This is a genomic window from Pseudomonas sp. Ga0074129, from assembly GCA_001465025.1.
GTDB lineage: Bacteria > Pseudomonadota > Gammaproteobacteria > Pseudomonadales > Pseudomonadaceae > Aquipseudomonas.
The window spans coordinates 54,739-100,954 of sequence record LNDO01000088.1 but is presented as its reverse complement, the minus strand read 5'-3'; the positions used below and the strand labels follow the sequence as shown (position 1 = coordinate 100,954).

Annotated in this window: 42 protein-coding genes and 2 pseudogenes (1 of these 44 cut by a window edge); 20 read left to right on the top strand and 24 right to left on the bottom strand. The window is 58.9% G+C overall.

Going from position 1 to position 46,216, the window contains the following annotated elements; all coding sequences use genetic code 11:
- The first annotated feature begins 137 nt into the window (after positions 1 to 137).
- The gene (locus tag AUK77_RS13230) at positions 138 to 2,696 is read left to right on the top strand and encodes an EAL domain-containing protein (protein ID WP_296130446.1); all 2,559 of its coding nucleotides are present in this window, start codon (positions 138 to 140) and stop codon (positions 2,694 to 2,696) included.
- Between the two features lie 232 nt (positions 2,697 to 2,928).
- On the opposite strand, the gene AUK77_RS13225 is transcribed toward AUK77_RS13230, so the two are convergent.
- Together AUK77_RS13225 and AUK77_RS13220 are read right to left on the bottom strand one after the other, a co-directional pair.
- The gene (locus AUK77_RS13225) at positions 2,929 to 4,428 is read right to left on the bottom strand and encodes a M20 family peptidase (protein WP_296130444.1); all 1,500 of its coding nucleotides are present in this window, start codon (positions 4,426 to 4,428) and stop codon (positions 2,929 to 2,931) included.
- Positions 4,429 to 4,444: 16 nt separating this feature from the next.
- Positions 4,445 to 6,820, bottom strand: a complete 2,376-nt coding sequence (locus AUK77_RS13220) for a penicillin acylase family protein (RefSeq protein ID WP_296130442.1) — start codon at positions 6,818 to 6,820, stop codon at positions 4,445 to 4,447.
- Positions 6,821 to 6,979: 159 nt separating this feature from the next.
- On the opposite strand from AUK77_RS13220, the gene AUK77_RS13215 reads away from it, so the two are divergent.
- Positions 6,980 to 8,008: an AraC family transcriptional regulator gene (locus AUK77_RS13215; protein ID WP_296130441.1), complete on the top strand. Its 1,029-nt coding sequence runs from the start codon at positions 6,980 to 6,982 to the stop codon at positions 8,006 to 8,008.
- Here AUK77_RS13215 and AUK77_RS13210 read toward each other — a convergent pair.
- Both AUK77_RS13210 and AUK77_RS13205 read right to left on the bottom strand, forming a co-directional pair.
- Positions 7,998 to 9,497: a methyl-accepting chemotaxis protein gene (locus tag AUK77_RS13210; RefSeq protein ID WP_296130439.1), complete on the bottom strand. Its 1,500-nt coding sequence runs from the start codon at positions 9,495 to 9,497 to the stop codon at positions 7,998 to 8,000. The two genes, AUK77_RS13215 and AUK77_RS13210, sit on opposite strands and share 11 nt — an antisense overlap.
- A gap of 277 nt (positions 9,498 to 9,774) precedes the next feature.
- Positions 9,775 to 10,347 carry a DUF6436 domain-containing protein gene (locus AUK77_RS13205; protein ID WP_296130437.1) on the bottom strand — a complete coding sequence of 191 codons (573 nt, stop codon included), beginning with the start codon at positions 10,345 to 10,347 and terminating at the stop codon, positions 9,775 to 9,777.
- 120 nt (positions 10,348 to 10,467) lie between these two features.
- On the opposite strand from AUK77_RS13205, the gene AUK77_RS13200 reads away from it, so the two are divergent.
- A complete protein-coding gene (locus tag AUK77_RS13200; protein WP_296130435.1) occupies positions 10,468 to 11,400 on the top strand; it encodes an alpha/beta hydrolase in 933 nt (310 codons plus the stop codon).
- Here AUK77_RS13200 and AUK77_RS13195 read toward each other — a convergent pair.
- The gene (locus AUK77_RS13195) at positions 11,381 to 12,127 is read right to left on the bottom strand and encodes a DUF2059 domain-containing protein (protein WP_296130434.1); all 747 of its coding nucleotides are present in this window, start codon (positions 12,125 to 12,127) and stop codon (positions 11,381 to 11,383) included. The genes AUK77_RS13200 and AUK77_RS13195 overlap by 20 nt on opposite strands.
- Positions 12,128 to 12,208: 81 nt before the next feature.
- Between AUK77_RS13195 and AUK77_RS13190 the strand changes: the two genes are divergently transcribed.
- Positions 12,209 to 12,832 (top strand): 2OG-Fe(II) oxygenase, encoded by a 624-nt coding sequence (locus tag AUK77_RS13190; RefSeq protein WP_296130432.1) that lies wholly within the window; start codon positions 12,209 to 12,211, stop codon positions 12,830 to 12,832.
- A 36-nt stretch (positions 12,833 to 12,868) separates the two neighbouring features.
- Here the strand turns inward: AUK77_RS13190 and AUK77_RS13185 are convergent, their stop codons facing one another.
- Entirely contained in the window at positions 12,869 to 13,423 is a 555-nt protein-coding gene (locus AUK77_RS13185; RefSeq protein WP_296130430.1) for a DUF6160 family protein, read from the bottom strand.
- A gap of 218 nt (positions 13,424 to 13,641) precedes the next feature.
- Between AUK77_RS13185 and AUK77_RS13180 the strand changes: the two genes are divergently transcribed.
- Positions 13,642 to 14,130: a DUF523 domain-containing protein gene (locus AUK77_RS13180; protein ID WP_296130428.1), complete on the top strand. Its 489-nt coding sequence runs from the start codon at positions 13,642 to 13,644 to the stop codon at positions 14,128 to 14,130.
- A 136-nt stretch (positions 14,131 to 14,266) separates the two neighbouring features.
- Here AUK77_RS13180 and serA read toward each other — a convergent pair whose 3' ends face one another.
- Positions 14,267 to 15,496, bottom strand: coding sequence for a phosphoglycerate dehydrogenase (gene serA / locus AUK77_RS13175; protein WP_296130426.1), 1,230 nt, complete (start codon positions 15,494 to 15,496; stop codon positions 14,267 to 14,269).
- 186 nt (positions 15,497 to 15,682) lie between these two features.
- Between serA and AUK77_RS13170 the strand changes: the two genes are divergently transcribed.
- The 5 genes from AUK77_RS13170 to AUK77_RS13150 all read left to right on the top strand — a co-directional run bounded on the left by AUK77_RS13170 (position 15,683) and on the right by AUK77_RS13150 (position 20,504).
- The gene (locus AUK77_RS13170) at positions 15,683 to 17,077 is read left to right on the top strand and encodes an FAD-binding oxidoreductase (RefSeq protein WP_296130450.1); all 1,395 of its coding nucleotides are present in this window, start codon (positions 15,683 to 15,685) and stop codon (positions 17,075 to 17,077) included.
- A 242-nt stretch (positions 17,078 to 17,319) separates the two neighbouring features.
- A complete protein-coding gene (locus tag AUK77_RS13165; protein ID WP_296130424.1) occupies positions 17,320 to 17,985 on the top strand; it encodes a fumarylacetoacetate hydrolase family protein in 666 nt (221 codons plus the stop codon).
- Positions 17,986 to 18,124: 139 nt separating this feature from the next.
- Positions 18,125 to 19,060 carry an SdiA-regulated domain-containing protein gene (locus AUK77_RS13160; RefSeq protein WP_296130423.1) on the top strand — a complete coding sequence of 312 codons (936 nt, stop codon included), beginning with the start codon at positions 18,125 to 18,127 and terminating at the stop codon, positions 19,058 to 19,060.
- Between the two features lie 83 nt (positions 19,061 to 19,143).
- Positions 19,144 to 19,491 carry a NirD/YgiW/YdeI family stress tolerance protein gene (locus AUK77_RS13155; RefSeq protein WP_296130421.1) on the top strand — a complete coding sequence of 116 codons (348 nt, stop codon included), beginning with the start codon at positions 19,144 to 19,146 and terminating at the stop codon, positions 19,489 to 19,491.
- A gap of 89 nt (positions 19,492 to 19,580) precedes the next feature.
- The gene (locus AUK77_RS13150) at positions 19,581 to 20,504 is read left to right on the top strand and encodes an SdiA-regulated domain-containing protein (protein WP_296130420.1); all 924 of its coding nucleotides are present in this window, start codon (positions 19,581 to 19,583) and stop codon (positions 20,502 to 20,504) included.
- Here the strand turns inward: AUK77_RS13150 and AUK77_RS13145 are convergent.
- Positions 20,482 to 21,867, bottom strand: a complete 1,386-nt coding sequence (locus tag AUK77_RS13145) for a NorM family multidrug efflux MATE transporter (protein WP_296130419.1) — start codon at positions 21,865 to 21,867, stop codon at positions 20,482 to 20,484. The two genes, AUK77_RS13150 and AUK77_RS13145, sit on opposite strands and share 23 nt — an antisense overlap.
- A gap of 137 nt (positions 21,868 to 22,004) precedes the next feature.
- Between AUK77_RS13145 and AUK77_RS13140 the strand changes: the two genes are divergently transcribed.
- Complete coding sequence (locus AUK77_RS13140) at positions 22,005 to 22,934, top strand: LysR substrate-binding domain-containing protein (RefSeq protein ID WP_296130418.1); 930 nt, start codon at positions 22,005 to 22,007, stop codon at positions 22,932 to 22,934.
- A gap of 318 nt (positions 22,935 to 23,252) precedes the next feature.
- Positions 23,253 to 24,044: a gamma-glutamyl-gamma-aminobutyrate hydrolase family protein gene (locus tag AUK77_RS13135; RefSeq protein WP_296130416.1), complete on the top strand. Its 792-nt coding sequence runs from the start codon at positions 23,253 to 23,255 to the stop codon at positions 24,042 to 24,044.
- A gap of 105 nt (positions 24,045 to 24,149) precedes the next feature.
- Here the strand turns inward: AUK77_RS13135 and AUK77_RS13130 are convergent.
- From AUK77_RS13130 to AUK77_RS13100, 7 genes and pseudogenes are all read right to left on the bottom strand, one after another.
- Positions 24,150 to 25,415: pseudogene (locus AUK77_RS13130) on the bottom strand (YifB family Mg chelatase-like AAA ATPase); the annotation flags it as partial.
- A gap of 136 nt (positions 25,416 to 25,551) precedes the next feature.
- Positions 25,552 to 25,956 (bottom strand): hypothetical protein, encoded by a 405-nt coding sequence (locus AUK77_RS13125; RefSeq protein WP_296130415.1) that lies wholly within the window; start codon positions 25,954 to 25,956, stop codon positions 25,552 to 25,554.
- On the bottom strand, positions 25,953 to 27,971 hold the full coding sequence (locus AUK77_RS13120) for a hypothetical protein (RefSeq protein ID WP_296130412.1): 2,019 nt from the start codon (positions 27,969 to 27,971) through the stop codon (positions 25,953 to 25,955). The genes AUK77_RS13125 and AUK77_RS13120 overlap by 4 nt, the downstream gene beginning before the upstream one ends.
- 2 nt (positions 27,972 to 27,973) lie before the next feature.
- The gene (locus AUK77_RS13115; RefSeq protein ID WP_296130411.1) at positions 27,974 to 29,659 is read right to left on the bottom strand and encodes a hypothetical protein; all 1,686 of its coding nucleotides are present in this window, start codon (positions 29,657 to 29,659) and stop codon (positions 27,974 to 27,976) included.
- On the bottom strand, positions 29,659 to 30,939 hold the full coding sequence (locus tag AUK77_RS13110; protein WP_296130410.1) for a site-specific integrase: 1,281 nt from the start codon (positions 30,937 to 30,939) through the stop codon (positions 29,659 to 29,661). The genes AUK77_RS13115 and AUK77_RS13110 overlap by 1 nt, the downstream gene beginning before the upstream one ends.
- A gap of 97 nt (positions 30,940 to 31,036) precedes the next feature.
- Positions 31,037 to 31,273, bottom strand: a pseudogene (locus AUK77_RS13105) (magnesium chelatase domain-containing protein); the annotation flags it as partial.
- 39 nt (positions 31,274 to 31,312) lie between these two features.
- Complete coding sequence (locus tag AUK77_RS13100; RefSeq protein WP_296130408.1) at positions 31,313 to 31,576, bottom strand: accessory factor UbiK family protein; 264 nt, start codon at positions 31,574 to 31,576, stop codon at positions 31,313 to 31,315.
- A gap of 428 nt (positions 31,577 to 32,004) precedes the next feature.
- Between AUK77_RS13100 and glnK the strand changes: the two genes are divergently transcribed.
- The 4 genes from glnK to sutA all read left to right on the top strand — a co-directional run bounded on the left by glnK (position 32,005) and on the right by sutA (position 35,626).
- Complete coding sequence (gene glnK / locus AUK77_RS13095; protein ID WP_021700071.1) at positions 32,005 to 32,343, top strand: P-II family nitrogen regulator; 339 nt, start codon at positions 32,005 to 32,007, stop codon at positions 32,341 to 32,343.
- Positions 32,344 to 32,375: 32 nt separating this feature from the next.
- Positions 32,376 to 33,692, top strand: a complete 1,317-nt coding sequence (locus AUK77_RS13090) for an ammonium transporter (protein WP_296130407.1) — start codon at positions 32,376 to 32,378, stop codon at positions 33,690 to 33,692.
- A 78-nt stretch (positions 33,693 to 33,770) separates the two neighbouring features.
- Positions 33,771 to 35,021, top strand: coding sequence for an ammonium transporter (locus AUK77_RS13085; RefSeq protein WP_296130406.1), 1,251 nt, complete (start codon positions 33,771 to 33,773; stop codon positions 35,019 to 35,021).
- Between the two features lie 272 nt (positions 35,022 to 35,293).
- Positions 35,294 to 35,626 (top strand): transcriptional regulator SutA, encoded by a 333-nt coding sequence (gene sutA / locus AUK77_RS13080; protein ID WP_296130405.1) that lies wholly within the window; start codon positions 35,294 to 35,296, stop codon positions 35,624 to 35,626.
- A gap of 159 nt (positions 35,627 to 35,785) precedes the next feature.
- Here the strand turns inward: sutA and AUK77_RS13075 are convergent, their stop codons facing one another.
- The 6 genes from AUK77_RS13075 to AUK77_RS13050 form a co-directional block, all read right to left on the bottom strand.
- Positions 35,786 to 36,481, bottom strand: coding sequence for an HAD-IA family hydrolase (locus AUK77_RS13075; protein WP_296130403.1), 696 nt, complete (start codon positions 36,479 to 36,481; stop codon positions 35,786 to 35,788).
- Positions 36,478 to 37,380 (bottom strand): tyrosine recombinase XerC, encoded by a 903-nt coding sequence (xerC, locus tag AUK77_RS13070; protein WP_296130402.1) that lies wholly within the window; start codon positions 37,378 to 37,380, stop codon positions 36,478 to 36,480. Before xerC ends, AUK77_RS13075 begins: the two co-directional genes overlap by 4 nt.
- Before the next feature lie 113 nt (positions 37,381 to 37,493).
- Positions 37,494 to 38,192 (bottom strand): DUF484 family protein, encoded by a 699-nt coding sequence (locus AUK77_RS13065; RefSeq protein WP_296130400.1) that lies wholly within the window; start codon positions 38,190 to 38,192, stop codon positions 37,494 to 37,496.
- A 13-nt stretch (positions 38,193 to 38,205) separates the two neighbouring features.
- Positions 38,206 to 39,036, bottom strand: a complete 831-nt coding sequence (dapF, locus tag AUK77_RS13060) for a diaminopimelate epimerase (protein WP_296130399.1) — start codon at positions 39,034 to 39,036, stop codon at positions 38,206 to 38,208.
- Positions 39,037 to 39,041: 5 nt separating this feature from the next.
- Positions 39,042 to 40,289, bottom strand: a complete 1,248-nt coding sequence (gene lysA, locus AUK77_RS13055; RefSeq protein WP_296130397.1) for a diaminopimelate decarboxylase — start codon at positions 40,287 to 40,289, stop codon at positions 39,042 to 39,044.
- A gap of 9 nt (positions 40,290 to 40,298) precedes the next feature.
- Positions 40,299 to 40,424, bottom strand: coding sequence for a lipoprotein (locus AUK77_RS13050; protein ID WP_296130396.1), 126 nt, complete (start codon positions 40,422 to 40,424; stop codon positions 40,299 to 40,301).
- Between the two features lie 147 nt (positions 40,425 to 40,571).
- On the opposite strand from AUK77_RS13050, the gene AUK77_RS13045 reads away from it, so the two are divergent.
- The 4 genes from AUK77_RS13045 (at position 40,572) to rnk (ending at position 42,755) form a co-directional block, all read left to right on the top strand.
- On the top strand, positions 40,572 to 41,609 hold the full coding sequence (locus AUK77_RS13045; protein ID WP_296130394.1) for an AraC family transcriptional regulator: 1,038 nt from the start codon (positions 40,572 to 40,574) through the stop codon (positions 41,607 to 41,609).
- 97 nt (positions 41,610 to 41,706) lie between these two features.
- Complete coding sequence (cyaY, locus tag AUK77_RS13040; RefSeq protein ID WP_296130393.1) at positions 41,707 to 42,039, top strand: iron donor protein CyaY; 333 nt, start codon at positions 41,707 to 41,709, stop codon at positions 42,037 to 42,039.
- The gene (locus AUK77_RS13035) at positions 42,020 to 42,226 is read left to right on the top strand and encodes a DUF1289 domain-containing protein (protein ID WP_296130390.1); all 207 of its coding nucleotides are present in this window, start codon (positions 42,020 to 42,022) and stop codon (positions 42,224 to 42,226) included. The genes cyaY and AUK77_RS13035 overlap by 20 nt, the downstream gene beginning before the upstream one ends.
- A 118-nt stretch (positions 42,227 to 42,344) precedes the next feature.
- Complete coding sequence (gene rnk / locus AUK77_RS13030; protein WP_296130388.1) at positions 42,345 to 42,755, top strand: nucleoside diphosphate kinase regulator; 411 nt, start codon at positions 42,345 to 42,347, stop codon at positions 42,753 to 42,755.
- Positions 42,756 to 42,763: 8 nt separating this feature from the next.
- Here the strand turns inward: rnk and AUK77_RS13025 are convergent, their stop codons facing one another.
- The 3 genes from AUK77_RS13025 to AUK77_RS13015 form a co-directional block, all read right to left on the bottom strand.
- On the bottom strand, positions 42,764 to 45,652 hold the full coding sequence (locus tag AUK77_RS13025; protein ID WP_296130386.1) for a class I adenylate cyclase: 2,889 nt from the start codon (positions 45,650 to 45,652) through the stop codon (positions 42,764 to 42,766).
- Between the two features lie 151 nt (positions 45,653 to 45,803).
- Positions 45,804 to 46,058, bottom strand: coding sequence for a TIGR02647 family protein (locus AUK77_RS13020; protein WP_296130384.1), 255 nt, complete (start codon positions 46,056 to 46,058; stop codon positions 45,804 to 45,806).
- Between the two features lie 98 nt (positions 46,059 to 46,156).
- Positions 46,157 to 46,216 carry the end of a hypothetical protein gene (locus AUK77_RS13015; RefSeq protein WP_296130383.1) on the bottom strand. Its footprint extends 207 nt past the window's final position, so the window shows 60 of its 267 coding nt (coding positions 208-267); its start codon lies beyond the right edge, outside the window; the stop codon is at positions 46,157 to 46,159.

The following is a 46,216-nucleotide window of genomic DNA, read 5'->3' as shown; positions in this document are numbered from 1 at the left end:
AATAAAAAACGATCAATTTTTAGCGGTGGAAGGCAGGTTGTTGATACACCGAGGCTTCACCGGCCACGCCTGCCGGCCTCATGAGAAATCCGGGCTAAACGCATGGCAGCCACTCTCTGAGTTTTCGGTGGGGCGTCTTGCTGGCCTGTCTGAGTCTTAACGCCCGCGCGCAAACGGGGCCGATTGAGATTACCCCTGCCGCCAAGATCCAGGCCCACTTCCAATTCTGGGAGGATGTGACGGGCGACGCCTTGATTGACCACGTGGCCGCCTTGCCGGACCAGCGCTGGTCACGGGTGCCGGATGGCCGCGCCACCTTCGGCCTGACGCAATCGGCCTATTGGCTGCGATTCACGCTCAACAACCAAACACCCATTAACCAAAACCTGATTGCCGAACTGGCTTACTCGCAGTTGGACGATGTGGTGTTCCATGTATTCAAGGATGGCGTTGCCGTCAAAACCCTCAACACGGGCGACAACCAGGCGTTTTATCCGCGTGACGTGGATCACCCGAGCATGCTGTTGCGCGTGTCCCTGGCACCCGATGAAGAGAAGACCGTTTTTGTTCGCGTCACGACAAACGGCTCCATGGTTGTACCTCTGAAGGTTTGGCGCGAACAGACGTTTTTTGAAACCGCCGCCTACGAGCTCAAGCTGCATTTTTTCTACTACGGCTGCATCTTCGTCATCATCCTGATCAACCTCGCCGTGTTCCTCAGCCTGCGGGAAAAACTCTACCTGTATTACGCCCTGGCCTTGGTCGGCTACCTGCTGTTTTTTGCCTCGATCAAAGGCTTCAGCTTTCAACACCTCTACCCGGATATGCCGCAGCTGCATGCCAAAATGCTGCTGATCTCCATCCCGGCCCTGGCGCTGTTTTCACTGCTGTTTTGCCGGGCATTCCTCAACACCCGCGTCAACACGCCCAAACTGGATAAGTTATTGATCGGGATGATGGTGTTTGAGTGGCTGTTTCTCTTAAGTGCGCCGTTTCTCGACTATTACCGGGGCATTCAGCTGGCCTCATTTTCTGCCTTGATCTTCTTCTCGCTGCTGCTGGTTGCTGGCCCGGTTGCCTGGGCAGCTGGCGTACGGGCCGGGGTGTTCTTTACCCTGGCCTGGACGCCTCTGACGATTGGCGTCATGGCCACGGCCGGTCGCGCACTGGGGGTCTTTCCTGAGAATTTTTTCACGGAAAACGCCATGCAAATGGGCTCTGGCATCGAAGCCTTTATTCTGACCCTGGCTCTGGCCGACCGGCTGTATCGCGAGCGTGAAGACAAAATCATCGCCCAGGCGGCCAGCTTGCAGGTGGCGCAATCACGCAACGTCGCCCAGAACCTGCTCACCGAGGCACTGACCCACGACCCGGTCACCGGGCTGCCTAACCGTAACCGCTTTGAACTGATGGTGGATCAACAACTGCAAAGCCACCCCGAGCGCCATTACATGGTCGGTTTGGCACGTATTTCCCGTCTGGATGATATCAACCGCACCCTCGGCTTAACCCGAAGTGAATGGGTGCTGAAAGGCGTTGCCCGGCAGATGAGCGAATTGGCGGCTGGCCTGCCGTTCATTCAAGTCACGCATGACGATCAGGGCCGAGAAGAGCGCATTTACCACCTGTCTGGCGATTGCTTCGGCCTGCTGGTGGATATGGATAAAGCCGATAACAACTTTGCGGCCCTCAACCGCGCGCTCAGGCACCTGGCCGAACCGATTCAGCTGGACCACCTGGCCATCGAACTGCAACCGCGCTTCGGTGCAGCCGCTTACCCGCAGCATGGCCAGTCAGCGGCCGAGCTGATTCGTAACGCCCATGTCGGCATGGAAATCGCGCCGCGCAGCGGCAATGAAACCGGCATCTATTCACCCAAGTACGACATTTACAACGAAAGCCGGCTGACGCTCATGGCCGACCTGCGCAATGCCCTGCAGCAGAATCAACTGGTGCTGTATTACCAACCCAAGCAGGACATTGCATCGGCGCAGATTGTCGGCGTAGAAGCCTTGGTGCGCTGGCACCACGCCGAGCGCGGCTGGGTAAGCCCGGCTGATTTCATTCCCCTGGCAGAAGAAACAGGCGTGATCACCCAACTCACCCGCTGGGTCATCGGACAGGCCACACAGGACCTAGCAGACCTACGCCAGACAAACCCGGCGTTAACCGTCGCCATCAACCTCTCAGCACGTGATCTGGAGACCGCCGACCTCAAGGACGTTCTGGAACTGGCCCGCCAGCAACACCGCCTGCAGGCCAACACCATCACCCTTGAGATCACCGAAACAGCTGCCATGCGCGACCCTATCAGCAGCCTAAAGGCGCTGAATGTGTTGGCTGATCTGGGGTATCAGATATCCATTGATGATTTTGGCAGCGGCTACTCTTCGTTGTCCTACCTCAAGCAGCTACCGGCCGTTGAGCTGAAGCTGGATCGCTCACTGATTCACGACATCTGCACCAGCGAAAACGCCGATGTGATTGTCGCAACCGCCATCCAAATGGCTCGCAGCCTCGGTTACCGCGTGGTGGGTGAAGGTATTGAAAATGCCGAAACGGCCAGTCGCCTGAAGGCAGAAGGCTGCAATTTGCTTCAGGGTTTCTGGCTGTGCCGGCCAAAACCGCTCAGCGAGCTTAAACAGTGGCTGATTGAATTCGACCGCAACGAATGGACGGCGCAGTACGGGTCTTGAATGGGGTTATTGAGGGGATGGGGTGGTGCCCTGATGCCGCCATTAAGCCGGCCCCAACCTGCAAGTCAGGATGCCTTGAGTCTTGTGTCAGCCACCTCACATCCGCCTTCATTATCCTTATCGGGTGCAAGCCTCAAGCAAGTATTGGGTGGACAGGCTTCGCGCTGTACACCCTACGTGGTTGTGACTGCAGCACTGACGAGGGGCGTTGCGCCCCTCGGGTGATTTCGGCTTAGTTCGCCGAGGTGTTCAAGCCCTGCAGCAGGCGGTAGTAGAAGCCGCTGGCATTGGCCAAGGTCTCAACGCCCACGCGTTCGTTGGTGCCGTGCATGCGCGGCAGGTCTTCGCGCGCCATCAGCAGCGGGCTGAAACGGAAGATGTTGTCGGTCAATGGCTCATAGTAGCGCGAGTCGGTGCCGCCAACGGTGAGGTTGGGGCTGACCAGGGTGTTGCTGAAGCTCTGATGGATTACCTCAGCGAACTGCTGATAGGCCTCGCCCCGCACATCGGAGACCGCCGAAGGCTCACGTCCGCCGGGCATGACTTTGATTTGAATCTGTTCATCGGCCACGGCGTGGCGCACGTGTTCGGTGACCCGTTCGATGCTGTCGCGCGGGTGGATGCGCAGGTTGAGGGTGGCGCGGGCGCTGGGCGGCAGGACGTTTTCTTTGATGCCGGCGCGCAGCAGCGTCGGCGACAGCGAGGTTTGCAGTTGTGCAGCGCCGGCTGGCGAGGCAGCCAGTTGTTGTTCCACCAAAGGGCCGAAGAGCCAGAGGTTGGCGAAGATCAGCCGGTAGCCGAAGGCTTGCGCCGGGGTGAAGCTGGCCAGCAGGTCGCCAGTGGGGCCGTCGAAACCGCGCTGGAAAGGCGCATCGCCGACCCGTTGCAGGGCTTGGCTGAGGCGGCCGATGGCGGTTTCATCAAAGGCGGGCGGCTGTGAGGAGTGACCACCCTGGGCATTGGCGGTGAGGGTCAGGCTGACATAGCCTTTTTCCGCAATGCCGACCACGGCCACGTCCTGGCTGACGCCGGGGATCTGCCCGCGCACCACAAAGCCACCTTCATCGCTGACCCACGCCAGGCGTTTACCCTGTTCCTGTTCCTGCAACTGCGCGGCGATGCGCCGGTTGCCGTGGTGGCCGCCGATCTCTTCATCGTGCCCAAAGGCCAGCAGCACATCGCGTTGCGGCTGAAAGCCTTGGGCAATCAAGGTTTCCACGGCTTCAAGAATGGCCACCATCGAGCCTTTGCTGTCGATGGCACCACGGCCCCAGACAAACCCCTCGGCAATCGCCCCGGAGAACGGCGGGTGCGTCCACAGTGCTTCGGTGCCGGGCGCGACGGGCACCACGTCCTGATGCGCCATCAGCAGGGCGGCGGGCAGTTGGCTGTCCTTGCCCGGCCAGCGCAGCAGGATGCTCGGGCTGCCGGTGTTGAGTGGCTCGGTGTTGGCGGTGACCTGTGGGTAACGCTGCGCCAGCCAGTCACGCAGTCCGGCAAAGGCGGCGTCGCTGGCTGCCAGTTGGCTGGCCGGCGCGCCGACCTGATGCGACAGGGTCGGCAGGCGAATCACAGCAGACAGGCTCTCCGCTGCGCGTTGGGCATCCAGCCCTTCGGGCAGGCTGACCGGGGCGTTGTTATACGCGGCAGGCGGCAACAGCAGGGTGCGGCCTACCACCACGACCATCACGCCGAGCAGGACGATCAGCAGAAGCCGTACCAGTCGTTTCATCGCCGGTCTCCTTGGCTTATGGACGCAGAATCAGCTGGCTGCGGCTGTTGGTTTTGATCGCGTCGGCGTCCAGGTGCATGGGCACGTATTCGCCGCGCATGTAGGTGGCGGCTTGGTCGTTAAAGTGACGATCAAACAGCACGCCGCTTTGCCCAACCGGGTTGATGCCCAGTGCGCGGCCGGCGTCGGCCAGGTCGATCAGGCGGCGGGTCGAGGGGCCGTACACCACGGGCCACGGCGCAGGGCCAATCGGCTGGGACAGGTTGTTGGGCGTTTCATGGCCGCCCGGTGCAGCGAACGGGCCGACGTTGAAGAGTGTATCCAACGGCTTTTGCTGGCCCAGCGGGTGGTTGTGGGTGAGGGTGTGGGCGCTGCCCCAGGTCCATTGCTGGCTGTCCTCACCGAGGGTGCTGCGCAGGTGCGCCAAGCTGGCCTGCCAGGCGGTTTTGACGATCTCGGCGCGGCTTTCCACAGCCTCGCTGCCGCGGTTGTCCCACCAGGGTGAACTGGCGTCGGCGGCCAGGCGCGGCAGGGCGCCGTCGAGCACGCGGGTTTGCAGCAGGTTGGTGAAGAATGCATCGCCCAGCTCGTCGGCCATGGCTTCACGCGTCAGCTGGTACACCAGTTGGTTGAACAGCGTAGCCGCGAGGCTGTCGAGGCTGTGCTGACCATCCCAGCTCAGCAGTTGCTCGACCTGCGCCTGTTCGGCAGCGCCCGTGGCAGCGGCGCGCAGGTCAGCGGCCAACGGCGCTAGCAGGCGTTGTGGGTAGCCGGTGCCGGGCTCCAGTTGCAGCGCCTGGCTGTTCTGGACGTCCCACTTCACGCTGTTGTCGCGCAGGCGTTCGTCGAGGCGCTGGCCGCGATCGGCCAGGTTGTAGTAACCGGGAATCGCCATGCCGGTCGGCGACACGGGCTGGTAGTTGGCGGAGAGGATATAGCCCCGTTCGGGGTTCTCTTCCTGAGGGTTGGCGCTGAATGGGTAGTAGCCGTCTTTTTCCGCCTCGCCGTTGCTGCCGTCGAGGATAAAGCTCGGGTTGACCCCGGCCGGGCGGCGCGGCAGTTTCGCCGCCGCCCACCAGCCGATATCGCCCGTGGCATTGGCCCACACCACGTTCAGCCCCGGCGCTTCGATGTGCTCGGCGGCGACGCGTGCTTGTTCCAGTGTGGCGGCGCGGTTGAGCTGATAGAAACCATCGAGGATCGGGTTCTCAGTCTCCAAAAACGCCCACCACATGGCAATCGGCGTGCTGCCGACGGTTTGACCCAAAGCACTGTTGATGATCGGGCCGTTTGGTGAGCGGCGAATGATCAGACGCACCGGCTCGGCGTCCTTAACGCTGATCAGCTCCTCACGGCTTTGCAACTCGACCCACTGACCGCGGTGCCAGATTTGTTCGGGGTTGTCCGGGTTGGTTTTCTCGGCGATCAGGTCGAGGTCGTCGTTCTGGAACATGGTGATGCTCCAGGCGAACGCATTGTTATGCCCCAGCGAAGCCACCGGGTTAAGCGCCTGATGGTGTCCGTACAGGCTGAAGCCGGGGTAGCTCAGGTTGGCCTCGTACCACACCGACGGCACGGCAAAGCGAATGTGCGGGTCGCCAGCCAGCAGCGGTATGCCGCTGGCGGTGCGGCTGCCGGAGATGGCCCAGGCGTTGCTGCCTTCGAATTGCGGCAGGCCGGCATCCAGCAGCGCGGCGTGGCTCAGTTCGGCGATGGCGTTAAGGTCTTGCCAGTCGCCAGCAGCGAGGGGCTGACCGACCACGCCCTGCGGGTGCCAGTCGAGGTCAAAGGCTTTCAGGTAATCAGCACCCAGCTGATCGCGGATGTGCGTCAGCACCGGCTCGGTGCGAAACGCGGCGGCAAAGCTGTAAGCCATGTAGCCGGCGACGCTGAGGGTGTCAGCCGTGGTGAAAGGGCGCTTGTCGATGCCCAGTACATCGAACTCGATCGGCGCTGGGTGGTTGGCCTGATACTGATTCACGCCATCCAGATACGCTTGCAAGGCCTGACTGGCCGGAGTGCTCATGTCTAGTTTGGCGGCGTAGCGATCGGCGTGTTCGCGGATGCCCAAGGTGCGGAACAGGCGGTCGGTGTCGACCAGCTTGCTGCCGAGAATCTCCGCCAGTTCGCCGCGTGCCAGGCGACGCAGAATTTCCATCTGAAACAGGCGATCCTGCGCGTGCACATAACCGAGCGCGCGGTAAAGGTCGGCCTCATGCTGCGCCTGGATATGCGGCACGCCGCGTTCGTCGTAATCCACCGTGACCGGCGCTTGCAGGCCGCTCAGTGTGAGCTCACCGGCGCGTTGCGGCTGTTTGCTGTCGATGTACCAGTAAGCGCCGCTGGCGCTGGCGGCCACAATCAGGGCAAGGGCAGTCAAGGTGCGTTTCATCTGGGGATCCTTGTTATTGGTTTTATCAGGCCGAGCCGTCCTGTTGATTGGCGTGACGCAGCCTGCTTATCAGCTTTGCCATTGTGCGGGCTGCTGTGTGGTGCGGCATTGACCGAATACCGTAGGCATGAAAGTCTTTGGTCAATCCACGAGGCGCTTATGCAACACGACCCGCACAACAGCATCGCCAGCGCACTGACCCATTCGTCCACCCTGCGCCGCCTACTCTATGAAGCGCTGGCCGAGCTGGGTCTTGACCCCACCGACACTTACCGGCAGGCCTATCAGGGTGTGGTGCTGGCGCCGCCGCTGCTCAATGCCCGCGAAGACCACGACAACGCGCCGCGCTTCTGGGGTGCGCTGGCCGGCATCAGTGGCGATGACGACATCGGCCTGCACCTGGGCGAGCGGATGCAGCCACGGCCGCTGGATGTGGTGGGCTATCTGCTGCTGGCCAGCCGTGACCTAGGCCAGGCGTTGGAGAGCTTTGTGCGTTTTCAGCACATTTTGTCCGGCGGCTTTGCTGCGCGGCTGGAGCTGGACGATGAGCAGGCGCGGCTGATTTTCGACCTCAACTACCGGGGCGTCGGCTCGTTGCGCCAGCAGATGGAATGCCTGGCGCTGCTGCTGCAGAAGATGCTCGCCAGCGTCAGCCCGGGCGGTTTCAGCCTCTCCGGTTTGGAGTTTCGTCACCCGGCCCCGCGCCGCGTCAGTGAACACCGCCGCCTGTTTGGCCTGCTACCGCGCTTTGCCCAGGCGCATGATGCGCTGATCTTCCCACGCGCCTGGCTCGGTCGGCCCTCACGCAGCGCCAACCCACGCTTGTTTGCGGTGCTTTGGGCGCAAGCCGAAATAGAGCTGGCTGAGCTGGAAGAGAACCAGTTGCTCAACCGTGTGCGTTACTGGCTGGAGGTGAATCTCGGTGTGCAGCAATGCGATTTGCCCGGCTGTGCCACGGTTCTGGGTTACAGCGTGGGCGGTTTGCAGCGGGCGCTGGCTGAACAGCAGCAGAGCTTTCGTCAGTTGCACGACGAGGTGCGCCGCCTGCGCGCGCAAACCCTGCTGGAGCAGGGGCTGGCTATTCGCGATGTGGCGCGGGCCTGCGGCTTTACCGAGCTGTCACCCTTCTACCGCGCCTTTCGCCGCTGGCAGGGGGTGACGCCGCAGGGCTATCGGGCTACTTGCTGACGCGGAAGCGTCGCGTCAGTCCGCTCAAGCGTTCGGCCAACTGACTGAGTTGCTGGCCGTCTTGGCTCAGGGCTTCGGCATCACTGAGGTTTTGTTCAGCCACCACTTGCACACTGGTGAGGTGCTGGCTGACTTCTGCACTGGTGGCGGCCTGCTCATGGGTCGCGGCGGCGATCAGTTCGTTCATCTGCGTGATAGCACCGATATCCTGCGCCACCGCGCCCAGCAACTCGGCTGTGACCTGGCTGTCCTGCACACAACTGCGCACGCTGTCACGGCTCTGCTGCATGGCCGCTGCGGCTTGTCGGCTGCCTTGTTGCAGGCGGCTGATGATCTGCTGAATTTCTGCTGTGGATGATGCGGTTTTCTGCGCCAAGTTACGCACCTCATCGGCCACAACAGCAAAGCCGCGACCCTGATCCCCCGCGCGGGCCGCTTCAATCGCGGCATTGAGTGCCAGCAGATTGGTTTGTTCGGCAATCGCGCGGATCACTTCCAGCACCTTGCCGATTTGTTCGGACTGGTTGGCCAGGGCCTGTACTTCAGCTTCGGTCAGGTCGATCTGCTCGGCCAGCTTGCCGATTTCACTGCGCACATGGTTAACCGAGCGACTGCCTTCAGCGGCCTGCTGGTTTGCGGTTTGTGCCGCGCTAGCCGCGCCATCGGCGTGCCCGGCCACTTCATCAATGGCACTGCTCATTTGCCGCATGGCGGAACTCATGTAAATGATTTCACCCTGCTGGCGATCCGCCCCACTGCTCAAATGCCCCGTCGCCTGCACCAAGCTACCGCCCATTCTCTGCAATCCCTGGGTGTCTTTGATCACCTCGCCGACCAGTTCATCAAGGGTATTGAGAAAGCGGTTAAAGCTATTACTGACCTTGCCTGTTGCGGCGCTGCGATAGCTCAGATCGATTTCGTCATCGTTTTCCGTCAGTTTGCTGGCGGCCTGCATCAATGCGGAACTCTCAACCGCCTCCGCGTGTGTTTGCAGGGCCAGGTAAATCAGGATGGCGCTCTCAACAATCACGTAGAGCGCATGCAGGAAAATGATCGGCCAACTGCCATCGGGCAGCACAAAAATGCCGGCATCCTGCGATTGCAAGGCGAAGAAGCTCAAGTGGTGCACCGCAATTACGGCCGCTGCTACGGCAATCGGCAGCCAGTCGCGGTAATACACCAAGAAGGCCAGCAGCACGAAAATGCCAAAGTGCATTTCCAACATGCCACCGGTCTGGTTGATGTGCAGCGCGGACATGACCATAAACGCTGCGCCCATCACGCAACGCAGTAAACGTTGGCCACCAATAAGGCCGTTAAGCACGCTGACCACCACCGCTGTGCCGCCGCCGACCAAAATGGCTTGCCCCCACGTGCCATGCCAAAGGGCTAGGCCGAGCGAATAGGCAAACATCAGCCAAAGCACGCCGAGCATGATGCGGTCAGCTTTGCGGTAATGCAGTTCAAGCGGCGAAAGTGAGTTGTTCATGGTGATGGGCTCAAGTAAACCGGTTAGACAGACGAGGGCAGGCGTTCGTCTTTAGCCATCCACTCTTTAGGTGATTTAAGTTATACGTGCGCTACCTCATGTACAACTTTTGTCGATTTAAAGCGATGCCCAAGCTGCGAAGTTTCAGGCCGCTGCATCCCATGTATCGACACATTAACTCTAGACATTAATAAGCGCAGTGGTGGCGGGCGGCGTATTCGGGCGCTGCATGTTTGCAGCGGCGGCTAGTGTTTCGCCCAGTCTTGATAGCCAGCCATCAGTCCTTCTGCCAATCACAGAAGCAGCCCACAGCGAGTGTGTTGCTGGCGCTCACTGGGCGGTTGGCCACCAGCGCATCGAGAATCGGCTCGATAAAGCTGTTACTTGAGGTGCACACCGCGCCTTCACTGTAGGGGCCGAAGTAGGCCAGTTGGCCGCTGCGATCCCAGATGGCCACGGCTGGGCTGGCGGGGATTTGTGCGCTGCCGATCAGTTCGGGCAAGGCCTTGAGCGTGCGCAACGTGTTGGGCAACTGGCCACTGCTGCCGGGTTTTTGCACCGCGTAAAATTCCACGTCCAGCGGGGCAAAACGCTCGATCACCTCGGCAAGATGTTGCTGATTGCCCACGTTGCAGGGGCAGGCGGGGTCCCAGAAGTGCACTAGGCGGATGGGCCCCGGCCCAGCCAACTCATCCGGCAGGCGCAGTTGCTCGCCATAGAACAGCGCCGTCTGCTCGCTGAAACTGCGCAGATAGCGTGCTTCATACCACCAATAGGCGGCCAGCATGGCAGCGGCCCAACACAGGATCAGCATGCTGGCGAGCAGGGTTTTGCGTGAGGGTCGGGTCATAATCAATCTTCGTGAAGAGGTGTGCAGCTTGCCATGACTCGCGCCACAGCTGAATATCCTCAGCCTTATCAAGGTCAATTGATGGCCCGCTGAGCGCCCTGTTTCAATGATGGAAGCCCCATGCCTGAGCTGTTTGCACCGCATCACCTGATAGCCAATCTGCGACCCTTGGCCGCAGCCGCGCCGCTGTCTGCCGTTGAGCAGCATTACCGGCAGTTTTACGGCTTTAGTGACGGGCTGGCGCAGCACAGTCGCGTGGGGCAGTTGCAGGTGGGTGGTTATCAGATCGCCTTGCAGGCTTGGTGGCCCGAGCAGCCGCGCGCCACCTTGGTCTTGTTGCACGGTTATTACGACCACAGCGGCTTGTACCGGCATGTGATCGAGTGGGCGCTGGGCATGGGCTTTGCCGTGCTCAGTTTCGATTTACCCGGGCATGGTTTGTCTAGCGGCGCGCGGGCCAGCATTGGCGATTTTGCCGAGTACCAAACCGTGCTGCAGGGCGTGCTGGCCGAAGCCGCCGCGCTGCAACTGCCACAGCCCTGGCACCTGTGCGGGCAAAGTACCGGCGGGGCGATTCTGATTGATTACCTGCTGACCGGCGCGCCTTCGGCTGACATTGGCGAAACCATTCTGCTGGCCCCGCTGGTTCGCCCGCGCGCCTGGGCGTGGTCGCAATTGAGCTACCGGGTGATGCGCCACTTTGTCAGCGAAATTCCCCGGCGCTTTAGCGTTAACTCCAGCGACGCCGACTTTATTGACTTCGTACACAACCGCGACCCACTGCAACCGCGCAGCCTGCCGACCGCTTGGGTCGGTGCGCTCAGCCAGTGGGTGCCGCGCATCGAAGCCGCGCCGCGCAGTGTGCGCAGCCCCTTGATCATTCAAGGTGAAGCCGACATGACGGTGGCCTGGCGGCACAACCTGGAGGTATTACAGGACAAATTCGCCGCGCCGAGCATTTTGCGTCTGCCCGAGGCGCGGCATCACCTGGCCAACGAGCTGCCGGCCCTGCGCCGGTGTTACTTCGATTTTCTCAGCGAGCGCCTGCGCTAGCGCCAACCGCGAGGCCGCCGCGCAAGGTGGCCAGGGCCGCTTGGTAATAAGCTTTGCCCGCATCGGACTGGGCGAAGCTGACAAATTCTTCCAGCTCCGGGTCGCTCAACTCGCGGTAAACGTGCAGCAGGGTGTTGTCCAAGTCTGCACCGATTTGCTCAATCAGGCGCTGGCGCTGACCGTCGAGCAGGGCTTGGCTGTTGCCATCGCCGAGCAGGCCGGGGAGCATCTGGCTGAGGCTGTCAGCGGCAACACCGGCCAACGCCAGGCTGACTTCCGCCCCGGCCTCACGCGCTGGTAAGGCTTGCGCCAAATGGCGGATCAGCAAGCGCCGGGTGGCGCTGGCGTCGGTGCGCGGCAGGCCATTGGCATAGCGCGCCAACTGGTCGCTGCGCGTGGCCAGCAATTCGGCATCGACAATTTTGCGTCCCAGCGGCGATTGGAAGAACTGCAAGGCACTGGCCGGTGCGCTGAGGCTGCTGCGCAAGCCTTGCAGGGCACGTTGATCCATGGCGGTGGGGGCGAAGCGCTGATTGCTGTTATTCACCAATGCCTGATGCACGGCCGGTGGCAGGCTGCCGCGATAGCGTTCTTGAGCGGCTTGCAGGGCATCGCTGAAATGCATGCGCTGTTGCGGCCAGCCTGCGGCCTGATACAGCTGCAGGTAATCGTCGGCCAGGGCGGGCAGGCTAAGCAGCAGGGTCAAAACAACGGAAAGGGCGCGCATAGGGACTCCATAGGGGGCGGCTATTTTCTGCGGCATGCTGACGCTTGTCGAGGCTCGTCGTGGCACTGTTAGAATCGCGGCATGACTACCGATACCTACAGCGCGTGCCTGACGCGCATCGTCGATGATCTGGCCGAACACGGCTGGTCACTGCAGCCACAGTTCATCACTCAGACTCTGACCCGCAAACTGGCCGAAGAGTGCCGTCAGCAGGCGGCGCAAGGCGCACTGGCACCCGCTGGCGTTGGCCGGGGCGCGCAGCAGCAGGTGCGCGAAGGCGTGCGCGGTGACCATATTCAGTGGTTGGAGCCCGGCCAGCACCCCGCCTGCGATGAATACTTGCAGGCGCTGGATGAGCTGCGTGTGGCTCTGAACCAAGGGTTGTACCTAGGGCTGGAAGACTTCGAAGGGCATTTCGCCCTGTACCCGCCGGGGGCTTTTTATCAGAAACACGTAGACCGCTTTCGCGATGACGACCGCCGGGCGGTGTCTGTGGTGTTTTACCTGAATGATGACTGGCAGGCTGAGCAGGGCGGCGCGCTGCGCCTGTACCTGCCGAATGGCGAGACTCGCGACGTATTGCCCCAAGCAGGCAGCTTGCTGGTATTTCTCTCGGCGGATATGCCCCATGAAGTGTTACCGGCCAGCCGCGACCGGTTGTCCTTGACCGGCTGGTTGCGGCGTCGCGGCAACGGCCCGCTCTAGGGTTTTAGCGGCGTGGCGTCGCGTATTCAGGCCCGATCAGTGGCCCCACACCTTGAACGTGCCGCGCAGGTCGGTGATGTCACGGATCTCAATATTGCCCAGGCGGCTTTCGCCGATGTACATGTCGGCCGCCACGCGCACGCGAATGCGTTGCGCGGGAATGCCGCTGGCGACTAGCTGTTCGTTGATGCTGGTCAGGTCCGGCAAGGTCAGTTGCAGTTGCTGAAGGCCGCTGGCGTTGCTCACCACATCGACTTTGAGGGTGGGCAGGTTGACGCCGAATATTGGCAAGGTCAGGCCCAGTTGTGCTGCGCCAAAGGCGAAGCTACCGCCAGAACCGTTCGGGCAACTGGCTGGGGTGAGGCAACCGTTATCGATTTTCACGTTGCGCAGCGAGGCATGGCCGCCGTCATCGGTCCAGCGCACTTCTCTGATTGTCGCCAGCACATCGGCGCGAATGCTCAGGCCAGCCTGGCCGCTGATTTCGCTCAGGCTTTGATTGTCCATGGGCAACAAGGCCGCGTGGGCAGGCAGGTTAAGTGTTATCAGGCTGGCAGCCAGAGGCAGAGCGGCGCGAATCAGGCGGTGCATAGTGTGTCCTCCGTGAACGTGGCCAGAGTCTGGGCCGGGCCTTGTGCGCGCGCCATGTCTGGCGGGCGCTTCCCGCCGAAGGATAGGCCGGCGTTGCGCGCCAATGGCGCTGCCGGCGTGATGTGATTGGCAATCTGCTCGGCAGCCCGTCCCTTTGATCGGCGGCCAGCAAGCGCAGTAACCTGACGGTGTTACGGTGGGTGACTAATGAGAGAGTGATGCAGAAGATTCTGGTGAGCCGTTGCCTGTTGGGTCAGCGCGTACGTTATGACGGCGGCACCCATGGCCCGTTCAGCCTGCTGGAGCGGTGGCAGCAGGAGGGGCGCATTGTGCCGCTGTGCCCGGAAGTCGCCGGTGGCCTACCAACTCCGCGCGCCCCGGCGGAAATTGCCTACGGTCAGGGGGCAAAAGTACTCGACGGGCAACTGCCGGTGCTGACGGTGAATGGCGAGGATGTCACGGCGGCTTTTGTTGACGGCGCAGAGCAGGCTCTGGCCTTGGTGGCGCAGCATGGCATCCGTATGGCACTGCTCAAGGCGCGAAGCCCCTCGTGCGGTAATCGGGAGAACTATGACGGCAGCTTCAGCGGCACCAGGGTCGCCGGTGAAGGCGTAACCGCTGCGGCTTTGCGTCGGGCTGGGGTGCAGGTGTTTAGCGAAGAGGAGCTGGCGGCGGCGGAAGCGGCGTTGCGAGAGCTGGAAGGATAGTCAGCCCCGCGTGCAAAAAATGGCCGGGAGCCATTTTTAACGTCGCGTAGCGACGGCCCGAAGGGTGGCCGCCATGGATGGCAGGCCATATAAAAAAGGGAAGCAGAAGCTTCCCTTTTTCGTATCGCGGCAGCGCTTAGAACAGAACGCGGCTACGGATAGTGCCTTTAACGTGTTGCAGCTTCTCCAGCGCCAGGTCGGAGTAGTCGGCGTCAACGTCGATGACCACGTAGCCGACCTTGTCGTTGGTCTGCAGGAACTGGCCGGAGATGTTGATGCCGTTTTCGGCGAACACGTTGTTGATCTCGCTCATCACGCCCGGGATGTTGGCGTGGATGTGCAGCAGACGGTGCTTGCCCGGGTGCGCCGGCAGGGCCACTTCAGGGAAGTTGACCGACGATACCGAGGTGCCGTTGTCGCTGTACTTGACCAGCTTCTCGGCCACTTCCAGACCGATGTTGGCCTGCGCTTCAGCGGTCGAACCGCCGATGTGCGGGGTCAGGATCACGCGATCCAGGCCGCGCAGCGGGCTTTCGAACTCTTCGTCGTTGGATTTGGGCTCGACCGGGAACACGTCGATGGCGGCGCCAATCAGGTGCTCGTCCTTGATTGCAGCAGCCAGGTGATCCAGCTCAACCACGGTGCCGCGTGCGGCGTTGATCAGAATGCCGCCCTTCTTCATGGCGCGGATTTCTTTCTCGCCGATCATCCACTGGGTGGAAGGCAGCTCAGGGACGTGCAGCGACACGATGTCGCACATGCCCAGCAGGTCGTGCAGCTTGGCCACTTGCGTGGCGTTGCCCAGTGGCAGCTTGGTCACGGTGTCGTAGAAGAACACCTGCATGCCCATGGCTTCGGCGAGGACCGAGAGCTGGGTACCGATCGAGCCGTAACCGACGATACCCAGCTTTTTGCCGCGGATTTCGAAGGAGTTGGCTGCCGATTTGATCCAGCCGCCACGGTGGCAGGAGGCGTTTTTCTCAGGAATGCCGCGCAGCAGCAGGATGGCCTGGGCCAGCACCAGTTCGGCCACCGAGCGGGTGTTCGAATACGGCGCGTTGAACACGGCAATACCGCGCTCGCGGGCGGCGTCGAGGTCAACCTGGTTGGTGCCGATGCAGAAGCAGCCTACGGCGACCAGGCGCTTGGCGCAGTCAAACACCTCGGCAGTCAGCTGGGTGCGCGAACGGATACCGATAAAGTGCGCGTCGGCGATCTTTTCTTTCAGCTCGTCGTCGGAGAGTGCGCCCTTGAGGTACTCGATGTTGGTGTAGCCAGCGGCCTTCAGGGTGTCCACTGCATTCTGGTGGACGCCTTCAAGAAGAAGGAACTTGATCTTGCTCTTGTCGAGAGAGGTCTTGCTCATCGGAGTACCTGTTGTCCCACAATAGAGTGTCAGGGAAGAGGCCGAACGCCGCCGGCCGCAGCCCGCAGATCGGCGCGGGGGCATGATTCGCGGGGTGCGTATGCTAGCATAAGCCCCCCGCGAAACACCTATCCTGGCAGATGAAGCGTGCTCAGGGTGACCATGAATCGTTTGAGAGTTCCGTTGATGACCAATCCTGCGCTGATCGAAGAGCTGAAGACCCTGGTTGAGCCTGGCAAGGTGCTGACCGATGCCGATTCCCTCAACACCTACGGCAAGGACTGGACCAAGCATTTCGCCCCCGCGCCGCTGGCGATTGCCTTCCCCAAGAGCATCGAGCAGGTGCAGGCCATCGTGCGGTGGGCCAATCAGCACAAGGTTGCGCTGGTGCCGTCGGGCGGTCGTACCGGGCTTTCGGCAGGTGCGGTCGCTGCCAACGGTGAAGTGGTCGTGGCGTTCGATTACATGAACCAGATTCTCGACTTCAACGAATTTGACCGCACGGCGGTGTGTCAGCCCGGTGTGGTGACCAAACAGTTGCAGATGTTCGCCGAGGACAAAGGGCTGTATTACCCCGTGGATTTCGCCTCGGCGGGTTCCAGCCAGATTGGCGGCAACATCGGCACCAATGCTGGCGGCATCAAGGTGATTCGCTACGGCATGACCCGCAACTGGGTGGCTGGCCTGAAGGTCGTTACCGGCACCGGCGAGTTGCTGGAACTGAACAAAGACTTGATCAAAAACGCCACCGGCTACGACATGCGCCAGCTGTTTATCGGTGCCGAAGGCACGCTGGGCTTTGTTGTGGAAGCGACCATGCGTCTTGATCGCTCGCCGAAGAACCTCACCGCCATGGTGCTCGGCACCCCGGATTTCGACTCGATCATGCCGGTGCTGCATGCCTTCCAGAACAAACTGGACCTGACGGCCTTCGAGTTCTTCTCCGACAAGGCCCTGGCCAAGATCATGGCCCGTGGTGACGTGCCGCCGGCGTTTGAAACCGATTGCCCGTTCTACGCCCTGCTGGAATTCGAAGCCACCACCGAGGAAGTCGCTGACGCGGCGCTGGCCACCTTCGAGCATTGCGTCGAGCAGGGCTGGGTGCTGGACGGCGTGATGAGCCAGAGCGAACAGCAATTGCAGAACCTGTGGAAGCTGCGCGAGTACATCTCGGAAACCATCAGCCACTGGACGCCGTACAAGAACGATATTTCGGTCACCGTTTCCAAGGTGCCGGCCTTCCTGCACGACATCGACCGCATCGTCGGCGAAAACTACCCGGACTTCGAGGTAGTGTGGTTTGGCCACATCGGCGACGGCAACCTGCACCTGAATATCCTCAAGCCGGATAACCTGTCCAAGGACGAGTTCTTCTCCAAGTGCGCCACCGTGAACAAGTGGGTGTTTGAGACGGTGCAGAAGTACAACGGCTCGATCAGCGCCGAGCACGGTGTGGGCATGACCAAGCGCGATTACCTGACCTATAGCCGTTCGGAAGCCGAGATTGGTTATATGAAGGCGATCAAGCAGGTGTTCGACCCGAACGGCATCATGAACCCGGGTAAGATCTTTCCGCTTTGATCAGTGCCGTACCTATGTAGCCCGGATAAGCCTTGGCGCAATCCGGGTTAGCGCCGACCGTCCCGGATGCGCTGCGCTTATCCAGGCTACGCGTTCCCCTTTGGTCGCAACGACGGCCGGCCGCTGAAGTGGGCATGATCGTTAGGCAGATGTCACTCGTCATCTGCTAGCGGCGGTTTGCCCCGCTCTATATCGCAGGCTCCACAAAGAGCCGCGCACCGCATTCCCATCAGGAGTTGCCCATGAGTTACCTGCATCAGTACATCGACGGTACCCGTATCCACTTTCCCATGGGCAAGGTGGTGTGCATCGGCCGTAACTACGCCGAGCATGCGGCCGAGTTGAATAACCCAGTGCCGAGCGAGCCACTGCTGTTTATCAAACCGGGCAGTTGTGTGGTGCCGCTTGATGAGGGCTTCACCCTGGTTGAGGGCCGTGGTGATGTGCATTTCGAGGCGGAGATCGCCGTGCTGATCGGCAAACCGCTGTCACGCACGCCGAACGCCGAAGAAGTGCGCGATGCCATCTCGGGTTTTGCACCGGCGCTGGACCTGACCCTGCGCGACCTGCAAAGCGCGCTCAAAGCCAAGGGCTATCCCTGGGAAGTGGCTAAATCCTTCGACGGTGCCTGCGTGCTCGCGCCGTTTGTACCCGGCGATGCCGTTGAAGACCTGACCGATCTCGGCATTCGCCTGGCGATCAATGGCGACGTACGCCAGAACGGTAACAGCCGCGACATGCTCAACCCGATTCTGCCGATGATCCAGCACATTGCCGGACATTTCAGCCTGCAGCCTGGCGATGTCATCCTCACCGGCACGCCTGCCGGCGTTGGACCGCTGCACAAAGGCGATGAGCTGGTGCTGGAGTTGCTGGGGCACAGCCGCTTCGTCAGCCGCGCGCTTTAATAGGCCATTGTTTGCCTCGTCTGAACCCGCTGGCGTCTGTTAAAGAAGCATTTGCAGGTGCTTCTTGGCGGTCTACGTAATAGAGACTTAAGCGTTGCTGTCTAGCCTGATACTCATCGGTTTTAAAAGGGTGTGTGTGATGTCGATTTGGATGACCCGGCTGGTGCGCTTGCGCTGGTTGACCGCGTTTTTGCTGGTGTTGCTAGTGACAGGCGTTGTGGCGCATTTCCGACTGTGGGATCAGCAGTTGTCTTTCTGGCTGGTCGAGTCACAAACCAGCCCGGCAGAGCGCCAGGCGAGTGTCTGGCTGCCCGGCTACAAGGCTATATTGCAGGGCAAACCCTTGCAGGGGCTGGAGGACGGTGAGGTTTCCGGGCTGACCTACAGTGCGGCGAGCAACACCCTGTTTACAGTCACGGGCAAGCATCCCCAGTTGGTCGAGCTGTCTCTGGACGGCGAAGTCATGCGGCGTGTCGATTTGCTCGGTTTTTCCAACCCCGAAGGGGTCGAAGTGCTTGATGACGGTCGCCTGGCCGTCATTGATGAGCGTAAACGCACCCTCACCACCTTCAACTTGGATGTGCTGACCCGCAGTGTGCAGTTCGCCGATCTGGCGTCATTCGACCTGGGTTTTGCCGATGCAGGCAATAAGGGCTTTGAAGGCATCGCTTGGGATTCACAGCATGAGCGCGTGCTGTTGGGCAAAGAGCGTGGGCCGTTGGGTTTGTTTAGTTTGCCGTTTCCCGGCGAAGACGGTGCTGCAGGGGTCTTGCAGCCCATTAATTCTGAGCAGCTGTTTGTCCGCGATATTTCCTCACTGACCTACGATGCCCGCACCGGCCATACGCTGGTGTTGTCTGATGAGTCGCGTCTGCTGTTAGAGGTGAACGAGTCTGGCGATCCCATCAGTTTTATCAGCCTGGCGCCCGGCATGAACGGTTTGCGCCGGGGCATCGGCCAGGCCGAGGGCGTTACTATGGACGCTGAAGGCACCATTTATATTGTCAGTGAGCCCAACTTGTTTTTCGTCTTGCGCAAGGACTCTTCGCCGCCTGCGCAGGCGCTGCCGCTTTAAGCTTGGCTTAAGCCACCTTTAAGCCTGGATTCAGCTTCGCTCCCTAAGCTAACCCCATCACTTAATCGATAGAGGGTTACCCCATGAAGCGTTTCACTTTGGCTCTGCTGCTGGCTCCGCTGTTCTCCACCGCTGTAATGGCCGCCGGTTACACCGGCCCGGGTGCCACGGCACAGGTCACCACAGTAGCCGCCGCGCTGGATGCGGCTGACGACACGCCGGTGGTGTTGCAAGGGCAGATCGTCAAGCGTCTGCAAGATGAACTGTATGAGTTCAAAGATGCCAGCGGCACCATCCATGTCGAAATCGATGATGAGCATTGGCCAGCCCAAGCCGTCTCTGAGACTGCCACGGTAAAGATCAGCGGCGAAGTGGACCGTGATCTGATGAGCCGTGAAATCGATGTCGAGTACCTGGAACTGGTGAAGTAAACCACGCGCCGAAACCGCGCCAGCCTGCAGCATTGCTGTGGGCTGGTGTCGTTATTGAGATGCTGTTCGTTCACCAGAAGTGAGCCCTTATGCGAGACATTTTCACACTCAAGCGTCTGATGTTGGCGTTGGCCGCCTTGCTGCTGGTATTGCTCGGGTTGGTTGCTCAGGAGTTTCGCTTGTTTGAGCGCGCCTGGTTCAACCTGCAGCAGTGGCAACAGGCTGATCAGCTTGACCCCAACTCGCTACGCCTGGGCGACTATGAGGTTGAGATTGAGGCCAAAGTCATTGCCGGGCTCGACGATGATGTCTCGGCGCTGACCTACGACCCGGACCGCAACAGCCTGTTTACCGTGACCAACCAAAAAGCGCAGCTGATTGAGTTGTCGCTGGACGGTGAGTTGTTGCGGCGCATTGATCTGCATGGCTTTGGCGATGCCGAGGCGGTGGAGTACATCAGCAAAGGCCTTTATGTGATTACCGATGAACGTCGCCAGCGCCTGATTAAGGTGCAGATCGACGATGACACCCGTGAATTGCACGCCGATGTGAAGCAGCAGCTATCCCTGAGCCTCGGTTCGACGGGCAACAAAGGTTTCGAGGGCTTGGCCTACGACGCTGCTGGTCAGCGTTTGTTTGTGGCCAAGGAGCGCGACCCAATGCGCATCTTCGAGATTCATGGTTTCCCCCATCGGGACCCTGACCAGCCTTTTGCCGTGCACGTGCTGGATGACCAGCAGCGGGATGCCGGTTTATTTGTGCGCGACTTGTCCAGCCTGCAATTCGATGAGCGCAGCGGTCATTTGCTGGCGCTGTCCGATGAATCGCGGCTGGTGCTGGAACTTAATACGCAGGGTAAGCCGATCAGCAGCCTGTCACTGCTGCGTGGTCGTAACGGCCTGACCCAGAGTGTGCCGCAGGGTGAAGGTATCGCCATGGACCATCAGGGTGTGCTGTATCTGGTCAGTGAACCCAATCTGTTTTACCGCTTCAGCAAGCCTGCGCAGCCTTGACGGGTTGAGTGGTGCCGATCAGTCGCGCGGTTTTCCATTCAAAACCCAGGGTTAGGCCGATGGCCGCGCAGGCCAGGCCGCCGGCCAATCCCCACCACACCCCGTGGGCACCCCAGCCCAACGGAAAGGCCAGTACCCAGGCCAGCGGTGCGCCCACGGCCCAGTAGCAGCCAAGGCCGACCCAGAAGGTGGTATTGGCGTCCTTGAGGCCGCGAATCGCGCCCATGGCGATGGTCTGGATGCCGTCAAAAAACTCGAACCAGGCGGCGATCGCCAGCAGCGCGACCGCCAGCGTCACTACCTCGTTGTAGGCGGGGTCGTGGTGATCGAGAAACAAACCGACCACCCAGTGCGGGGCGAGCCAGAACAACAGGGCGAAACCGAGCATGCACAGCGCGCCTAAACCGATGCCCAGCCGGCCGGCTTGGCGCGCCTGCTGCAGGCGGCCTGCGCCATAGTGCTGACCGATGCGGAAGGTCACCGCGTAAGAAATCCCCACCGGCACCATAAACGCCACATACACCGACATGATCGCGATCTGATGCGCTGCCAACTGGGTGCTGCCCAGCGCGCCCATGCACAGGGCGGCGAAGGCAAACAGGCCCGACTCCACGGCATAGGTGCCACCAATCGGCAGGCCCAGGCGCAGCAGTTCTTTCTGCTCGTGCCAGGCGGGATGCAGCAGGCCGCGCCATAGTGGGTAAGGGCTGTAAGCACTATGGCGCAGCACATGCCAGGCCAGCAGCAGCGCCATAACATTCATGACCACGGCGGTGACCAGGCCGATCCCGGCCAGGCCCGCCGGTGGCAGGCCGAACCAGCCCTTGATCAAGGCATAGTTGAGCACGAAGTTGGCCAGCGCGCCGCCAATGCTGATGGCCATCACCGGACCTGGGCGGCCGATGGCGCTGGTAAAACCGCGCAGCGCCATAAAGGTCATGTAACCGGGCAGGGCGAAGATCAGCGTGGACAGAAATTGCATGGCACCGTCGACGTTCTCCGGCTTTTGCCCGGCATACAGCAAGGCCGGTCCCAGGTTCCACAGTGCCAGGCCCGCCAGCAGTGCCAGTCCCCAGCCCAGCCACAGGCCATTCTGCGTCAGGCGGGTGACGCCGGCCGCGTCCTGCGCCCCGTGGCGGATGGCAACCAGGTTACCCACGGCGGCAATCACCCCGACGCAAAAGATCGAGACAAAGGAATAGCTGGCCGCGCCCAGCCCGCCTGCTGCCAAGGTGGCCGGGCCGAGCATGCCCATCATCAGGGTGTCGGTGAACACCATCATCACATGCGCCAACTGCGCAGCGATCAACGGGCCGGCTAGTGTCAGGATGGCGCGCAGTTCATCGCGCAGAGGCTGCAACATAATGAGTTCAACTCAGTTATAGGCTTGCTCGGTGAATCCAGGCAGGCAGAGAATGCGCCTATTCTCTTGGGCCTCAAGTCCCAGCACAAAAGGATAATAGCGATGACAAGCATGACTATTACTCATGGATGCAGGGCGTGAGCGCGCGCCTGCCACCGCTCTATGCGCTGCGTGCGTTTGAAGCCGCCGCCCGGCACGCGTCCTTTACCCGCGCCGCGCAAGAACTGGCGATCACCCAGAGCGCCGTCAGCCGCCATGTGCGCACCCTGGAAGAACACTTTGCGTGCCGCCTGTTTGAGCGCCGCGGCCGCAGCCTGCAACTGACCGAGGCCGCACGCATGCTGCTGCCGGGCCTGCGTGATGGTTTCGAGTCGTTGGAACGCGCCTGCAACACCTTGCGCGTAGACGATACGGTGCTGCGCCTCAAGGCACCGTCGACCTTGACTATGCGCTGGCTGCTGGCGCGGCTGTCGCGCTACCGCCTGAGCAGTGCCCATGAAGTGCAACTGACCAGCGCCTGGATGGACGTGGATAAAGTGGACTTTCTGCACGAGCCCTTCGACTGCGCCGTGCTGCTCAGCCAAGGTGATTTTCCCGAGGAGTGGGAAAGTACCGAACTGTTCGCCGAATGGCTGATTCCGGTCTGCGCGCCGGAGGCGTTGAATGAGCAGCCTTGGGATTTGCCGCGCTTGCAGGCCGCCGAACTGCTGCACCCCACGCCGGACCGGCGCGACTGGCGGCAGTGGTTGCAGGCCATGGGTCTGGCTGAACAGGTGCCACTCAAGGGCGGTCAGGTGTTCGATACCCTGGAGCTGGGCATGGTCGCGGCGGCACGTGGATACGGCGTCTCGATTGGTGATCTGGTCATGGTCGCCGAGGATGTTGCTCAAGGCCGGCTTGGCCTGCCTTGGCGCAGCGCCGTACCCAGTGGCTGCAGCTATTACCTCGTCTGGCCCAAAGCGCGTCGCGGTCAGGAGCGCTTCCAGCGATTACGTGACTACCTGCTGGCTGACTTGGCCGCCATGCAACTGCCGGACGTTGAGCGCGTAGTGGATAGCCAGCGCTAAGGCGTAAAAAATAATGGACTGCCTGTGGCTGCTTTTTATTAGTAAATCTATATAAAACATAGGCTTATGAATTAAAAGCGCTGGCCGTATTTATCGATAGCGCCCTAATGGGTTAACAATTAACGCTTAATTGTTTGACATATTTTACGGCTTTGGCAGACTGGCTCCAGGTTTCGACCGCCGGACAGGTGCCGTGAGCACACCTGTTGCCTCTTCAGCAGGCTTCTCGGTCGGCGAATCCGCGAAATACAGGAAGCGTCTGACGGCCGTCAGCCTCCTGCAAAACAACGGCAGGAACAGCCTGCCCCAAGGTGATGTATGTCCAACAACAATACGAGCAAGCGCACTGGTGCGCGTAAACCGGTTGTCCTGATGTCCATGGGCGCGCAGGAGCGCAAAGGGCACGCGTACCAAGTCATGACTCACAAATACATAACCCCACTGGTCGAGATTTCCGGCTGCGTACCGGTGTTGGTGCCCAGCTGCTGCGGGCCTGATGACATCGAACAGTACCTGTCGATGGCCGACGGTGTTTACCTGACCGGTGCTGGTAGCAATATCGACCCGGTGCTATATGGTCAGCCGAATAAAACCCCCGGCAAGGGCCAGGATCGCGACCGTGACCTGTTTGATATTCCACTGATTCACGCCGCGCTGGCCCGTGGCCTGCCGCTGTTCGCGATCTGCCGTGGCATGCAGGAAATCAACGTGGCGCTGGGCGGTAATATCCACCAGAAGGTCTACGAAGTCCCCGGCATGAATGACCACCGCGAAGACACCAGCGCGCCAGTCGAGGAGCAGTACGCCGACAGCCACACGGTGCGTGCTGTGCCCGGTAGCTGGTTTGCCGAGCTGATGGGTGAGGCTGAGTTTCCGGTCAATTCGCTGCACGGTCAGGCGTTGGATCAGTTGGGTGACGGCATCGAAGCCCTGGCCCATGCCGAGGACGGTTTAATCGAGGCGATTCACCTGCCAGCCGTTGAGCAATTCACCCTCGCCGTACAGTGGCACCCGGAATGGCAGGCGGCGCAAAATCCGCACTCGGTGAAAATCTTCAAAGCCTTCGGCGATGCCTGCCGCGAGCAAGCGCAGTTACGCGCCGCGCAATAGTCCCAAGGCAAACTGACTAAGCCCTGCTCGCGGGGCTTTTTTATGGCGGCTACGGACTTCCGGCGGTTTGCCGTCAATCCGAGAGTGTCTTCTTTGGCGTGCTGTTTACGCGCCGCTGGTGCTGGGCCGGTACTGCAACGCTTCCGCCAGATGATGGCGGTGGATGGTGCTGGCGGCGTCCAGATCCGCCAGCGTGCGTGCCACTTTCAGCACCCGGTGCGCCGCGCGCAAGCTCAGGCCCAAACGCTCACAGGCGCTCTCCAGCCACTGTCGGTCGACGTCCGGCAGGCTGCAATGTTGCTGCACGCCATTTAGGTCCAAGTGCGCATTAGCGCAGCCTTGGCGTTGCAGTTGCAGTTGGCGCGCGGTGACTACCTGTGCCGCCAGTTCCGCACTGCTGGGGCCTGCTTCGTTATGGGCATTTAAGCGGGTGGTTTCTCGCGGTACCGTCAGGTGCATGTCGATGCGATCGAGCAGTGGTCCGGACAGTTTGCTGCGATAGCGCTGAATCTGTTCCGGGGTGCAACGGCAGCGCCCGGACGGATCACCCAAATGCCCGCAGGGGCAGGGGTTCATGGCCGCAACCAATTGAAACCGCGCCGGGAAGCGCACCTTGTCACGGGCGCGAGCAATCACAATGTGGCCGCTTTCTAGGGGCTCTCTTAAAACCTCCAGCACCTTGCGGTCGAACTCGGGAAGCTCGTCCAAGAACAGCACGCCCTGATGGGCCAACGTGATTTCGCCGGGTTGTGGACGACTGCCGCCACCGACCAGCGCCGGGCCGGAGGCGCTATGGTGCGGAGTGCGAAACGGTCTTTGTGGCCAAGCACTCAGCGACGTATGGCTGGCCACGGAATGAATGGCCGCCACCTCCAGCGCTTCGGCCTCATCCAGCGGTGGTAACAGCCCCGGCAGGCGGCTGGCCAACAGCGTTTTACCCGTGCCTGGCGGGCCGGTGAACAGCAGATTATGCGATCCGGCGGCCGCCACCAGCAGGGCACGCTTGGCGGCAATTTGGCCCTGCACTTCGGCCAAATCTGGATATGGCAGCACCTGGCGCAACAAGCCTTGTGCTGCATACGGCGCGATGGGGGTTTGCCCATTCAGGTGTGCGGCCACTTCCAGCAGGTGCTCGACAGCAATCACTGTCAGCCCCGAGGCCAGGCTGGCTTCTTCGGCGTTGGCCTTGGGCACCAGTAAGGTGCGTCCGGCCGCGCGGGCCGCCAGCGCAGCCGGTAATACGCCCTGAACGGGGCGCACGGCACCGGATAACGCCAGTTCGCCCAAGCACTCAACCTGCTCCAAGGCGCTGGCGGGCACCTGTCCGCTGGCCGCGAGAATGCCCAAGGCGATTGCCAGGTCGAAGCGACCTACTACCGGCTTGTAAGCAGGGTATGGACATTTCTCCTAGGCCACGGTTTCTCTGGGTTTGATGGCGCTAGGAGAGTGTCCATGCCTGAACATAAAAAATTCTAAAAAAAGGCAATTTTTGTCATCGGTACGCAGCTTATCGGATGCGCTTAACATTCGGAGGTAGAGGCTTTCGCCGAAGCTTGTCTAGCTCAGCAGTTAGTTCAAGGATTTTCGCATCAGCTTCCAATAGTTGTGAAGCGATGGCATCTCTTTGCATGGTTAAGTCAGCAATATGCTCACGATAACTTCTATTCTTCGCTCTCTCTTTTACGCTTAATTGACGTGCGGAAACGGGTTTAGGTTGGTTGTTTTGTGAAACCCAATGCTGAATTTCGGCAACCAGTTCAGGGAATCGAGCTTTTTTTAACGCTGTAGGGTCAGTGCCTGCTTCTTTGGCGATATTGTTTTGCGTAACTGGAGAGCCCTTAGGCAAGACCAATGGAGAGTCGTTTTTTAGCCTGCTAAAGGCGTCTCTAAAAGATTGTTCCGCGCGACTCATGAACTTTCTCCTGTTAATGTTTGAATAACATTATTTACTGCTCGGTCCTGCATTATCAGTGATCCGTAATAAGGCGAGCCTGTCGGCGCACTCTCAAGGCGTTCAGAAATAATTTCCTTCAACTCGAGAAGCTGTGGCATCCGTTCGCGATCATAAAGAGCATCGACACAAGGCCGCTTACCATCTCCGCCTGCACAATGTACGAGGGTATCGGCTCCCCCATAGGGACAGTGGCCACGTTTCGTGCAGCCACCCGCTAGAGTTTCTCTCCAGTTAACCTGCCCCTTTTTAGCTGCCTGAGCCAGTTTTTTTGCCTCAGTTGCAGACACAACACTAAGTATCTGGGCTTTACGGGTCTCCCCGTATGGGCTGACAAAGCGAGGGGTTAATAACCTTGTGATTTCTTTTCCAAGAACTTCGTACATTGCTTTTACGTATGTAGCATAGGCAACATCGTCAAGCTTTATTCGTGAATATCCCCTGCCATAGTAAAGACTCATTGCGCGAGATGAGTGCTTTAGTTGGTATTGTAGTGAAGCATCTGAGACGAGTGAGGACGCTTGCATATTAACGGCGCCGGTCCTTCTCAGTTGATGCCATGCAAACGGCCAAACCTTGCCTACCTCTATTTCATCACCAAGGGTCGGTGTTAGTAAGCGAGCGTACTCTAAGTCAGTCTCAGTGACAGTTATCTCGGCCGGATCTAAAAGTAACGGGTAGCTTTTTAGCACGCTAGCATAGCTAGGATAACTGGGGCGTACGGAAAAATCGTCGTCTAGTCCATTGCCACGAGCCCAGGGTTCATACTGACGTATATTGAACCAAGGGTTGTTTATCTGATCTTGCGGTATCTTTAATCCGGCACGTTTTTTTGCAGTCTGTAAACGGAGATCAACTACATGTGTAAGTACTTTAACGGCGATCTCAGCCGATGAAGAGGTAACCCAGCGAGCATCTGTGTCGTGTATACGCTTGGTAGTTATGCCGCCTAAAGTATAGATCTTCCCGAATTGAGGATCATCTTCAATTATTAGGCATTTTGTTCGTAGCTTCCATGCCTCATCCACTCGCATCAAAGACAGATTCAACAAATACGCATTTCCAACCTTTGAAGCTAAAGACATGTAGCTTCCAAGATTTGTAATTGAGCTTTTATCAGTTGTTCGAGATCCAATAATCCATTTTTTTAAATATTCATATATTCCATGCTTTTTCGCATAAGCGGTAAAAGTCCCGAAATTTCTTGAAAAGCCTGATCCGTCCAGGTCTCGTGAGTTACTACTATCTCCCGAATAAAGAGAGTCGAGTGAGCCAAATCTAGCTTCATAAAGCTTTATGCATTCTGTATAGCAAGCAGTGATTCCACTAGAGCATTCATTATAATCGTCTAAAAATTCACGAAGCCTTTTCATCTGGTATAACCAGATCCTAGGTGGAATATACGCAGTTTGAGCGCCATTATGTTTGGTAATAGATGTACTAAGTCGGCGTAAGGCTTCTCTGTCGAGTATCACATGACCGAACTGATTTCTGCTTTCATAGAGGTTGTGTAGAAGTATAAGCGCCGGTTCTGCGTGAGATGATGAAAGCCAATTTGGAAAGTCCTCTAATTCCTTCGGATGCTTATATATTTCGCATGGATCGACCTGCTTAGCAGAGCACATCTTGAATAAAGGGAATAAGTGAGTGAATCGAGCTTTTAAAGTCCCAGCGTTCGTAACGGGTCTTGGCCCCCAAAGCCACCATGCAGCCACAAGTTTTGCGATCTCTATGCACCGCTCACTCAATTCGACGCCCCGAGCGCCCGAGGGGCGGAAATCCAGTTGCAGCCTCCTACCCGCCCAAGCATCTAAAATCCAAACTGCATCACCATAACGCGAAATAATATTCCCATCACGATCTATGACTACTGGATAATCAGGAGTAGGAGGCCAGGTGGGTGGGCTATAATTTTTTGCTTCTGTTGTAATGAACGGTAGTTCAATGCCCAAAGCTAAGCGATTCAGAATATTCATGGTTATAGCCGACTCTCCATGAGCCTTATAAAACCATCCCATTTCGGATGATGGCGACCTTCTTCTAGTCTTGTTGCAGACTCGGCGATCCACGGTTTAAATTCAGGAGTACTGGAGAAAGCTTCAATTTTTTTTGTTATGGCATCTATAACCATACTGGCAGGATGCTGACCTCGCTCCGCGCTAGTTGGCCGATTCGTTGCCAGTTCTACTGATTTTAGATAACGGTAGCTGAAGAGTGACCATACGTGGTCAAACTCTGCGATGTCTCTTTGATGCTCACAGAACATGCACCCAGCTGGATTTGTACAGTCGGGCTTAGGAGTGCCCTTTACAGCTTGAAAAATTTCGATGGGTTGTGCCTCAATACAGACGCCGGGACCTGGCGGCTCTAAAGCGGCATCATTTTTTTGATGATATCGAGTAAGTTCAGCCAGGGCTGCTTGATGATTTGGTTTGTCATAGACTTGCAATAGCGTCGCTTCTGTGTGCTGCGCCATTTCAGCAGTCAAGCTTGGGTCACGCGTCCTTCGAAGTAGCCAATTCACCTTTGAGTCTCTGAGCGCTCTCGGAGTGATATATTCAATGGATAGATTATCCAAGATCTTTCGAACGCCGCCAAATTTCGGGTTTGAGGTTGGCGCTCTTTCGAAATGAGACCTCAGGGGGAAAAGTAAGCCATCTCTTGGGTACAGCAAGTTTCTCCACTCCAAATATTTTTCGAAGTGTAATCTGTACTCACTAAAAATACTGAATGATACCTCACCTTCCCGGCGCTCCTTATACAAGCGATCCACGCGATATCCGTTGCTGACGCTTTGATATGTAAACTTGTCATTAGGGAGTTCTAAGACCTGAGTTAAGTTCATCTGCGTCTGCGCAATAAAGATAAGTATCTCGGCCTCAATCCTTAGATTCATGACGGAATATCTACTGCCCCAGCTAGTATCAGCCATTCTTATAGCCCTTTTGATTAGCGGCTTTTTGTTAATGCTCTGCATGCCACCCCACTTCAGATTCTTGGTGGGTATTAAGCCACTCCAATGTGGGATGGTCACTCCACTTCTAAAATTTAGCGCAATTGGTATAGGGCCTTTAATGTCGCTAATTTTTAGTGAGTTACATATGTCAAGTAGAGCGCCGCCCATTGAAAAGAGTTTTTCAAAATTTATTTTGTCGCTGTTTTTCCCCCAGTCTTTTGGTTTGGTTTTTTTGCGTAAGCGACTATAAGAAATCAAAGTTCTGGTTCTGCCAAGAGCATTGTCGATTAGCGATCCAACTCTAACGCCGCGCGAAAATGCATTTTGTTCAGACTTTGTATTTCCTCGAGCGCGATCAAGCATCCAATCACACCAGTCTAAAAATGTCTGCTCAATAGACGTCTCGATCATTTTTTTGCCGTTTGCATCACCCCACGCATAGAAGGATCGCATGACTTGATGTGTTGATTTGATGGTGCGAGGGCTTTTGCCGGCATCTATTTCACCCTGTAAGCACTGGTAAAATCTTCTCGCCAAATTTTCACGTGCCTTGTTAGGCAGCGGTATGTTTCCTTTCGCGATTAGTCGAGTAACTTGGTCTATTGGAATAGAGCTAAGCCCTTTATAGTAAAGAGAGTTAAAGCTCCAGGGCGTTTCCAGCTTGCCATATTGGACATTAATAAATGTCAGATCAGATAAGGCAGCCATTATATTGAACTACTCGTGACCGACGCGACGTTGAAAAATGCTTTTGTAAACTCATTGGCCATTGAGATTTTTATCGGGTACTTTTCCACAAATTTTATGTATTTCATTGTGGTTGCTTCATCTCTGTGAAGAAGTGCATCTTTGACTATTGCAATGGCGTGGATTGCTCCACCAGCCCCGATGGATAGTCTAGCGAGCTCAGTTGCGAAAGTGCATCGAGTTTGATGAAATTTAAATTTTTGAAGTGCGGCCACACCATTTCGCATGCCAGCCTTTCTTAAACTGTGCATGGCTACATTTAGTGCTGGTGAGTGATCTTTGTTTCGTTCAGCGTAAGGATTTCCATGTTTGGTAAGAAAGACTAGGTTTTTGTGTTCTGCGTTAGCTTTGGCTTCTCTAAGCAAGCGGCTCGCGCTATAGCAGTAGCCTTTAAGCTCATCTAGCAACACTTTTGATATCCACACGTGCCCTGTGACATCGTTTTTTGTGGGTACTGACGGAGTTGCCGCCGGCCCAACGGCGATACGATATAAGTCCTCAGACGCTGGATCTTGTACTGCATTTTCCAATGTTTGTATGGTCAATCCAGCTAAGGTTTGGATGCGCATGCCCGTAAAAAATCCAGCCATTAAGAATAGGTAAATTTCGTAAGGGCAGTGCTCTAAAGCAATTTTGACTATTTTATCCCGATCAACATTTGATACCGGATAAAGACCATCTTCTAGTTTTTCACCTACCTTCGAACGATTTGGGATTGAAAGGCTGGTCGTGCTTACAGTTAGTGTGCGTTCTAAACCGAAGGAGTTATTTATTCTAAAATGAACAAAACTTTCTCGCCACATTGGCCATTGTGGATTAATAAGGCCTTGCGACCTTAACCACCGATAAAATTGAATTACGACCCGCATGCGCTGAGTAGTCGTAGATGGGGCAATCAAGCTTGCCTTTCGTGTTTTAATTAAATGACCGCGGTATTTTACTAAGCATCTGTCACTTTCTGCTGCTGGAAAATCCCGCCAGTCAGTATCAGTTTCTTCGAGCCATTTGCAGTAAGAGTGAAGGGAGTGGGATTTTGACTTTATGGTTTGAAGATCTTTACCACCAGTCGTATGCTGAAGCATCAGCCATAGATTCGCTTCTCTCCAAGGATAACCGTCTGACCAAAATAATTGGGGGAATCCATTGATTGGCTTTAAGTTATTTACTTTTTCCCAACTGACAGCGCCATCATTTACTGTCGCTCTTACCGGCGTGTAGAGGATGAATTCTTGTCTAGACACACTTGAGTTCTCTGTTCATTCAACCAGAGGGTTGGCTGGCCATGTCCATAGGATGCTCTAACGAGTGTGCGACGTCCATAGCACTTACTAACCTGTACCCGCCATCTTTGGGTAAATCGGCAGGGGCGAGGTTCAGGGTGATGCGTCGGGGCGGGAAATCAAAAGCACAATTAAGAATCGCGCTGCGCACGCGGTCTTTGCTTTCCTTGACGGCAGTTTCCGGCAGGCCGACCAACGCCAGCGAAGGCAGGCCATTGGCCAGGTGGGCTTCGACAGTGACGGCGGGCGCATCAACGCCCACTTGGGCGCGGCTATGGACTATGGCCAGGGACATCGATCACTCCTTGATCGGTAGGTGCATCCGCTGCGGGTGTTAGGGGGTGGCGCTCTCGCTGCTGCGGGCTTCCATTTCAGCCACCTTGGCTTCCAGGGCTTCTAAGCGAGCTCGGGTGCGCGCCAGCACGACCATTTGGCTGTCGAATTCATCCCGGCTGACCAAGTCGAGTTTGCTGAAGGCGCTTTGCAGCAGCACTTTGAATTGCGCTTCAAATTCACTGCGTGGCAGGGGCATATCACCGTTGAACAGGCGCGAGGCGTGGGTGGTCAGGGCGTCTAACAGGGCTTTGGGTGGCAGCATGATGAGGTTCCGTGTGCAGTTGCTGGCAGTGTAGCACGGCGCTTTATTGCGCTTGCCGGGTGCGGCTGTGGCTGCATGGCGCGTGGGCTGCACGCTTTTCGCGCGCTCGTGATGCTGGGTGTGCACTGTTATTGTGCGTTGTCGCTGTGCGGTTATTCCTGCGAAAGCGGCTTTAAGCGAGTAACTGCATGAAATAAATCGTTTTTCGTCGATCTGGCAAGCTTTCTGCTATGTCTCTAGTGACGCAAGCATCGATGCAGTTCCGGTGCGTTAGACGAGGCGGGGGAGTGCTTCGTCGGGAGCGGTTGGTGAGTATCGGTGCCGCTGAGTCAGGGCGGCGATGCATTACAAAAGCCAGGCACTGCGCTTAGACTTGGTTCGGGTTCGAAATTCCTGGGGCAAGTCCACCTTACACGGGAGAAAGTTACATGAAGCTAGTCACTGCCATCATTAAGCCGTTCAAGCTGGACGACGTCCGTGAGTCTCTGTCGGAAATCGGCGTACAGGGCATCACCGTTACTGAAGTCAAAGGCTTCGGTCGCCAGAAGGGCCACACCGAGCTGTATCGCGGTGCTGAATATGTGGTCGATTTTTTGCCAAAAGTGAAAATCGACGTGGCAATCGCTGACGATCAACTCGATCGCGTCATCGAAGCCATCACCAAAGCGGCCAACACCGGCAAGATCGGTGACGGCAAGATTTTTGTTGTAAACCTGGAACAGGCGATCCGCATCCGTACCGGCGAAACCGGCACCGACGCAGTTTAAGCCTCCGAACCCCACGCCCCAGGAGTTAAACCATGACTCTGCGAAAAATCGCAGGGCTAGGAGCCCTTTTGTCTCTAGTTTTGCCAGGTATCGCCCTGGCGGACGAGGCTGTGTTGAACAGCGGTGATACAGCATGGATGCTGACAGCCACTGCGCTTGTGCTGTTTATGACCATTCCAGGTCTGGCGCTGTTCTACGCTGGCATGGTGCGTTCCAAGAACGTGCTGTCGGTAATGATGCAGTGTTTTGCCATTACCGGCGTCATGAGCATTCTCTGGGTCGTGTACGGCTATAGCCTGACCTTCGACACCACGGGTATGGAAGCTGGGGTTATTAACTTCAACTCCTTTATTGGCGGGCTGAACAACCTGTTTTTGGTCAACCTGACCAAGGACTCGTTGATTGGTGCATTCCCGGAAAGTGTCTTCATCACCTTCCAAATGACCTTCGCCATCATCACGCCGGCCTTGATCGTCGGTGCTTTCGCCGAACGCATGAAGTTCTCCGCCATGCTGATCTTCATGGTCATCTGGTTCACCCTGGTCTATGCACCTATTGCTCACATGGTATGGGGCGGTGACGGTGCGCTGATGTGGGATTGGGGCGTGTTGGACTTCGCCGGTGGCACCGTGGTGCACATCAACGCCGGTATCGCCGGTCTGGTGGCGTGCATCGTGTTGGGCAAGCGCAAGGGTTATCCGACCACTGCAATGGCTCCGCACAACCTCGGTTACACCTTGATCGGCGCAGCCATGCTCTGGGTGGGTTGGTTCGGCTTCAACGCCGGCTCGGCCATCGCAGCGGACGGTACGGCAGGCATGGCCATGCTGGTGACGCAGATTGCTACGGCGGCTGCGGCGCTGAGCTGGATGTTTGCCGAGTGGCTGACCCACGGTAAGCCAAGCGCGTTGGGCATTGCATCTGGGGTGGTGGCCGGTCTGGTGGCTATTACGCCAGCGGCGGGTACAGCGGGTCCGGTCGGGGCTTTGGTGATCGGTCTGGCTTCTGGGGTGATTTGCTTCTTCTGCGCCACTAGCCTGAAACGCAAGCTGGGTTACGACGACTCTCTGGATGTATTTGGCGTGCATGGTATCGGCGGCATTGTCGGTGCACTGCTCACCGGTATTTTCGCTGCACCGGCCTTTGGTGGCTTTGGTGAAGTGGAAAACGTCGCCCTGCAACTGTGGATTCAGTTCAAAGGCGTGGCCTTCACCGTGGTCTACACCGGCATCGTCACATTCGTGATTCTGAAGGTGTTGGACAAAGTGATGGGCTTGCGTGTCAGCGAAGAAACCGAATCGGTGGGGCTTGATCTCTCCGAACACAACGAACGCGGCTACAACCTGTAAGCACACGGAGTACGTCCGGCGCCAACCCGGACGTCTTAACCGAACAGCGCTTTGAAGCGCGACGGCATGAGGTGATCTATGGACAACACAGCATTAACTGCACTGCAGTACGGTTTTGATACGTTTTACTTCCTGGTTTGCGGCGCACTGGTGATGTGGATGGCGGCTGGTTTCGCCATGCTCGAATCCGGTCTGGTCCGTGCCAAGAACACCACTGAAATTCTCACCAAGAATATCGCCCTGTACGCAGTGGCGAGCATCATGTACTTGGTAATCGGCTACCACATCATGTACTCCAGCCCGGAAGGCGGCATTCTGCCAAGCTTGGGTTTCCTGATTGGTGACGAAAACAGCGTTGAATCCGTGCTGGCTGGCGGGGACGATGCGCCTTACTACTCCGCCCGTTCGGACTTCTTCTTCCAGGTGGTGTTTGCTGCAACCTGTATGTCGATCGTGTCCGGTGCGGTGGCTGAGCGCATGAAGCTGTTCGCCTTCCTGGCGTTCGCCGTGGTGATGACTGGTTTCATCTACCCGGTTCAAGGCTTCTGGAAATGGGGTTCGGGTTTCCTCAACGAAGCGGGCTTCCTCGACTTTGCGGGCTCAGGGTTGGTGCACCTGGCGGGTGCTAGTGCGGCGCTGGCTGGTGTACTGCTGCTGGGCGCACGTAAAGGCAAATACGGCCCGAACGGCCAAGTAAATGCCATTCCAGGTGCCAACCTGCCGATGGCTGCACTGGGTACGTTCATTCTGTGGATGGGCTGGTTCGGTTTCAACGGCGGTTCGCAGTTGAAGATGAGCACCATCGAAGACGCTAACGCCGTGGCTAACGTGTTTGTTAACACCAACATGTCCGCTGCCGGTGGTTTGATCGCAGCGCTGATCGTGGCACGCATCCTGTTCGGCAAGGCCGACCTGACCATGGCTCTCAACGGTGCACTGGCTGGCCTGGTGGCGATCACCGCAGAACCGCTGACCCCAAGCGCCCTGCAAGCCACTCTGATCGGTGGTGTGGGTGGTGTGCTGGTGGTGTTCTCGATCCTTGGTCTGGACAAACTGAAGCTTGACGATCCGGTCGGTGCCATCTCGGTACACGGTGTAGTCGGTATCTGGGGCCTGCTGGCTGTTTGCCTGACCAACAGCGACGCCACTCTGGGCGCTCAGCTGCTGGGTATCGGTGCGATCTTCGCCTGGGTCTTCGTGGCCAGCCTAATCGTATGGTCGATCATCAAAGCGGTGATGGGCCTGCGTGTAAGCGAGGAAGAAGAATACGAAGGCGTGGATATCGCCGAATGCGGCATGGAAGCCTATCCGGAATTCACCAAGCGTTAATTCCCTGGGTCTTAAACAAGGGCGCCTTTTGGCGCCCTTTGTTTTTTCTGCAACGGCCTGAGTAACCGCATCCTGCTTGTGCTGCGTCAAAACTGGTTCTACGCGGTTGTGATCAAATGCCAACAGCCCCTAGAATGCGCGCCGTTGAGCGCAGATTGCCGATGCGCAGCGCTCAACGTGAGGAAACTCCATGAATTTTTGCCGGCAACGTTAGAAAGCTGACGCAGCTGGGCTATAACTACTCTGCTTTTCGCAAGTCATGAGGTTGGAACATGAGCGACGAAGATCTGGAACACGAAGAATTAGACGGCGCTGAAGAAGAAGACGAAGGCGAAGAATTGGCCGCCGCCGATGATGGCGACGCCAATGATGATGGCGATGGTGATGACGAGATTGCTCCCGTCAGCAAAAGCAAAAAGACCAAAGCTGCGGTCGATGTAGACGACCTGCCGAGCGTCGAAGCCAAGCAGAAAGAGCGCGATGCACTGGCCCGTGCCATGGAGGAGTTTCTCTCCCGTGGCGGCAAAGTGCAGGAGGTCGAAGCCAACGTTGTGGCCGACCCGCCCAAGAAGCCTGATAGCAAGTACGGCAGCCGCCCCATCTAAGCAGCTGGCGTAATAGAAAAAGCCCGCATGCCATCAGCATGCGGGCTTTTTTGTGGCCTGCCATCCAGGGCGGCCACCCCTTCAGGGCCGTCGCTGCGCGACGTCAAAATCGCTCCAGGCGATTTTTTGTGGCCGTTATTCGTGGCGGTTAAGTGCGGTCTACGCCCAGCTATGCAGCAATGCCGGCAGTTCGGCCAGGCTGCTGATCTGCCCGTCCGGGACATTGTCGGCTTCCCAGGCTTTGTCCTGGGGGTTGAACCAGATCGCCCGCAACCCTGCGGCTTGCGCCCCGGCAATGTCGTCGCTGGGGTGGTCGCCAATATGCACCGCATGCTCGGCCGCGATACCTGCGCGTTTCAGGGCTTCGGTAAAGGGCTTCGGGTCAGGCTTGCCGACGCCCAGCTCTTCGGCGCACAGGGCAAACTGAAAGTAGTCAGCCAAGCCCAGGCGGCGTACGTCAGCATTGCCGTTGGTGATGACGCCCAGCTTAAAGCGATTAGCCAGGGCTTCCAGCGTAGGGTGCACCTCAGCAAATAACTCGACCTGATGACGCGCAGCGAGAAACACCTGAAAGCCCGCTTCGGCCAGCATCTGTGCATCGCTGTGTGGGTAACCGGCGTTTTCCAGGGCGTGAAAAAGAATACGTCGGCGCAGTTCACTGAGGCGATGCTTGAGCATTGGGTCGGCCTGCAGCAGGTTCGCGCGAATCGACCACAGGTGTTCCACCGGCACGGCGCCCAAGCGCGGTGCGTGCAGGGCGAGCCAGTTGCGCAGCGTGGCTTCGGCGTCCTGCATCACCGGGGTGACATCCCACAGGGTGTCGTCGAGGTCGAAGGTGATCAGTTGAATACTCATTCGGTGTTGCCTTTGCGTTTGGCCCTAGGGTGGGCCTGGTCATAAACGTTGGCCAGGTGCTGGAAATCCAGATGGGTGTAGACCTGGGTGGTGGCAATGTCGGCGTGGCCAAGCAACTCCTGCACGGCGCGCAGGTCCTGGGATGATTCCAGCATATGGCTGGCAAAGCTATGGCGCAGCATGTGTGGGTGCAGGTGCTGGCCCAGCTCGCGCACGCCAGCCTGACGTACGCGCAACTGCACGGCACGCGGACCAATGCGCCGGCCCTGCTGGCTGATAAACACCGCACCATCAGGCGGGTTCGCCAGCGCGCGCAACGGCAGCCACTGCGCCATAGCCTCGCGAGCCATACGGCCGATGGGCAGCTCGCGGGTCTTGTTGCCTTTGCCGATGACCCGCACCAAGCCGGCGGGCAGGTCGAGGCCGTCGAGGTTGAGGCTGACCAACTCGGACAGGCGCAGCCCGGAGGAGTAGAACAGCTCCAGCATGGCCTGATCACGGCGGGCGATAAAATCGTCTTCCAGCGCGCCGTCGAGCAGCTGCGCGGTGCGGTCGGCATCTAGGGTTTTCGGCAGGCGGCGTTCGCCCTTGGGCGGCGTCAGGCCGCTGGCTGGGTCGCGCTCGCAGAGCCCTTCACGCATCAGATAACGGTACAGCCCACGGGTGGCCGAAAGCAGCCGTGCCAGACTGCGGCTGGAGTTACCTTGCTTGTGCAGGCGGCCGATCAGGCGGCGCAGGCGTGGCGTTTCCAGCTCGGCCCAGTTGGCCAGGCCTTCCTCGGTACAAAAGGCGCGCAGCTTGGCCAAATCCTGGCCGTAGCCGCTGAGGGTGTGCGAGGACACCTGTCGCTCACTGCGCAAGTGTTCGAGGTAGGCGGCTAAATCAGCTTCAAGCTTCAAGGACCAAGCTCCGTAGGATGGGGCGAGCCGCGCAGGTTAAGCGCCTGACGCTGTCGTATTGGCCGCGGGTTGCCTGCACCGTAACCCATCCTACGGGTCGCCTGCTAAAGCCTCTAGCGTACCGAACGCAACGGCATGGCAAAGCCCGGCAGCACGCGCGCCAAGACTTCGGCGATATAGCCGAGAAACAGCGTGCCCAGCGAGCTTTTATAATGCTGCGGATCGGCACTGCCAATCGCCAGGACACCGTGCAGGCCTTGGTGGCTGAGGCTGACCACGGCCGCTGAGCCGACTTGCGCGGCGGCTTCACTGCCGAACAGGAAGTTCAATTCATGATCGCGCAGCACGCCGCAGACGGTTTTACCGCCGCTGAGCAGGCCACCAATCGCTTGATGCGCTTCGGCGCTGCTGACCGAACGGCCCACCGGCAGGGCGATGTCGCTGAACAGGATCAGGCTGACAAAGGGCACCTGAAACTCGCGGCGCAGGCTGTCTTCAACGCAGCTGACGACTTCTTCCAGGCTGCCAGCATCGAGCAAATCGAGCACCAGGCGGCGGGTCTTGTCGAATAGGCGATCGTTGTCGCGAGCGACGTCCATGAGTTGGGCGAGGCGGTGGCGCATCTCAACGTTACGCTCGCGCAGCAGTTTCACTTGGCGCTCAACCAGCGACACCGTATCGCCGCGCTTATGCGGGATACGCAGCTCGGGAATCAGCTCGTCATGGTCGATAAAGAATTCCGGGTGCAGGCGCAGGTAAGCGGCAACTGTTTCCGAATCCAATGGCTTGGGTGAATCCTGCTTATCGGTCATAGACGCTGCTCGGTCATAAACGAACCTGTCCTTCGTACACGCGTACGGCGGGGCCGGTCATCATAACGGGCTGACCGGGGCCTGCCCACTCGATGCTCAGTTTGCCGCCGGGCAGTTCGAGTTGCACGGGTGAGTCCATCCAGCCTTGGCTGATCGCCGCCACGGCCGCCGCGCAGGCACCGGTGCCGCAGGCCTGGGTTTCCCCGGCACCGCGCTCCCAAACCCGCAGTTTGGCGCGTTGGCGGTCAACCACTTGCAGAAAGCCAACATTCACCCGCTGCGGAAAGCGCGGATGGTGTTCGAGTTTAGGGCCGAGGGTATGCACCGGCGCGCTGTCGACATTGTCCACGCGCAGCACGGCATGTGGGTTGCCCATCGACACGGCAGCCAGTTCCACGGTTTGACCGTCAACGGCCACTGTGTAGCTAAGCGCCTGCTGTTCGGCCTGGAAGGGGATATCGGCTGGCACTAGGCGCGGTGGGCCCATGTTGACGCTGATCTGGCCGTCGTTGCGTACATCCAGTTCGATGATGCCGCCCTTGGTCTCGACGCGTATTTGCTTCTTTACGGTCAGGCGCTTGTCCAGCACGAAGCGGGCAAAACAGCGCGCTCCGTTGCCGCACTGCTCCACTTCGCCGCCATCGGCATTGAAGATGCGGTAGCGGAAATCCACGTCGGGGTTGCTCGGCGGTTCGACAATCAAGAGTTGATCGAAACCCACGCCGGTGTGGCGATCGCCCCACTGCTTGGCGTTCTTCGGCTGGATATGCGCGTGCTGGCTGACCAGGTCGAGGACCATAAAGTCATTGCCCAAGCCGTGCATTTTGGTAAATCGCAATAACATCGCCACTACTCCGGCAGGCGGCTTTCGCCCGCAAAGAGTTCATGCAGCGTCTCGCGGCGGCGTACTTCCACGGCTTGCTCGCCATCCACCATCACCTCGGCAGCGCGGCCACGGGTGTTGTAGTTGGAACTCATGACAAAGCCGTAAGCGCCGGCAGAACGCACGGCCAGCAGATCGCCCTCGGCCAGCGCCAGTTCGCGATCTTTGGCGAGAAAGTCGCCGGTTTCGCAGATCGGGCCGACGATGTCGTAGTTACGCGTGGCACCGTCACGTGGTTGCACGGGCACCACGTCCATCCAGGCTTGGTAAAGCGCCGGGCGGATCAGGTCATTCATTGCGGCATCGACGATGGCGAAGTCTTTGTGTTCGGTATGCTTGAGGTATTCCACCTGCGTCAGCAGCACGCCAGCATTGGCGACGATGGAGCGGCCCGGCTCGAACACCAGCGCCAGATCGCGGCAAGCAATGCGCTCACGCACAGCCTTGATGTAGTCGCCAGCCAGTGGCGGCTGCTCGTCGCGGTACTGCACGCCGAGACCGCCACCCAGATCCAGGTGCTTGATGCGGATGCCGTCGGCGGCGAGCTGATCGATCAGCGCGAGCAAACGGTCGAGGGCATCAAGAAACGGCGGCAACGTGGTCAGCTGCGAGCCGATGTGGCAATCGACACCGACGACCTGCAGGTTCGGCAGCGCGGCGGCGCGGGCATAAACAGCCGGGGCGTGTTCGATATCGATGCCGAACTTGTTCTCTTTCAGGCCCGTGGAAATATACGGGTGGGTGCCAGCGTCGACATCCGGGTTTACCCGCAGCGAGATCGCCGCCGTCTTGCCCAGCTCGGCCGCCACAAGTTGCAGGCGCTCCAGCTCGTCGGTGGATTCGACGTTGAAGCAGTGCACGCCGACTTCCAGTGCGCGGCGCATGTCGTCGCGGCTCTTGCCGACACCAGAGAAAACGATTTTGCTCGGCTCGCCACCGGCGGCCAATACGCGCTCCAGCTCGCCACGGGAAACGATGTCGAAGCCCGCGCCCAAACGTGCCAGCACGTTCAGCACACCAATGTTGGAGTTGGCTTTAACTGCAAAACATACCAAGTGCGGCATGCCCTGCAGGGCATCGGCATAAGCGCGGTACTGCGCCTCGATGTGCGCGCGCGAGTAGACGTAGGTCGGCGTACCGAAGCGTTGGGCGATGGCGGACAAGGCCACGCCTTCCGCGAAGAGCTGGCCGTCGCGGTAGTTGAAGGCGTTCATGGGTTGTCCTTATTCGGTTTGCGCAGGCGCTGGCTGGCTTTCTTCCGGCAGGTACAACGGGCCTTTCTGGCCGCAGCCCGCGAGCAGGGTGCTGACGGCAACAATCGCGATAAAGGCAGCAAACAACCGCTTCATGGTGAAATCCTTGTAAAAAAGCATAATTGCGTCGGAGTATACCGACCACCCGACGCCTTGCCTATGCGCCGGGGTTCCCGTCTGACGGGGCTTTGCCTGTATCTTCTGGGCTGCCTTTGTCGTCACTCGTCGCGTTAAGGAGCCTGGATGGAGCCCCCTGCCAGCCTGAGCAGTTCGGTTTCAGTCGCCTACCTGCAAGGGCTGCTCGATTACCTGGAGCGTCAGGGCTTCGACAGCAGCACGCTGCTGGCTCGCGTACACCTGACGCCGCAGATTCTCAGCCAGCGCGATCAGCGGATTGCCGCCAACGTCTACTTGGATCTGCTCGCGCTTGGCGTGCAGTTGACCGGCGATGAGCACCTCGGCCTGCACTTGGGCGAGGCGGTACGGCCGGGCTATTACGGCGTGCTGGGTTACTTGATCATGAGTTGCGCGACCCTGTCCGACGCTCTGCACCGGCAGGCGCGTTATGCCGCGCTAGTCGGCAACCTGTTGCACATTGATCTGGCTGACGAGCCGCCGCGCGAAGGCCACGAACCGCTGGTGGCGCACAGTTGTCGACCCCTGGTGGCGCAGCAACAGCGGCAGTTATGCGAGGAAACCCTGGCCGCTTGGGTGACCTTTGGCCATTGGATCAGCGGGTTGAACCTGCCGCCCAGCGAAGTGCGCTTTCAACACGCCGCCCCGGCGGATGCCTCGGAGCATGCGCGCATTTTCCGCTGCCCGGTGCTGTTTGGGCAGGCTGATAATGCCCTGGTGTTCCCTAAACGCCTGCTGGCCACCCCGCTCGGGCAGGCCGATGCGCAAGTGCGGCTGATGCTCGATGCCTACGCTGAGCGCCAGTTGGGTGAGATGCGTTCAGGGCAGCAGGTGCTGGAGCGTGCACGTCTGGAACTGTCGCGCCAGTTGCCCGAAGCTGGTCCCGATCTGCAGCAGATTGCCGCGCGCTTGGCACTCAGTCCGCGTACCCTGCAGCGCCGTTTGCGCGAAGCCGGGTTATCCTTTAACCAACTGGTGGATGAAACCCGTCAGCAACTGGTCTTGCACTACCTGCGTGACCCAGCGCTGGAATTGGCGGAAATCGCCTTTCTGGTGGGGTTCAGCGAACCGGCTTCGCTGGCCCGTGCGTTTCGCCGCTGGACGGGGCAAAGCCCTGGTGACTATCGCCGCCACCTGATGCCCTGAAAGTGACGGCACCTTGCCTAACCTTTGTTCGTCACGTTTTCATATGCGCCAGTTTCCATGACTTTCGCAGTCGCTGATTTTTTTGAGGTAAGTCGTAATGAGTTTGACCGAAGCCCGCTTTCACGATCTGGTCGATGCCACCCAGCAGGCGGTGGAGGACATTTTCGATGACAGCGATCTGGACCTGGACCTGGAAAACTCCGCGGGTGTGCTGACCGTTCGTTTTGAGAACGGCACTCAGCTGATCTTTAGCCGTCAGGAACCGCTGCGCCAGTTGTGGCTGGCGGCGCGCTCGGGTGGCTTTCATTTTGACTACGATCAGGCCAGCGAGCGTTGGATGTGTGACAGCAGTGACGAACAGCTCGGCGAAATGCTGGCGCGCATCACTCTTGAACAATCAGGTGCCGACCTTGAGTTTGAAGAGCTCTGACGCCACAGGTGTGCCGGTCGCCTCGCCCTGCCGCCGCCAGTGTTGTCTGGATGATCAGGATATCTGTCTGGGCTGCGGGCGTACCTTGCAGGATATTCTCGACTGGGCAAAAGCCGACGCGCCGCGCCAGCAGGCCATTTGCGTGGCTGCCCAAGCCCGTCTGCAACAGCGTGTGGGGCGGCCTTGACCGGGTAGTCTTGTTTATTTGAGTGGCTGTGGTACGGTCAGGCATCGACTTGCAAACCCCATCCTCGTGATGGGGTTTTGCTTTTTTCAGCAGCCGTTAAAGGGGATAAATCCGCACCATGACCAGCGCACCGTCACTCACCATTACCCGCCTTGATTTGCAGCGCCTGGAAAACCTGCTCGACAGCCTGGAGGAATTTGGCCCGGGTGCCCAAGCCTTGCAGGCCGAATTGGACCGCGCCGACGTGGTGGGGCATGACGAGGTGCCCGCCGGTGTGGTGACCATGAACTCGCGCGTGCATTGCCGTGAGGAGAGCAGTGGCAAGGACTATCACCTGACCCTGGTTTACCCGCAGGACGCCGGCAACGAAGGCACCGTGAGCATCCTCGCCCCGGTCGGCAGCGCCCTGCTCGGCCTGTCGGTGGGCCAACACATCGACTGGACCGCGCCCAACGGCAAAGTACTCAAGCTCACCTTGCTGGCCGTCGAGTACCAGCCGGAAGCGGCGGGTGAGTACAGCCGCTCCTAAACCCTTGCTCAGGCCTTCTGCAGCGCCTGATTGAGTGCCGCTTCCAGGCGGCTCTTGTAGCGCAGGTAGTGCACGCTTTGCATATGCCCCTCACCGAGTACGGCCGACAGGTCAAGGTCGGTGATGTAGCAGGGGTAGCGTGCGCCTTCGCGGCGTTGCGCGAGGATGTGTTGGGCTACGGCGGCGTACAGGTCGCCGGCGTATTCCAGTTCGGAAAACTCACGGTGGTTGCAGTACAGGGTGACATGGGTGCGTTGTAGGCTCGGCATGCCAGGTGACCAGCCATTGTGACCATCGGCCTGTTCGACAATGGCCTGCACGTCGTAAAACGGATGGCTGATGGCCGACTGCGGCGCGGCACGGCGTTCCAGGCGCTGCGCGCGCAAAGGCGCATCCGGCAGGATCTGGTAATACAGCACATCCAGCGGCTGGTGGTCGGGCAGGTTGTCCAAGGGCAGCAGGGTATTGCGTCGGTACAGCAGTGATTGCAGAAAGCGGTGCAGCGGTGTCAGCAGGCTTTGTTCATCGCGAAACGGTATGTGCTGACGCCACAGTGCATTGTGCTCATCCAGCACGCTGACTTCTGCCAACGCGTTGCCTTCGTTGAGCCGGTAGAACACTTGAATGCAGTGCGGCTGGCCCACCGGCAGGATCAGCGCCAGGTCATCGCCCTCCAGTGCACTGCGATCGACGTGCAGGTCGCTGTAACCGGGCAGTTCCTCGCCAAGGTAATCAACCAGCGCGGGCAAGTTGTGCAGGCCGGTGTGGCTGACCTGGCCCGGCTTCAGTTCCAGTACGTGATAGTGCTGGCGGATTTGCAGCAGGTAACGGTTGGTTTGCGTGCCGCTGAAGCTGGCGAGGGTTTCGCGGAACAGCTCTTCAACCCGTTCGGCAATCGCCGTGGCGCGATTACGGCAGAAGCAGCGTACGCGCAGGTTTGGCAGGCGGCCATTAGTCGGCAGGTTATTGAGAAAGTCGCGCAGGCAGTCGAGCAGGGCTTGCGGGCCGTCATAGCGGGTGACCAGCAACTCGTTCCAGCTGTTCAGGGTGACTTGATCGAGGGTCAGAATCAGGTTTTCGCGCACCCCGGAATAGCCCAGAGCGTCTGTGCGCTCACTGGTCATGTGCAGGTTCATCTGGCTGAACTGCTTGAGCGGGTCGACGCCCACGTTGATCAGCAACATCACGTCAGTCGGCACGCTGGCGCTCAGCAGTGCCTCTTCGTCGATTGCCGGCAGCGGCAGTGGCAGCAATTGCTGCAGGCTTTCGAGCAAATTGGACAGTTCAAACTCACTCAGGTCGCTGGAACCTGGGTGCAGTGATAGTCGCGTACTGCTGTCGATCACCCCGTTGCGCTGACACCAGGCCAGTAATTCGATGAGTTCGCGTGAGCGTTTGAGTGGCGAAAAATCGCTGATCTCCTGCGCGTTGAGACTGCCGCTGTAGAGCGCCCAGACGCTTTCTTCGGGGTCATCGGCGTTGCTTTGCTGGGCCAGTGTCAGGGTGTCTTCAGCGAGGTCCGGGGCGATACCGGGGTTGATGAATTCAATCTTGCCGGCTTTGCGTTCGAAGGCGGCATACAGGCGGCGGCCGAGGATGCCCAGGTCGCGGCTGTTAAGCGAGCTGCCAGCGTGTTCGCTGCGGGAAAATTCGGAGAGGAAGCGGTAGCTGTAAGTCAGCTCATTGACCAGCACGCGCCGTTCGGCGCTGACCTGACGGACTTTCCATTGGCTACGGCTGTCGAGCATGGCCAGTTGCCGACTGTCCCAGTTCCAGTCCTGGGTCAGGCGCTCCAGCAGCAGGCGCTGCCAGCTTTTGCGCCGGTTGCGCGGTGGGCGGCTGAGTTTTTTATCGACTTTTAGGTACAGGCAGCGGCGGATCAGCTCCAGGCGCTCGTGCTCGCCGCGTGCCTTGAGGTACTCCTCCAGGCGGCGGTACACCACGATGTAAGGGTCCAGTTCATCGACATCCACGCGATTGGCAAACACCGCCTGTTTGAAGCGCAGCGACAGGCATTCGACCTTGGGATGCTCACTGGCATACACCTCGGTGAGCAGCAGCTTGAGCACCGATTTGTAGGGCGACTCGATGCCCTTGAACAATTGCCACATCCCCGCACCAATAAACTCGGCAGGTGGGATGCGCGCCAGATGGCCGAGGTCGAGCACATCCTCTGCGCGGATAAAGCGCTTCTCCAGCAGTGTGCGGGTGTAGTGGGCGTAGCGCGTTTCTTCATAGACCGGCACCAGCCACCACAGCGGCGTGCGTCCGCCGAGCCAGATGGCAGTGCGGTAGAACTCATCGAGTAGCAGGTAATGCTGGGTGGTACCGCAGTCGTCGGAGGTCAGTTGAGCGTCGCGGTCACCCTGAGTGAAGCGCGCCGGGTCGACCAGAAAGAAGTGTGCTTCCGCGCCCAGTGTCGCCGCCCAGGTTTCCAGCAGTGCGCATTTCTTACTCAGCTCGTGCAATTGTTGGGGGCTGAGATCACTGGCATGGCAGACCCAGAAGTCCATGTCGCTCTGCTCGGCCTGAGCGATCGTGCCCAGGCTGCCCATCAGAAACAGGCCGTGAATCGGCTGCGCCTGGGTGCTGCGTTGTGGTTTATAGGCAAAGGAGCGGGTCAGGCGCTGCGCTTCGGCGAGCAGGTTATCGTCCGGCTCAAAGCCGCTAAGGCCCGCCGGCGTGAGCCCGGAGACATAACCGGGCAGCAGCGGATGATTAACGTGAAACAGCAGCGGCAGCAGCGTGAGCACCATCTGCTGGCGTGTCGACAGCGCCTGCATGGCTCGCGCCAACCGGCTTTGGTTGAGGGTGAGGAAGCGCGCACGCAGCTGCGCCAACACCTTGCGGTCGATGCCATCGTCAATGTCGGGTCGAATTTCTTGAGTGCGGCTCATGCTGGTGCTCGTGCGGGCGACCTACTAAGCCTATCAGCTGCCCTCATTCTTGGAACCTGCTTGGCAGGCTTGAGGGCTGTTTGCTCGGGCCGCCGCCGTGATGCAGCGCGTGCCGCGGCTGCATCAATGGGCGTGAGCGTGAAGCGGTGACTTAGGTGTGCAGGGCGCTTTGAGTGGAAAGAATGGTCAGCAGGCTTTGCGCGTGTTCGGCGGCATCAATGCCCAGGCTGGTGAGGTAACCGCCATCAGGCTCGCTGATCAGGCCTTTTTCGAAGAGGCGGGTAATCGCTCCTTGCGCCTTGAACGATGCGTTGTTGTGCACTTTGAGCCCTTCCAGATGGTTGCTCAGGTTGTACAGGGCCAGGATTTCCATTTCGTCGATCAGGTCAGAGCTGAATGCGTGCATGGTGACTCCATCATGTGGTCATGGGTGCATGCAGTGTAGTGCCGGACGCTGACCCGTGCTGGCTCGTTGAGTCTTTTAATCGTGGCGTTACGACCGGCTTACGCCTGTGCCGGCAATTCCGGCAGGGCGCGCAAGCCTTGCTCATAACGGGCCAGGTC

Bases quoted from the DNA above. Each gene is read 5' to 3' on its own strand.
- AUK77_RS13045 (WP_296130394.1), top strand. From the start codon at position 40,572: ATGGAGCCCCCTGCCAGCCTGAGCAGTTCGGTTTCAGTCGCCTACCTG.
- serA (WP_296130426.1), bottom strand. From the start codon at position 15,496: ATGAGCAAGACCTCTCTCGACAAGAGCAAGATCAAGTTCCTTCTTCTT.
- AUK77_RS13185 (WP_296130430.1), bottom strand. From the start codon at position 13,423: ATGCACCGCCTGATTCGCGCCGCTCTGCCTCTGGCTGCCAGCCTGATA.
- AUK77_RS13020 (WP_296130384.1), bottom strand. From the start codon at position 46,058: ATGCACGCATTCAGCTCTGACCTGATCGACGAAATGGAAATCCTGGCC.
- glnK (WP_021700071.1), top strand. From the start codon at position 32,005: ATGAAGCTAGTCACTGCCATCATTAAGCCGTTCAAGCTGGACGACGTC.
- AUK77_RS13025 (WP_296130386.1), bottom strand. From the start codon at position 45,652: ATGAGCCGCACTCAAGAAATTCGACCCGACATTGACGATGGCATCGAC.
- AUK77_RS13190 (WP_296130432.1), top strand. From the start codon at position 12,209: ATGACTACCGATACCTACAGCGCGTGCCTGACGCGCATCGTCGATGAT.
- rnk (WP_296130388.1), top strand. From the start codon at position 42,345: ATGACCAGCGCACCGTCACTCACCATTACCCGCCTTGATTTGCAGCGC.
- AUK77_RS13205 (WP_296130437.1), bottom strand. From the start codon at position 10,347: ATGACCCGACCCTCACGCAAAACCCTGCTCGCCAGCATGCTGATCCTG.
- AUK77_RS13200 (WP_296130435.1), top strand. From the start codon at position 10,468: ATGCCTGAGCTGTTTGCACCGCATCACCTGATAGCCAATCTGCGACCC.
- AUK77_RS13135 (WP_296130416.1), top strand. From the start codon at position 23,253: ATGTCCAACAACAATACGAGCAAGCGCACTGGTGCGCGTAAACCGGTT.
- AUK77_RS13195 (WP_296130434.1), bottom strand. From the start codon at position 12,127: ATGCGCGCCCTTTCCGTTGTTTTGACCCTGCTGCTTAGCCTGCCCGCC.
- AUK77_RS13210 (WP_296130439.1), bottom strand. From the start codon at position 9,497: ATGAACAACTCACTTTCGCCGCTTGAACTGCATTACCGCAAAGCTGAC.
- AUK77_RS13170 (WP_296130450.1), top strand. From the start codon at position 15,683: ATGACCAATCCTGCGCTGATCGAAGAGCTGAAGACCCTGGTTGAGCCT.
- AUK77_RS13180 (WP_296130428.1), top strand. From the start codon at position 13,642: ATGCAGAAGATTCTGGTGAGCCGTTGCCTGTTGGGTCAGCGCGTACGT.
- AUK77_RS13115 (WP_296130411.1), bottom strand. From the start codon at position 29,659: ATGGCTGCCTTATCTGATCTGACATTTATTAATGTCCAATATGGCAAG.
- dapF (WP_296130399.1), bottom strand. From the start codon at position 39,036: ATGTTATTGCGATTTACCAAAATGCACGGCTTGGGCAATGACTTTATG.
- cyaY (WP_296130393.1), top strand. From the start codon at position 41,707: ATGAGTTTGACCGAAGCCCGCTTTCACGATCTGGTCGATGCCACCCAG.
- AUK77_RS13050 (WP_296130396.1), bottom strand. From the start codon at position 40,424: ATGAAGCGGTTGTTTGCTGCCTTTATCGCGATTGTTGCCGTCAGCACC.
- AUK77_RS13090 (WP_296130407.1), top strand. From the start codon at position 32,376: ATGACTCTGCGAAAAATCGCAGGGCTAGGAGCCCTTTTGTCTCTAGTT.
- AUK77_RS13155 (WP_296130421.1), top strand. From the start codon at position 19,144: ATGAAGCGTTTCACTTTGGCTCTGCTGCTGGCTCCGCTGTTCTCCACC.
- AUK77_RS13225 (WP_296130444.1), bottom strand. From the start codon at position 4,428: ATGAAACGACTGGTACGGCTTCTGCTGATCGTCCTGCTCGGCGTGATG.
- AUK77_RS13085 (WP_296130406.1), top strand. From the start codon at position 33,771: ATGGACAACACAGCATTAACTGCACTGCAGTACGGTTTTGATACGTTT.
- lysA (WP_296130397.1), bottom strand. From the start codon at position 40,289: ATGAACGCCTTCAACTACCGCGACGGCCAGCTCTTCGCGGAAGGCGTG.
- AUK77_RS13075 (WP_296130403.1), bottom strand. From the start codon at position 36,481: ATGAGTATTCAACTGATCACCTTCGACCTCGACGACACCCTGTGGGAT.
- AUK77_RS13160 (WP_296130423.1), top strand. From the start codon at position 18,125: ATGTCGATTTGGATGACCCGGCTGGTGCGCTTGCGCTGGTTGACCGCG.
- AUK77_RS13165 (WP_296130424.1), top strand. From the start codon at position 17,320: ATGAGTTACCTGCATCAGTACATCGACGGTACCCGTATCCACTTTCCC.
- AUK77_RS13120 (WP_296130412.1), bottom strand. From the start codon at position 27,971: ATGAATATTCTGAATCGCTTAGCTTTGGGCATTGAACTACCGTTCATT.
- AUK77_RS13215 (WP_296130441.1), top strand. From the start codon at position 6,980: ATGCAACACGACCCGCACAACAGCATCGCCAGCGCACTGACCCATTCG.
- AUK77_RS13125 (WP_296130415.1), bottom strand. From the start codon at position 25,956: ATGAGTCGCGCGGAACAATCTTTTAGAGACGCCTTTAGCAGGCTAAAA.
- AUK77_RS13065 (WP_296130400.1), bottom strand. From the start codon at position 38,192: ATGACCGATAAGCAGGATTCACCCAAGCCATTGGATTCGGAAACAGTT.
- AUK77_RS13100 (WP_296130408.1), bottom strand. From the start codon at position 31,576: ATGCTGCCACCCAAAGCCCTGTTAGACGCCCTGACCACCCACGCCTCG.
- AUK77_RS13145 (WP_296130419.1), bottom strand. From the start codon at position 21,867: ATGTTGCAGCCTCTGCGCGATGAACTGCGCGCCATCCTGACACTAGCC.
- AUK77_RS13220 (WP_296130442.1), bottom strand. From the start codon at position 6,820: ATGAAACGCACCTTGACTGCCCTTGCCCTGATTGTGGCCGCCAGCGCC.
- AUK77_RS13150 (WP_296130420.1), top strand. From the start codon at position 19,581: ATGCGAGACATTTTCACACTCAAGCGTCTGATGTTGGCGTTGGCCGCC.
- sutA (WP_296130405.1), top strand. From the start codon at position 35,294: ATGAGCGACGAAGATCTGGAACACGAAGAATTAGACGGCGCTGAAGAA.